This window comes from Paenibacillus barcinonensis (assembly GCF_003217495.1).
Taxonomy (GTDB): domain Bacteria; phylum Bacillota; class Bacilli; order Paenibacillales; family Paenibacillaceae; genus Paenibacillus; species Paenibacillus barcinonensis.
The window spans coordinates 288,358-346,028 of the sequence record NZ_QJSW01000003.1; the positions used below are offsets into that span (position 1 = coordinate 288,358).

At 49.3% G+C, this 57,671-nt stretch carries 51 protein-coding genes (2 of these 51 only partly in view); 25 read left to right on the top strand and 26 right to left on the bottom strand.

The window, feature by feature from the left end; translation table 11 throughout:
* On the top strand, positions 1-33 hold the 3' portion of the coding sequence (locus DFQ00_RS07025) for an anaerobic ribonucleoside triphosphate reductase (protein WP_110895757.1). It extends 1,929 nt beyond the left edge of the window; only the last 33 of its 1,962 coding nucleotides appear in the window; its start codon lies beyond the left edge, outside the window; its stop codon occupies positions 31-33.
* Positions 30-539 (top strand): anaerobic ribonucleoside-triphosphate reductase activating protein, encoded by a 510-nt coding sequence (gene nrdG, locus DFQ00_RS07030; RefSeq protein ID WP_110895758.1) that lies wholly within the window; start codon positions 30-32, stop codon positions 537-539. Before DFQ00_RS07025 ends, nrdG begins: the two co-directional genes overlap by 4 nt.
* Before the next feature lie 110 nt (positions 540-649).
* On the opposite strand, the gene DFQ00_RS07035 is transcribed toward nrdG, so the two are convergent.
* The gene (locus DFQ00_RS07035; protein WP_110895759.1) at positions 650-2,398 is read right to left on the bottom strand and encodes a methyl-accepting chemotaxis protein; all 1,749 of its coding nucleotides are present in this window, start codon (positions 2,396-2,398) and stop codon (positions 650-652) included.
* Between the two features lie 248 nt (positions 2,399-2,646).
* A complete protein-coding gene (locus DFQ00_RS07040; protein WP_110895760.1) occupies positions 2,647-5,478 on the bottom strand; it encodes a glycoside hydrolase family 3 protein in 2,832 nt (943 codons plus the stop codon).
* Positions 5,479-5,856: 378 nt separating this feature from the next.
* Between DFQ00_RS07040 and DFQ00_RS07045 the strand changes: the two genes are divergently transcribed.
* The 5 genes from DFQ00_RS07045 (at position 5,857) to DFQ00_RS07065 (ending at position 10,410) form a co-directional block, all read left to right on the top strand.
* Positions 5,857-7,401, top strand: coding sequence for an FAD-dependent oxidoreductase (locus DFQ00_RS07045; RefSeq protein ID WP_110895761.1), 1,545 nt, complete (start codon positions 5,857-5,859; stop codon positions 7,399-7,401).
* A gap of 344 nt (positions 7,402-7,745) precedes the next feature.
* Positions 7,746-8,075, top strand: a complete 330-nt coding sequence (locus DFQ00_RS07050; protein ID WP_110895762.1) for a PadR family transcriptional regulator — start codon at positions 7,746-7,748, stop codon at positions 8,073-8,075.
* Positions 8,068-8,673, top strand: coding sequence for an HAAS signaling domain-containing protein (locus tag DFQ00_RS07055; RefSeq protein ID WP_110895763.1), 606 nt, complete (start codon positions 8,068-8,070; stop codon positions 8,671-8,673). Before DFQ00_RS07050 ends, DFQ00_RS07055 begins: the two co-directional genes overlap by 8 nt.
* Positions 8,670-9,575 carry a DUF4097 family beta strand repeat-containing protein gene (locus DFQ00_RS07060; protein ID WP_110895764.1) on the top strand — a complete coding sequence of 302 codons (906 nt, stop codon included), beginning with the start codon at positions 8,670-8,672 and terminating at the stop codon, positions 9,573-9,575. The genes DFQ00_RS07055 and DFQ00_RS07060 overlap by 4 nt, the downstream gene beginning before the upstream one ends.
* Positions 9,576-9,690: 115 nt before the next feature.
* Entirely contained in the window at positions 9,691-10,410 is a 720-nt protein-coding gene (locus tag DFQ00_RS07065) for a 3-ketoacyl-ACP reductase (protein WP_110895765.1), read from the top strand.
* Positions 10,411-10,513: 103 nt separating this feature from the next.
* On the opposite strand, the gene DFQ00_RS07070 is transcribed toward DFQ00_RS07065, so the two are convergent.
* Positions 10,514-11,062, bottom strand: coding sequence for a helix-turn-helix domain-containing protein (locus DFQ00_RS07070; RefSeq protein ID WP_110895766.1), 549 nt, complete (start codon positions 11,060-11,062; stop codon positions 10,514-10,516).
* Between the two features lie 245 nt (positions 11,063-11,307).
* On the opposite strand from DFQ00_RS07070, the gene DFQ00_RS07075 reads away from it, so the two are divergent.
* The 4 genes from DFQ00_RS07075 (at position 11,308) to DFQ00_RS07085 (ending at position 14,280) form a co-directional block, all read left to right on the top strand.
* Positions 11,308-11,985 carry an alpha/beta hydrolase gene (locus DFQ00_RS07075; protein ID WP_110895767.1) on the top strand — a complete coding sequence of 226 codons (678 nt, stop codon included), beginning with the start codon at positions 11,308-11,310 and terminating at the stop codon, positions 11,983-11,985.
* Entirely contained in the window at positions 11,982-12,755 is a 774-nt protein-coding gene (locus DFQ00_RS07080) for a DODA-type extradiol aromatic ring-opening family dioxygenase (RefSeq protein WP_110895768.1), read from the top strand. Before DFQ00_RS07075 ends, DFQ00_RS07080 begins: the two co-directional genes overlap by 4 nt.
* 104 nt (positions 12,756-12,859) lie before the next feature.
* Entirely contained in the window at positions 12,860-13,090 is a 231-nt protein-coding gene (locus DFQ00_RS29455) for a hypothetical protein (RefSeq protein ID WP_146236126.1), read from the top strand.
* Positions 13,091-13,305: 215 nt separating this feature from the next.
* A complete protein-coding gene (locus DFQ00_RS07085) occupies positions 13,306-14,280 on the top strand; it encodes a cation diffusion facilitator family transporter (RefSeq protein WP_425271009.1) in 975 nt (324 codons plus the stop codon).
* A 197-nt stretch (positions 14,281-14,477) separates the two neighbouring features.
* Here DFQ00_RS07085 and DFQ00_RS07090 read toward each other — a convergent pair whose 3' ends face one another.
* Positions 14,478-15,065 (bottom strand): NAD(P)H-dependent oxidoreductase, encoded by a 588-nt coding sequence (locus tag DFQ00_RS07090; protein ID WP_110895770.1) that lies wholly within the window; start codon positions 15,063-15,065, stop codon positions 14,478-14,480.
* A gap of 161 nt (positions 15,066-15,226) precedes the next feature.
* Between DFQ00_RS07090 and DFQ00_RS07095 the strand changes: the two genes are divergently transcribed.
* Positions 15,227-16,234: an AraC family transcriptional regulator gene (locus tag DFQ00_RS07095; RefSeq protein ID WP_244213718.1), complete on the top strand. Its 1,008-nt coding sequence runs from the start codon at positions 15,227-15,229 to the stop codon at positions 16,232-16,234.
* A 241-nt stretch (positions 16,235-16,475) separates the two neighbouring features.
* Positions 16,476-16,976 (top strand): hypothetical protein, encoded by a 501-nt coding sequence (locus DFQ00_RS07100; protein ID WP_110895771.1) that lies wholly within the window; start codon positions 16,476-16,478, stop codon positions 16,974-16,976.
* Between the two features lie 461 nt (positions 16,977-17,437).
* Here DFQ00_RS07100 and DFQ00_RS07105 read toward each other — a convergent pair whose 3' ends face one another.
* The 4 genes from DFQ00_RS07105 to DFQ00_RS07120 are packed head-to-tail and all read right to left on the bottom strand — an operon-like array spanning position 17,438 to position 21,224.
* A complete protein-coding gene (locus DFQ00_RS07105; protein ID WP_110895772.1) occupies positions 17,438-18,511 on the bottom strand; it encodes an ABC transporter substrate-binding protein in 1,074 nt (357 codons plus the stop codon).
* The gene (locus tag DFQ00_RS07110) at positions 18,508-19,317 is read right to left on the bottom strand and encodes an ABC transporter permease (RefSeq protein ID WP_110895773.1); all 810 of its coding nucleotides are present in this window, start codon (positions 19,315-19,317) and stop codon (positions 18,508-18,510) included. The genes DFQ00_RS07105 and DFQ00_RS07110 overlap by 4 nt, the downstream gene beginning before the upstream one ends.
* Entirely contained in the window at positions 19,292-20,125 is an 834-nt protein-coding gene (locus DFQ00_RS07115; RefSeq protein ID WP_110895774.1) for an ABC transporter permease, read from the bottom strand. Before DFQ00_RS07115 ends, DFQ00_RS07110 begins: the two co-directional genes overlap by 26 nt.
* Positions 20,115-21,224: an ABC transporter ATP-binding protein gene (locus DFQ00_RS07120; protein ID WP_110895775.1), complete on the bottom strand. Its 1,110-nt coding sequence runs from the start codon at positions 21,222-21,224 to the stop codon at positions 20,115-20,117. The genes DFQ00_RS07115 and DFQ00_RS07120 overlap by 11 nt, the downstream gene beginning before the upstream one ends.
* Positions 21,225-21,471: 247 nt before the next feature.
* Here DFQ00_RS07120 and DFQ00_RS07125 point away from each other — a divergent pair, with 247 nt between their 5' ends.
* Both DFQ00_RS07125 and DFQ00_RS07130 read left to right on the top strand, forming a co-directional pair.
* Positions 21,472-22,857, top strand: coding sequence for a transcriptional regulator (locus DFQ00_RS07125; protein ID WP_146236127.1), 1,386 nt, complete (start codon positions 21,472-21,474; stop codon positions 22,855-22,857).
* Positions 22,858-23,143: 286 nt separating this feature from the next.
* A complete protein-coding gene (locus DFQ00_RS07130) occupies positions 23,144-24,433 on the top strand; it encodes an MFS transporter (RefSeq protein ID WP_208643760.1) in 1,290 nt (429 codons plus the stop codon).
* A gap of 15 nt (positions 24,434-24,448) precedes the next feature.
* Here DFQ00_RS07130 and DFQ00_RS07135 read toward each other — a convergent pair whose 3' ends face one another.
* The 6 genes from DFQ00_RS07135 to efeO all read right to left on the bottom strand — a co-directional run bounded on the left by DFQ00_RS07135 (position 24,449) and on the right by efeO (position 32,006).
* Complete coding sequence (locus DFQ00_RS07135; protein WP_425271010.1) at positions 24,449-25,705, bottom strand: nitric oxide synthase oxygenase; 1,257 nt, start codon at positions 25,703-25,705, stop codon at positions 24,449-24,451.
* Between the two features lie 126 nt (positions 25,706-25,831).
* Positions 25,832-26,311: a Dps family protein gene (locus tag DFQ00_RS07140; RefSeq protein ID WP_110895779.1), complete on the bottom strand. Its 480-nt coding sequence runs from the start codon at positions 26,309-26,311 to the stop codon at positions 25,832-25,834.
* Positions 26,312-26,724: 413 nt separating this feature from the next.
* Positions 26,725-27,468 carry an HAD family hydrolase gene (locus DFQ00_RS07145; protein ID WP_110895892.1) on the bottom strand — a complete coding sequence of 248 codons (744 nt, stop codon included), beginning with the start codon at positions 27,466-27,468 and terminating at the stop codon, positions 26,725-26,727.
* A 173-nt stretch (positions 27,469-27,641) separates the two neighbouring features.
* Positions 27,642-29,459: an FTR1 family iron permease gene (locus DFQ00_RS07150; RefSeq protein WP_110895780.1), complete on the bottom strand. Its 1,818-nt coding sequence runs from the start codon at positions 29,457-29,459 to the stop codon at positions 27,642-27,644.
* 365 nt (positions 29,460-29,824) lie between these two features.
* Complete coding sequence (gene efeB / locus DFQ00_RS07155; RefSeq protein ID WP_110895781.1) at positions 29,825-31,105, bottom strand: iron uptake transporter deferrochelatase/peroxidase subunit; 1,281 nt, start codon at positions 31,103-31,105, stop codon at positions 29,825-29,827.
* Positions 31,106-31,109: 4 nt separating this feature from the next.
* The gene (gene efeO, locus DFQ00_RS07160; RefSeq protein WP_110895893.1) at positions 31,110-32,006 is read right to left on the bottom strand and encodes an iron uptake system protein EfeO; all 897 of its coding nucleotides are present in this window, start codon (positions 32,004-32,006) and stop codon (positions 31,110-31,112) included.
* 266 nt (positions 32,007-32,272) lie between these two features.
* Here efeO and DFQ00_RS07165 point away from each other — a divergent pair, with 266 nt between their 5' ends.
* Positions 32,273-33,205 (top strand): zinc ribbon domain-containing protein, encoded by a 933-nt coding sequence (locus DFQ00_RS07165; RefSeq protein ID WP_110895782.1) that lies wholly within the window; start codon positions 32,273-32,275, stop codon positions 33,203-33,205.
* Between the two features lie 335 nt (positions 33,206-33,540).
* Positions 33,541-34,260, top strand: coding sequence for a DUF3105 domain-containing protein (locus DFQ00_RS07170; protein WP_167433625.1), 720 nt, complete (start codon positions 33,541-33,543; stop codon positions 34,258-34,260).
* Between the two features lie 358 nt (positions 34,261-34,618).
* On the opposite strand, the gene DFQ00_RS07175 is transcribed toward DFQ00_RS07170, so the two are convergent.
* Together DFQ00_RS07175 and DFQ00_RS07180 are read right to left on the bottom strand one after the other, a co-directional pair.
* Positions 34,619-35,224 carry a hypothetical protein gene (locus DFQ00_RS07175; protein ID WP_110895784.1) on the bottom strand — a complete coding sequence of 202 codons (606 nt, stop codon included), beginning with the start codon at positions 35,222-35,224 and terminating at the stop codon, positions 34,619-34,621.
* On the bottom strand, positions 35,202-35,402 hold the full coding sequence (locus tag DFQ00_RS07180; RefSeq protein WP_110895785.1) for a hypothetical protein: 201 nt from the start codon (positions 35,400-35,402) through the stop codon (positions 35,202-35,204). Before DFQ00_RS07180 ends, DFQ00_RS07175 begins: the two co-directional genes overlap by 23 nt.
* A gap of 77 nt (positions 35,403-35,479) precedes the next feature.
* Here DFQ00_RS07180 and DFQ00_RS07185 point away from each other — a divergent pair, with 77 nt between their 5' ends.
* Positions 35,480-35,854, top strand: coding sequence for a hypothetical protein (locus DFQ00_RS07185; RefSeq protein WP_110895786.1), 375 nt, complete (start codon positions 35,480-35,482; stop codon positions 35,852-35,854).
* A gap of 581 nt (positions 35,855-36,435) precedes the next feature.
* Positions 36,436-38,112 carry a methyl-accepting chemotaxis protein gene (locus tag DFQ00_RS07190; RefSeq protein WP_244213719.1) on the top strand — a complete coding sequence of 559 codons (1,677 nt, stop codon included), beginning with the start codon at positions 36,436-36,438 and terminating at the stop codon, positions 38,110-38,112.
* Between the two features lie 205 nt (positions 38,113-38,317).
* On the opposite strand, the gene DFQ00_RS07195 is transcribed toward DFQ00_RS07190, so the two are convergent.
* The gene (locus tag DFQ00_RS07195) at positions 38,318-39,271 is read right to left on the bottom strand and encodes a nucleoside hydrolase (protein WP_110895788.1); all 954 of its coding nucleotides are present in this window, start codon (positions 39,269-39,271) and stop codon (positions 38,318-38,320) included.
* Positions 39,272-39,536: 265 nt separating this feature from the next.
* Positions 39,537-41,768 (bottom strand): MMPL family transporter, encoded by a 2,232-nt coding sequence (locus tag DFQ00_RS07200; RefSeq protein WP_110895789.1) that lies wholly within the window; start codon positions 41,766-41,768, stop codon positions 39,537-39,539.
* Positions 41,769-41,969: 201 nt separating this feature from the next.
* Here DFQ00_RS07200 and DFQ00_RS07205 point away from each other — a divergent pair, with 201 nt between their 5' ends.
* Together DFQ00_RS07205 and DFQ00_RS07210 are read left to right on the top strand one after the other, a co-directional pair.
* Positions 41,970-42,599, top strand: a complete 630-nt coding sequence (locus DFQ00_RS07205; RefSeq protein WP_110895790.1) for a TetR/AcrR family transcriptional regulator — start codon at positions 41,970-41,972, stop codon at positions 42,597-42,599.
* Positions 42,600-42,632: 33 nt separating this feature from the next.
* Positions 42,633-43,214: a GNAT family N-acetyltransferase gene (locus DFQ00_RS07210; RefSeq protein WP_110895791.1), complete on the top strand. Its 582-nt coding sequence runs from the start codon at positions 42,633-42,635 to the stop codon at positions 43,212-43,214.
* A 34-nt stretch (positions 43,215-43,248) separates the two neighbouring features.
* Here DFQ00_RS07210 and DFQ00_RS07215 read toward each other — a convergent pair whose 3' ends face one another.
* Positions 43,249-44,145, bottom strand: a complete 897-nt coding sequence (locus DFQ00_RS07215; protein ID WP_110895792.1) for a diacylglycerol/lipid kinase family protein — start codon at positions 44,143-44,145, stop codon at positions 43,249-43,251.
* A gap of 244 nt (positions 44,146-44,389) precedes the next feature.
* Here DFQ00_RS07215 and DFQ00_RS07220 point away from each other — a divergent pair, with 244 nt between their 5' ends.
* Positions 44,390-44,932, top strand: a complete 543-nt coding sequence (locus DFQ00_RS07220; protein WP_208643761.1) for a hypothetical protein — start codon at positions 44,390-44,392, stop codon at positions 44,930-44,932.
* A gap of 197 nt (positions 44,933-45,129) precedes the next feature.
* Here the strand turns inward: DFQ00_RS07220 and DFQ00_RS07225 are convergent, their stop codons facing one another.
* The 4 genes from DFQ00_RS07225 to uxaC form a co-directional block, all read right to left on the bottom strand.
* A complete protein-coding gene (locus tag DFQ00_RS07225) occupies positions 45,130-47,013 on the bottom strand; it encodes an ABC transporter ATP-binding protein (protein WP_110895794.1) in 1,884 nt (627 codons plus the stop codon).
* Positions 47,010-48,737 carry an ABC transporter ATP-binding protein gene (locus tag DFQ00_RS07230; protein WP_110895795.1) on the bottom strand — a complete coding sequence of 576 codons (1,728 nt, stop codon included), beginning with the start codon at positions 48,735-48,737 and terminating at the stop codon, positions 47,010-47,012. Before DFQ00_RS07230 ends, DFQ00_RS07225 begins: the two co-directional genes overlap by 4 nt.
* Positions 48,734-49,318, bottom strand: coding sequence for a MarR family winged helix-turn-helix transcriptional regulator (locus DFQ00_RS07235; protein WP_110895796.1), 585 nt, complete (start codon positions 49,316-49,318; stop codon positions 48,734-48,736). The genes DFQ00_RS07230 and DFQ00_RS07235 overlap by 4 nt, the downstream gene beginning before the upstream one ends.
* A gap of 337 nt (positions 49,319-49,655) precedes the next feature.
* Positions 49,656-51,095 (bottom strand): glucuronate isomerase, encoded by a 1,440-nt coding sequence (gene uxaC / locus DFQ00_RS07240; RefSeq protein WP_110895797.1) that lies wholly within the window; start codon positions 51,093-51,095, stop codon positions 49,656-49,658.
* A gap of 246 nt (positions 51,096-51,341) precedes the next feature.
* Between uxaC and DFQ00_RS07245 the strand changes: the two genes are divergently transcribed.
* On the top strand, positions 51,342-52,094 hold the full coding sequence (locus DFQ00_RS07245) for an MBL fold metallo-hydrolase (protein WP_167433626.1): 753 nt from the start codon (positions 51,342-51,344) through the stop codon (positions 52,092-52,094).
* A gap of 109 nt (positions 52,095-52,203) precedes the next feature.
* On the opposite strand, the gene DFQ00_RS28750 is transcribed toward DFQ00_RS07245, so the two are convergent.
* The 3 genes from DFQ00_RS28750 to DFQ00_RS07255 form a co-directional block, all read right to left on the bottom strand.
* Positions 52,204-52,575, bottom strand: coding sequence for a hypothetical protein (locus DFQ00_RS28750; protein WP_146236129.1), 372 nt, complete (start codon positions 52,573-52,575; stop codon positions 52,204-52,206).
* Between the two features lie 177 nt (positions 52,576-52,752).
* Positions 52,753-54,264, bottom strand: a complete 1,512-nt coding sequence (locus DFQ00_RS07250; protein WP_110895799.1) for an alpha-amylase — start codon at positions 54,262-54,264, stop codon at positions 52,753-52,755.
* Positions 54,265-54,483: 219 nt separating this feature from the next.
* Positions 54,484-56,802 carry an ATP-dependent DNA helicase gene (locus tag DFQ00_RS07255; protein WP_110895800.1) on the bottom strand — a complete coding sequence of 773 codons (2,319 nt, stop codon included), beginning with the start codon at positions 56,800-56,802 and terminating at the stop codon, positions 54,484-54,486.
* Positions 56,803-56,994: 192 nt separating this feature from the next.
* Here DFQ00_RS07255 and DFQ00_RS30100 point away from each other — a divergent pair, with 192 nt between their 5' ends.
* A complete protein-coding gene (locus DFQ00_RS30100; protein ID WP_110895801.1) occupies positions 56,995-57,492 on the top strand; it encodes an antibiotic biosynthesis monooxygenase family protein in 498 nt (165 codons plus the stop codon).
* A gap of 64 nt (positions 57,493-57,556) precedes the next feature.
* Positions 57,557-57,671: the 5' end (the start) of a hypothetical protein gene (locus tag DFQ00_RS07265; protein ID WP_110895802.1), read on the top strand. 134 nt of this gene lie beyond the right edge of the window; the window shows 115 of its 249 coding nt (coding positions 1-115); its start codon is at positions 57,557-57,559; its stop codon lies off the right edge, out of view.

The window sequence follows — 57,671 nt, forward strand, 5'->3', positions numbered from 1 at the left end:
GCTGAGGTGCGGGATCGGGTGAAGCATCGGTGAATCTGTACGGTTACATTCCCGAATCGGTCAATGAAGGAACGGGCCTGCGTGCTGTATTGTTCATCAGTGGGTGCAGGCATGCTTGCCCAGGCTGCTTCAGCCCGGATTCTTGGAGCTTTCGAGCCGGCGAACCCTTTACGGAAGCACGACAGCAGCAGATTTTACAGGAGGTGACAACCCATCCCCTGCTGGACGGGGTAACGTTATGTGGCGGTGATCCCTTTTTCTCTGCACCCGACTGCAGTCGCTGGGTACGACAACTCCGGGAAGCGCGCCCCGATCTGACGGTATGGGCTTATACGGGATTCGAGTACGAGGAACTGATCACTGACCCGGCAAGATCGGAGCTTGCACAGTTATGTGACGTCATTATTGACGGACGTTACCTTGCAGCTGAGCGTGATGTGTCTCTGCCCTTCCGCGGAAGTCGGAATCAACGTTTGATTGATGTGCGTGCCACCCAGACCGCCGGAAACATCGTTACCTTGCAGCTGGATGCAGTGTAATGATGTTTTGGGGTGTCTCCTAATAAGCAAAAAGCAGGCTCTGTCACGATTCCCGTGTCAGAGCCTGCTTTTATATAGCGATGTTGTATGTTACCTGTATATCCTGCCTGTTACACCTGGAACCGCTGTATCACTTGGTTCAACTGGTATGCCAGGCTTCTCAGCTCCTCGGACAGACTGGATACCTCCTGCATCAAAGCAAGCTGCTCCTCTGAAGCAGCACGCGCTTTATTGGCGTTGCCAGAAGAGTCGGCTGCGGCGATACCCAGTTGAGCCAACGAAGCAGCAATCTGATCACTGCTGGCCGACATTTGCTCTGAGGCCGCAGATACCTCGTAAACCTGACCCGAAACCTTTTGAATCGCTTCAACGATCTGACGGAAGGTGTCGGCCGTTACTTCAGATGTGGTAGCACCTTTCTTGGCTACCTCAACGGACTCTTCTATAGAGCTTACAGCTCTTTCGGTATGATGAAAAATACCTTGCAAAATCTGGTCGATCTGATTAGAGGAATCTTTGGATCGAGCAGAGAGCTTTTGAATCTCCTGAGCAACCACCGCAAATCCTCTGCCCGCATCTCCTGCTCTTGCAGCCTCAATGGAAGCATTAAGTGCAAGCAGGTTTGTTTGATCGGCAATTTCACGAATCATCGACATGATTCCAGCGATATTACTATTCAGCTGCCGGAGATCATGAAGAACCGTAACTGTGCCCGACATGTTATGTTCAATCTGCTGCATCTGCTCAACCATCGAGGTAATATCTGCTTCACCCTGACTGGCACGATCCGTCGTGTCCGCTGCCAGTTCAGCAACCACCTGACTGGACTCCGCAACACGCCGGATACCGGTGGCCATCTCGGTGATCGAGATCTGGCATTCATTCGTAGACTCACGTTGCATCTCTGCTCCGGTTGAAACCTCCAGCATGGATTCAGTAATCTTCTGTGAAGCTTCAGTCGTTCGCTCTGCACTTGATTGCAGGTCCGACGCGGAGCGTGTCACATTAGAGGAGGTCGACTGAATACCCGTAATCAATTGCTGCAGTGCACCAATCATATGATTAAAGGCTGTGGCAGTCTGACCAATCTCGTTCTGATTGTGTACACTCAAGCTCACAGTCAGATTACCTTCCGCAGCCTGATTGGATATATCCGCCAGATGTTGTAATGGTCGAAGAACTATGCGCAGCAGAAGGATCACCAGCACAACCAGAACTAGCGCTGCAAGAAGTCCTCCGCCCAAGTTGTACAAGAACATCCACAACTGATCCTGTTTTACTTTGGCCGCATCCAGATCCAGACCAAATATCGCTATATTTTCCCCGCGATCATCCTTGATCGTGCTGAGATAGGTGACCCATGTCCCTGCACTATCCGTATACGGTTCAGTCAATGCGGTTCCATGTTGCAGTACAAGCTTGTATGTATTCTGAATCAATGCCGGAATTTCATATTGCACACCGGGCAACATATCCAAATCGTAAAGCGCCTGATTGACTTGTATCCCGGTCAGAATCTGCTTGCCGTCCTGCTCCTTAATCGTTGATTGAAAAATATATGCATTCGCAATGGAAGCAACGCCGGTCATCGCATCCAGCTGTTCCTTGAGTATCGTAAGCTCGGGAGATGCCGGCTCGCCAGAGGCTGAGATCTGCTGGTTTGCCTGCTCTACCTGCCCATGGTTGACTTGAAGCTGATTCGTCAGCGCTTGGCCAACCTGATTAATCTGTTCATAATAAGCCTGCTGACTTTGCTTGAAACTCATATAACTCATGGCAACAATCAGAATGAGCAATATAACCACAATCAGGACAGAGCTTGTAACAACCAGACTTCTATTGCGAAAATAGTGTAACATTGGAGATTCCCCTTTTCCTTAACTTATATAACTACATATCTGTCCTAATGAAAATGAGACGGATACCCGCTTGTTCCACCTTCGTATTCCAACACATGATATTAGACTATATAGTATATATCGTTATTGAAATGCAGTTTTTGAATGGGTATTTTGTAAAAACAAAAAAGGCCAGCCCGATATGCCGGCTGACCCTTGCAATATATAAATGGAATGAAGCAAAATCTCTTACTCATTTATTACAATTTTTAACGAATCTCAAAATGACGAACACGTACACCTGCTGACATCAGCAGGTAGACATCCTGTACTCCCGCTGCAGCTGTCAGATCAGCCTTCACCGTAGACCAATGCTGCGCCCCGCTCGGTTTCAGCTCTGCACGTCCTGCGAGTGTACCGTCCGGTGCACCCAGCCTCACTTCCAGCACAGCCCCCGGCTGTTCAGCGGAAATACGCGCTTTAATGACAGATGCACCACCACCAAGGTTTGCATCCTTGAAGGCAATCCATGCCTGATCTCCGATCACCCGGACAGCGGTTCCGCCTTCTTTACACTCATCCAGTTCTACATTCCGATATGCATCGTAGTTCTCGGCCCGTGTAGGTATACCCAGATTACGCTCAGGAATCGTCTCTCCCTGCACCTTCAGATCCGCGACTAACTGCACATCCGAAGAGGATTTCGCTACCATGATGGAATAGATGCCCTCCTCCACAACATACCGGTCACGAGTGACATCCCAGATCGCCAGCTCCTGAACCGGCAGGTCAAAACGCACGGTTGCCGTTGCTCCGGCTGCGACATGCAGGCGTCTGAAGGCCTTCAGCGTTTTTAGCGGACGTTTCACACGGGACTTGCCTGCACGTACATACAGCTGCACTACCTCATCACTGCCGATCGAACCTGTACTCGTCACGTCAACGCTAATCGTAACCTGCTCGTCTGGACCCGCCTCCGCAGAGCTAACCTGCAGATTACTGTATTTAAACGGGGCATAGGTGAGCCCATGTCCGAACGGATACAATACATTGCCTTCAAAATATTGATACGTACGGCCCGACTGGATAATGTCATAGTCCTTGATGTCCGGCAGCTGATCCTCCGATTGAACCCATGTCATGTTCAAGCGGCCTGCTGGTGCGTAATCCCCGTACAGCACATCCGCCACTGCGTTACCCAGCTCTTGTCCTGCATGTGATGTATACAAGATCGCCGGAATGTTCTCCTGAACCCAATTGCATGCAAACGGATAACTGCCAACGATGACAACCACCGTGTTCGGATTGGCTTCATATACGGCCTGAATGAGACGCTGCTGGGATTCGGCCAGGTCCAGGCCAGGGCGATCAATCTCCTCCTTGCCGTTGACAAGCGGATTGTTGCCGACAAATACAATCGCCGTCTCAGCGGCCTTGGCTGCGGCTACAGCTTCTTCAATGCCGTCGACCACGACCTTGCACTGGAATGTCTCGGCTGCACCAACGGCTTGCTGCTCTTGGGATGCCTTGAGGGCACCATGTCCATCACTTGCGGCTGTCACGATCTTTCCATTCCATGTTGTCAGTCCTACACTGCCGTCCGGCTGTGTAAGAAGGTGGAATACTTCCTTGACAAACCATCCATATACTTCACTCGCTGACGCCGTGACAGACTCATCATCTGTCGTTACATACTTACCATTGCTCTCAGCCTGTAGCGTATAGCTGCCAAATCCCCAATCCGTCACCCGAAAAGTCTCCGCTGCCTCCGTGGCTTGAAGCACCATCTCTGGTGAGCCCTCGGCTCTGACAAGCCCTATCTTCTTGCCGCTTGCAGCTGATGTCAGCGTAATACGATCGTCACCGTCTCTAAACGTCACATTGTCACTGCCCACCTTGCTGCGGATCGCATCCACAGGAGTTACACGATACGGTAACGTTCCCGCATACCAGTCCCGGTAAACGGTTCCGCCGAGCTGTCCGATCACAGCCACCTTTCCTGCCTTGGTTTTGTTCAGCGGAAGGGCCGCATTGTCATTTTTAAGCAGTACTACTTGTTCTCTTGCTGCTCGAAGGGACAGCGCTTTAGCTCTATCCGTCATCATGGATTCCTCGCCGATGGCTGCATACGGATTGCCTTCCTCCGGGTCAAATTCGCCCAGACGGAACCGCACGCGGAACGTGTTAAACAAGGCTTTGTCGATATCCTCCATCGTAAGTAGTCCCTGCTCCAGCCCTTCACGCAGCGCCTGCTTGGATAGTTCAGCATCATCGGTGATGCTGTCAATGCCTGCTTTGACGGACTCTACCGTGCCTGGTGTATGAGAATCATAGTAATGGTGGTCATTTCGGATGCCCATCACATCACCAGCATCACTGACGATGAAACCGTCCATGCCCCACTCCCCCTTAACAATCTCGTTCACATAAGGATGAAGGAGAGCAGGTGTACCGTTAATCGAGTTGTAGGCCGTCATCATCGACTGTGCACCGCCCTCCTTAAAAGGCTTCTCGAACGCTTTCAAGTAGTACTCACGCATATTCCGCGGATCAATGCTGGATGAGCCGCTGCCCCGGTCTACCTCGTTGTTGTTGCCAAGGAAATGCTTGAGTGTAGCGACTGCTTTGTAATACTTGGGATGGTCGCCCTGAATGCCCTTGACCAGCGCCGTTGTCAGCTCCGCTGTCAGTTCCGGGTCCTCTCCGTAAGCCTCTTCATTCCGTCCCCAGCGTGGATCACGCTCCATGTCCACCGTTGGCGCCCACAACGTAAGACCGTTAACAGCCGGATTACGCTTGTAAAACACCCGTGCCTCATCTCCAATAACAGAGCCAATCTGCTGCATCAGTTCCGTATCCCATGTACATGCCAGCCCCACAGGCTGAGGAAAGGATGTCGCTTCACCAAGCCAGGCCAGACCATGTGCGGCTTCGGTGCCATGCTTGTAGGCTGCAACGCCCAGACGTTCAACGGCTGGCTGGTATTGCAGCATGGATTCTATTTTTTCATCATGGGTCAGACGGGATACAAGGTCCTTCACCCGGGCATCAAGCTCAAGAGCCATGTCCTGAAACGGATATTTCGTTTGATGAGTTGTCATGTGTAATCTCCTTCGATAAGTGAATTGAACATCGCTATGATAGCGAATACATTTTAATAATTTAAAATGATGATTTCTCTTGAATCACACCTCTGAAATATACGATAAAACCTTGAATATAAGCACTACATTTGAGATTAACATATACCTTTACATAAAACCTAAAACGATTTCGATAACCTTACTATAAAACATCTCGAGCCAAAAAAACAGAGGTTTGCCTCAGTAAAATATAAAGCTTGCTTCCGTTAAATATATGTTTACTCGTTTTTTTCAGGTTGACTCTGGCAATCCTGATGAGAAGTACAGGGAGACAGCATCTACATGTCTTAGTGTCCCATATCAGGATCTGATCAAAATCTAGGAGGAAGAGAAGCAATGAGTGACAACGAGCAGTTGAAAACCAACCTGCCGCCTGCCCCGGAATCTCTATGGCGTGCAGCGAATAGATTCGAGCCCTTTCCCAAGCTGACAGAAGATACAACGGCAGACGTAGCTATTATCGGTGCGGGGATTGCAGGCATTACGACAGCCTATCTACTTGCACAGTCTGGACTAAGCGTGGTTTTACTTGAAGCGGGAAAAGTACTTGACGGTACCACAGGCCATACAACAGCCAAAGTATCTGCGCAGCATGGGGTCATCTTTGATGAAATCATGCACCACTTTGGACATGAGCAGGCTCGGATGTACTACGAGGGCAACGCCGCCGCAGGGGATTGGATGCGTAAGCTCGTCAAGGAAAAACAGATCGAATGTCAATGGGCCGATGAGGATGCCTACGTCTATATTCAGTCCGAAGATTACATTAAGAAGCTAGAGGTCGAGCTGACTGCATATGGCAAGCTGGGTATTCCCGGAGAGTGGGCAGATCCGCTGCCCATCCCTGTTCCTGCCAGAGCAGGCATCCGTATGCCAGGACAAGCCCGTTTTGACCCGCTCGCCTATCTGAGTTATCTGCTGGCGGAGGCTGTCGGACAAGGTGTACGCGTCTATGAACATACAACGGTAACCGATGTGGAGGAAGAAGCTTCGCTGCGTGTCAGGACGTTTGGCGGCTCATTGGTCACAGCAGAGCATATCGTGGTCGCTTCTCATTTTCCTGTATACGATCCCGGGTTTTACTTTACCCGGCTTCATGCCGAGCGCTCCTATGCGCTAATGGTTGAACCAGAGAAACCATATGCAGGGGGCATGTACATCTCTGATGATGATCCCGCCCGCTCGCTCCGTGCTGTTATGCATAACGGCAAAGAGCATATTCTCTTCGGCGGGGAAAATCATAAAACCGGACAAGGCATCTGCACCTTCGGTCATTACGAGCGGCTGGAGCAATACGCAGCAGAAACCTTCGGGATTCGCAGCATCCCGTTCCGCTGGTCCGCACAGGATCTCATCTCGATAGACAAGGTGCCTTATATCGGCCCTATTACCGGGAGGCATGAACGGATCTATGTCGCTACCGGTTTTGCCAAATGGGGCATGACCACAGGTACGATGGCAGGGCATCTGCTGGCTGATCGCATTACCGGTCGAGATAATCCACATGCAGAAGTCTTCGATCCGGCAAGATTCAAAGCTGACCCTGGCATAAAGCACTTTATCGTGGAGAATGCAAACGTAGCGAAGGAGTACATTGCAGGCAAGGTTGGCATCGTACACAAAAATATAAAGGAATTGGGCAACGATGAAGGTGCTGTCGTGCGTCATAACGGCAAACGAGCTGGCGCCTATAAAGATACCAGCGGCAAGCTGTTCCTGGTGGACACAACCTGCACCCATCTCGGATGCGAAGTCGAATGGAATACAGGCGAGCGTTCCTGGGACTGTCCATGTCACGGGTCGCGCTTTAATTATGAAGGTCATGTCATTGAAGGACCTGCGGTAGAAGACCTGCCCCTTCTGGATGTGCAGGAGCAGTAGGCCCTGAAGTACCCGTAATAACCGACCCTAACAGCACTGTCAGCACCGTCAGCACTCCAGTTATAAAGGTACATGCACACCTATATCCCTGTGATGAAACGTATGCTTTTCATGCGTACATTTCATCTCTTAGACCGGATCGGTTCTCCGTCTCCAGACGGAAGCAAACGATCCGGTTTTCTCGTATGCTGAATGGTATAGATAAGCAGAAGCAGAGAATAAGCTGAAACGGAACTAATCTATGAACACTACCTTGTATTAAACACTACCGAGTGCTATGATGATTTTAACACTACTGAACAATACATACTAGTGACCGTTGAAACAACCAAGGAGGAACCTGTGTGAATGTAAACATCCAGTTCAAAAAAGGAGTGCTGGAGCTATGCGTCCTGGTCTTGATTCATCGTCAGGATCGGTATGGCTATGAACTGGCCCAGGCGGTCTCCAAACATATTGAAGTCGCTGAAGGTGCACTATACCCTCTGCTACGCCGGCTAGTAAATGAGGGGTACTGCACAACTTATCTTCAAGAATCAAGCGAAGGGCCTCCGCGCAAGTATTACCGCTTGTCTGATACAGGCCGCGAGTATATGACGGCACTATCTGCGGAGTGGAACGCTTTTGTGCGCAGCGTAGCCAATCTAATGGAGGAAGGAAATCAAGATGAATAAACAACAATTTATGCAGGCCATGGCGCTGTATTTACGCCCGATGGACGAAGTGGAACGCTCTGAACTGCTTGCAGACTATGATCAGCATTTTGCCCTTGGGCTACATGAAGGCAGAACCGAAGAAGAGATCGCCCGCGAGCTCGGTCACCCGGAGCAGATTGCCAAGGAAGCGCTTGGTGACCGTTACGATGCACATATCTATTCTGACATACCTGCAACAGACCCTTTCTACGCACCAACGTTCAAAGAGATGAAACCCGTGGGCAATTACACCCGTGCTACAAGGAGCTTCTTCACCGCTGTCGGATTGCTCTTCCTGAATCTGATGTTCTTCATCCCGATCGGTTTGACGCTGTGGTCGGTATGGCTCACCATTGCAGGCATGTCTTTGCTGGCCCTCGCCCCTCTCGCTGCCGCTGCAGATGCTCTATTGCTGAACCACCTCGACAAGGCAGAAATGTTCGTATCTATTGGCCTGCTCGGTGTCGGCATTCTGTTTGCAATTGCATCCAAATATGTTTTCAGAGCATTTAAAGTCCTCACTGTGGCCTACATTAGATGGAATCATAAAATAATGAGAGGGGATGCTCCTGCATGAGCACTAAAAAATGGCTGGCGTTTGCGATCATCTGCATCGGAATAGGTTTGTTTGGAACGTCTATTTACGGCTTTCAGTTCGGAGATGAACGGGAGACCTATGCCAAGCGATGGGATTTCAAGCCTGGAGAGCTTCAGAATGTCCGGATGAATGGCAACTTTAATGCCGATATCGAATTCATTGTCAGTCCGGATCAGAATACGTATATCGAAGTGGATGGAAGATGGGATCAGGACACGATCGAAAGCTTCGAGCAAGCGAAATTCGTCAACGGATCATTTGAGCTGTCCCAGAATCAGCGCACACGCTGGCAATTTTTCACCCTCCATTGGAATGAACAGGATGCGCGAATAACGGTGGCTTTGCCAAAGGATTATTCTCTGAATGACGTTGTCTTAAAATCCTCTTCAAGTGACTGGAGTCTAACCGGGCTGAATGCTCGATCACTGGAGATGAAGAACTCGTCAGGCTCCATTCGATTACAGGAATTAAATGTTCCCAGAATCGAGTTATCCCTAACCTCTGGAGACATCTCAGCTTATACAATTCGTGGCGATATGACGGTAGAACAGACATCCGGGAGCTTCAATGCCGAAGAGGTTACGGGAAAGGTGAACAGTCAGATTCGTTCAGGAGATATCGAGCTCACCCGGTTGAACGGTGCCGCTAATGTCGAATTCACATCGGGCAGTATCTCTATTGAGCAGCTACAAGCTGCTCCCGTGAATGTATCAGGAACATCAGGAGATATCTTCATTCAGGCAGCGCCTGATTTTGACGGGATCTATGATGCCCGAGCTACTTCAGGTGATGTTAACGTGCCCGAATCACCAATGGTAAGTCAGGAACTGATCAAAGCACGCACAACCTCTGGCAGTATCAAGATTGTGCAGTCACGCTAAATTGCATGGTACGCTCAAGCCCGATTGTCCCGAGTGTAATGAAGCATATTTCCGATCGTTGGGTAAAGTATAGTATAATCAAATGCCAACCCAAATGCTGAGGAGGATGATTTCCATGGAACTTAAAAATAAAACAGCCATTATTACAGGTGCAGGTAAAGGCATCGGGCGTGCCATCGCTGAGGCACTCGCCAAAGAAGGTGTACATCTCGGACTGATCGCCCGCACCGCTTCCGACCTGCAAGCCCTGCAAGAGTCTTTAAGCAAGGAGTATGGTGTGAAAGTAACCAGTGCAACAGCCGACATCTCCGATCGTTCACAAGCCGAAGCCGCTGTAGCAGCGATTGAACTGGAACTCGGAGCCGTCGATATCCTCATTAACAATGCAGGCATCGGCAGCTTTGGCACGTTGCTGGATATGGACCCTGAGGAGTGGGAACGTATCCTGCATGTTAATGTGATGGGTACATACTACGTAACACGCGCCGTTCTTCCAAGCATGATCAAGGAGAGCAGCGGTAGCATCATTAACATTGCCTCTACTGCAGGTGAGCGTGGATTCGCTACAGGCTCAGCTTACTGCGCTTCCAAATTCGCAGTGCTTGGCATGACCGAATCCCTGATGCAGGAGGTTCGCAAATCGAACATTCGTGTAACGGCACTCACACCAAGCACGGTAAATACTGAACTCGCTGTAAATGCCGGACTGAAAATCGGAGACGAGGATCGCATGATGCAAGCCGAAGACGTAGCCGAGCTGGCTCTGGCAACACTCAAGCTCTCCGACCGTGTCTTCGTCAAAGCCGCAGGCATCTGGACAACGAATCCACAGTAAGCTGAGCTTCAAATGAAGAGCTGACACCATCAACCAGCGTTCTGGTTGGTGGTGTTTCTGTTTATGATGTAACAGCGTACATCATGTTTTTTCTCCGCTCCCCTTACGTATCCAACAGATGATCCAGCTCCAATTCCTTGGACACCGCAATTAATACCACGGCTGGCTCATCACCAATATTAGTCACTTCATGCGGTACGATCGCATTCCATGTAAATGAATCTCCCGCTTCCAGCGTTTCCTCATCTTCTCCCTGCTTGGCCCGGATCACCCCTTGCATCACTAGATGGCTTTCCTCTCCCGCATGTTTGCTGATACCTGTAGATGCTCCTGGCGGCAGCTCTACAATCGACATACGCATAGCGCCTTTTGCCGTTAATTGCTGCACCTTGATCTGCCCACTGCCCGCTGTAGTCTGCTTGCGCTCATGCTTGCGCACCACGTTCATTCGCTGCTCTGGCGTTAACAGCAGGTAAGGCAGCGGTACATCGAGATAGTCCGCAATGCTTTCCAGAGTAGCGATGGACGGTGACGTTTTGTTATTTTCCACATTGCTGATGAAGCCTTTCGATAAGCCCGTCCCCTCACACATCTGCATAATCGTAATCTGTTTCTGTTTCCGAATCGTTCGAATGGCCAAGCCTATATCCATATGACCGCCCCTTCCCTCTCTCTTATTTTCCATAAACATCAAGTTCCCTTATACAAAACATATTTTCATCATACAAAAAAAGTGTTGACCCTACAATGAAAGCATGATAAATTTTGTTCATAAATAAGAATATTGTTTTCTTATTAGTGAACTTTCATCGCTAATTTATTCATTCAATCAGTACGTTGTTTGTTTTATACATGTAACTCACACATCACTTATATTCCACCTGGAGGTGTATCCGTTTGAATTCAACTTATGTTCATGAGGTGAAGCTGCCTCCTCACTACGATAAAAACAAGCAGTACCCTGTTATTTTTGCACTGCATGGCATGGGATCAGACGAACGTAACATGCTTCAATTAATGGAGCCTTTGTCTTCCGATTTTATTATTATTGCCATTCGTGGATCTCTTGTTCAGGGCGGGGGATATGCTTATTTTCAGATCAAAAGCATAGGCAATCCTGTCCGCGAATTGTACGACGCCTCGGTTCAGGGCTTGCAGCAGCTGATCATGGAGCTCTCTTCCCAATATGCGATCGACCCGGAACAGCGGTATATCACCGGCTTCAGTCAGGGCGCAATCATGGCGATGACACTGGCTCTCGTGATGGGCGATGCCATCAAAGGTATCGTGGCCATGAGTGGATACATTCCGAAATTTGTGAAAGAAGAATATACACTCCAGCCTTCGCCCAACCTGTCTGCATTCATCTCGCATGGCGATCAGGACCACCTGTTCCCGCTCCAACTCGGTGAAGATAACGCTGCGTTTTTCCGCGTCTACACCGATCATGTCACTTATATGCCTTATAGCGGCGGTCATACAGTGACCCCTGAATTATATAGCGCACTCCAACACTTCCTTCGGACGAATGCCCTGGTAACTGCCGAAGATACGAAAGGAATGAACGAAGCATGATGCCATCCCTGTTTATCGCTCATGGTGCACCTTCACTGGCGCTCGAGGAGAATGTATACACCGAGTTTTTGCAAAAGCTTGGACAAGAACTGCCAAAACCAAAAGCCATTGTGCTGTTCTCGGCACACTGGGAGTCTGCTACGCAGCTTGTATCATCCGTACCGGACGCTTATGACACCATCTATGATTTTGGCGGTTTTCAACCTGAGCTTTATCAGATCAAGTATCCGGCTAAGGGACATACCGAGACAACAGCAGAAGTTGTAAAGCTGCTCACCGATGCAGGCATTTCTGTACAAACCGATGAGGTTCGCGGTCTGGACCATGGTGCTTGGGTTGTGCTGCGTCTGCTGTATCCTGAGGCAGACATCCCTGTGGTCGCTCTGTCCGTCAACCGCTATCTGACAGGGGAGCAGCAGTATCAAGTGGGGCAAGCCCTCGCTTCTCTGCGTGAACAGGATATTCTTGTCATTGGAAGTGGAGGCACCGTACACAACCTGCGACGTCTGAACTGGGAAAGCCAAGGCGTGGACTCCTGGGCCATGGAATTTGACAGCTGGATTCAAGATAAGCTGGAGCGCTGGGATACCGAAGCCCTCTTCGCTTATGACAAACTCGCTCCATCCGCTCAGGCAGCGGTCCCTACACCAGAGCATTTCGTGCCACTTCTGCTGGCGATGGGTGCAGGTGATGAGAAGAAACAGGCTTCCCTCTTGTTCCGGGCGTATCAGCTCGGCAACCTGAGCTTGTCCTGCTGGAGATTCGAATAAAGAAGTGATATGTGAGAACGTGAACGGTAAGGCTTCCTTGCCGCTCACGTTTTTTTGGACTGTTTGGAGATACCGACCACTGCTTAATCAGACCTGAGGTTCACTTGTACACCGCTGCATTAGTTCATTCTGTAGAGACACCACTTGGGTCTATCGTTTCTTGTGCGAACCTTTGGAGTAAATCTATACTAGTTAGTGAGAAGAGCCGCGTTTTACAGGAACCGCTCGTACAACACCAATCACTCTCTCAGGAGGAGTATCTGATGCCAGAACCACGTATTGAGGAACTTATGGACGAGCTGCTGGAGCAATCCAATCGCAATCTGCGTGAGTAGAGGCGATCGAATACTAGCTTGACTCATCTGAGAAGTCTCACTTGGATCAGATGTTGATATGACCATTTTTTCATAATGCTGGGAGAACCAAAGGCGGTTATAATAACATTTAGTGGAAATGCACAAGCTACCGGAATAAGGACTGTCTTTCTACATCAACTACATCTCTGGGAGGAACTACCGAAGTGGCTGAATTACCAAAGTCTGAGGGCTTTATGTCTCTCGTCAAAAAAGGAAACACATCCTCCGCAGTAGCCATGGCCGGAAACGCCATACTTGCGTTATGTAAAGGAGGAGCCTTTATCTTCAGTGGCAGTGGCGCCATGTTTGCATCAGCGATGCACTCTCTGGCCGATGCCATTAACCAAGGGTTTGTTTTCGTCGGAAGTGTATTATCCGAGAAACAGCCTACACGCCGCTTTCCCACCGGATTCGGACGGGTCATCAACATTTTCTGCATGATTGCTGTCATCGTGGTGACGATCATGGCCTATGAAACGATTCACGAAGGTATTCACCTGCTCCGGCACCCTGCGGGTCACTCGGGGGATGGTCTGTGGATCAACATTGGCGTGCTTGTGCTTAATATTCTGATTGATGGGGCAATCCTCATCAAAGCGATGAAGGAGATTCTCAAGGAAGCCCGTGCTCCTAAAGCAACAGGCCTTGGACTCGTTCCGGCCGCAATCAAAAATGTCGGACGCGCTGCGCCTCCGACACGCCTCGTATTCTACGAGGATGTCGTGGCTGTGCTGGGCGCATCCCTTGCGTTGGTGTCTGTTGTAGTCATTGCACTAACCAACTTTGCCTTGCTCGACGGCATCGTAACCACCATCATCGGATGTTTGATGATCGCCGTAGCTTTCCGTGTTGGTTATGACAACATGATTGGTTTGATTGGTGTGGCGGCACCGCAGGATGTTGAGGACAAAGTGTCCCGAACCATTCTGGCCGACAGCCATGTGGCTGATATTCAGATGATGCGCATCGTTCAGGAGGGCCGATATTACCATGTCGAGGGTCTGATTGAGCTGACAAAGGGACTTACCTTGGCTGATGCCGACGATATCAAATTCCGCATTCAGGAGAAGCTGATGCTGGACCCTGATATTGCCGATGCGGCGATCTCCATTATTGAGGATGACGGCGTAAGCAGCTGGGACAAGAAAGCATCGGATATCCCAACATAAAGGGATATGCTACAAATACCTGTATCCATTGAACGGACATGAGATAATCCGCAATCCAGATGAAAGACGAATAGACGAAGCAGGACGCAGCCTGTTTCGTCTATTTTAATTTTATGTTCAACCCGCTTGTGTACTCGTCTCCGTATGATTCCGCTTGATGCGTAGATGCGGATTGGATCATTATTGCTGAATCGGGCTTACCGCGCTTGCTTCATCCCCATCTCCTTCACCTTATCCAGCCATTTCTGACGGAATCCATCCGTGGAATTGCGGATTGGACTAATGTCGGTCACGCGTACCGGGGATATGCCGCTGAATTTAAGGATGTTGTTTTTCATGAGTCTGTGACCCACGCTTCCGTACACCAATGCATTGTACAAGCGGGGCGTGTCGGAAGTTACGATGAGCTGTGCAGACTTGCCTTTAAGCAATTTGTCCCAAAGCACTGAGTTTTCCCGATATCTCATGGCAAATCCGGGCAGGAAAATCCGATCAATAAACCCTTTCAGCACAGCAGGCATCGTTCCCCACCACATCGGATAAACAAACACCAGATGATCCGCCCAGCGGATCAATTCCTGAGCTTTCAGCAGATCGGGCTCCAGCTCTGTCCGCTGACGATAGCCGTATCGCAAATTGGGATTAAACTCGATCTCGCTCAGATCAATCAGTTCCACAGACGCGCCTGATTTTCTTGCACCCTCTGCATAAGATTCCGATAATGCTTTGCAATAACTTTGCGGATCAGGGTGACCGTTAATGATGACAATTTTATTTGCATTCATTCTTGTATTCCTCCTGTATAATATGGTTCATGAAGTTCGATGAAACCGATATATTACAAGCATAGAGTGAGCAAAGGCATAAACCTATGATCAACGGCGCTGAATCATTGCGGATTCGCGCAAACGGAGGAATTATGAAACATCTCAATCAAAGCGTCTCGATGAGCATGGTATATCCTATTCTCAAAACGCTGGTGCACAAAGGCTTCGACCCCGAATCTTTTTTCAAAGACATGGCTATTGATCCTGTCATGACGGAAAACCCCGATGCACGGATTCCCGTCAACGAACTGGAGCGAATCATGCGGTGCGCTGCTGATTATACAAATGATCTGTATTTTGGATTAAATCAGGGCGGACGACTGGATTTTGCAGACCTGGGCCTGCCCGGGTATGTCATGATGCACTCCAAAACAATCGGGGATGCGCTAACGGCTTATCAGCGGTATAACGATATTTTGTATAGCGGATTTCAGCTGGATTGGCAGGTCGATGGAGCGGATGTGATCATTCAGTTGTCTGTGCAAAATGAAGATATGCCCATGTCCCGTCATTGTGTCGAGGATATGGCTGTTTCGGTACTGCATCTGATCAACAAGCTGGCGAATCGCCGGGCTGGCGTGAAAGAGGTGCTCTTTCGTCATGATGCACCTGATGCTGCTGGTGACCTCTCTCCTTACATCGCTTCATTTGGCGTTACACCTCAATTCGGCGCCGCACACACACTCCTGCGGATGTCCAAAGATATTTTGACACAGCCCGTATTGTATTCGGATGCCAGGATGCTGAAGGTGTTTGAGACCATGGCCGAGGAAAGCAAAGCAGATTTGTATGCTTCCCAGCCATTCTCAAGCAAGGTGAGCGGCTGGATTGTGGAGAGTCTGCCCTCCTTCTTTCCCACATTACAACATACCGCAGCGCATCTTGGCGTGAGCATTCGCACACTTCAGAGCAGATTGCGTGAAGAAGGCACCACCTTTAACGAAATTTCCGTCCAGGTACGGAAGCAGATGGCGCAGCGTTATTTACAAAGAGGTACCTATTCGGTGGGCGATATTGCATATGCCCTTCATTTTTCAGAACAAAGCGCATTTCAGAGCGCATTCAAGAAGTGGACTGGGCAGACACCCGGACAATACCGGGCTAGTCTCGTTCAAACACAACTGTAACGACGCGGATGCACGTTCAAACGTTTATAATCTCACCCTAAGCAGGGGAGCAGGAACAGTAACATGGAAAGAGCATGGCTGCTACATGACTATAGGCAACTTACCTAGACTTTAGTCTAGGTTAAGTTTAACGCCGAAGACGGAGGTTGCTGTTTTCCAGTTCATGGTATGCTGTGAGTAACGAAAGTCATGAATACATACGCACGGGATAATGATTCCACATCCAAAAAGGAGAGAAATTATGGCTAAACGTACGATTCTGGCACCTGTTCTGATTTTGCTGGGTGTTTACCTGATTCTGAATCAAGGGGGCAACATGGGGCCGGGCACGATCTTTGCTACCTTCTGGCCTACGCTGTTTGTTATTCCGCTAGGACTGTTCTTCCACTGGCTATACTTCTCCATGATCGGCCGAGGGGTCGGGCTGCTGGTTCCAGGCGGGCTGCTGCTGACTGTGGGTATCGTCTGTCAGATCGCGATGCTGTTTAATAACTGGGGAACGATGTGGCCAGGCTTCATTCTGGCACCAGCTGTGGGTCTGTTCGAGCTCTACTGGTTTGGTGGCCGCAATAAATGGCTGCTCATTCCGATTAACATTTTGACGGTGCTTTCACTGCTGTTCTTCTCCGTCATGTCTATCGGATCAGTGTTAAGCAACATGAGCTATCTTCAGCCATTTGTGGCGATTGCGCTAATTGTGGGTGGGGCTTGGATCATCATGGGACGCAAAAAACATATGTAGTGGCAATGATATAAGATGCAAAGGCTTAATTACACTAGGCCACTCCGCGCGCAGAGTAATCTTCCGATCGCTGTTATCCCCAGATTTTTCTGAATCTCATATCATATGAGAAAATCCGGGGATAAAGGCGAACGCTTCGCTTCTCCAGCTTATCTCTGCCCTCTCCGTTAACGTGTAATTTTTCGTTGGATCTAATATCGCACTTCAATACTTTTTGCTCTGAAGCAGGGTAAAAGAAATGAACCTCCCCTGAATCATTAGGTGATCAGGAGAGGTTTTTGTGGTTATATGAGCCCACTGGCGTGGGGATTATCCTTGACCAAATATAAAGAAGCAGCCCCCATTGATGCAGGAGCTGCTTCTTTTTTGACACAATATATCCAGAAAGTTGAACATCAGCAATCAAACTCTTGCTGCGGGAAAATGTTACCTGACATTTTACAGGAGCCTTATTGCCCAGCTTATTTACTATGCATTTTAAATTCGAGGAACAAGTCGTTATAATGCGATAGCATTTTTTTACCCAAATTGTTGTAGACCTCCAGCTTGCTTGTCAGCGTCTCGTCCGGGTAGAAGCGCTCATCCTGCGAGATGTCTGCAGGCAGCAGCTTGAGTGCCTCCGCATTCGGTGTGGAGTATCCAACATACTCGGCGTTGCGTGCAGCATGATCCGGGTCCAGCATGAAGTTAATGAACTGGTGCGCACCCTCCACATTTTTGGCTGTTTTCGGGATGACCATGCTGTCGAACCACAGGTTAGAGCCTTCCTCCGGCACCTTGTAATCGAGCTTGTCGTTCTGGTCCATGATCTCGGACGCATCGCCCGACCATACGAGCCCGACGGCTGCTTCTTCGTTGGCGAGAAGCATTTTGATCTCATCCCCGACGATGGCTCTTACATTCGGCGTCAAGGTCGATAATTTTTTCAACGCAGCCTGAAGATGGTCCTCGTTCGTATCATTGAGGGAATAACCCAAACTATTCAGGCCCATGCCGATAACCTCACGCGCGCCATCGAGCAGCAGGATCTGGTTTTTCAAACGGGGGTCCCACAGGTCATTCCAGCTATCAAACGTCAAATCACCCACCAGCTCCGGGTTGTATACGATGCCCACCGTTCCCCAGAAATACGGAATGGAGAATTGGTTATTCGGATCGTAGGACAGGTTCAGGAACCGGGCGTCGATGTTTTTCAGGTTGGGCAGCTTGCTGTGATCAATCGGAACGAGCAGGTTTTCCTCTTTCATTTTGCTAATCGCATATTCGGAAGGAATGGCTACATCAAACGTCGTGCCGCCCTGCTCAATTTTGGTCAGCATCGCTTCGTTGGAGTCAAACGTCTGATAGATGACCTTCATGCCGGACTCGGCCTCAAATTCCTTGAGCAGCTCCGGGTCGATATAATCCCCCCAGTTGTAGATGGTTAACGTATTGCCGCCGGAATACCCCTGACTTTTGTTGAGATAGGAAGCAAGAATCATCAGGGCAAAGGCGGCCACAAACACAAGCGCAAATGTTCGTACCAACTGTTTCATGGACGCAGCCCCTTTCCTCCAGGTGGTATGCGTGTTGCCCGGCGGTTAATGAAGTAATATCCGACCACCAGCAGCACTGTGAGCAGGAACAGCAGGGTCGACAATGCATTGATGGACAGCGACACACCCTGCCTTGCTCTGGAGTAAATCTCCACCGAGAGCGTGGAGTAACCATTGCCCGTCACAAAGAACGTTACCGCAAAATCATCGAGCGAGTACGTCAATGCCATGAAAAATCCGGCAAAAATACCCGGCTTCACGTAAGGCAGCACGACACGCGTCAGTATCTGCCATGACCCTGCGCCGAGATCACGAGCCGCATCCATCAGGGTTGGGCTCATCTCCTGTAGCTTTGGCAGCACCATGATGACCACAATCGGCACACTGAATGCGATATGTGACAGCAGCACGGACGTAAAGCCCAGCTTGATGCCTATCATCGTAAACAGAATCAGGAACGATGCACCGATGATGACATCGGGACTTACAATCAGCACGTTGTTAAGGGATAACAGCGTATTCTTTGTACGTTTGCGACGCACATGATAGATCGCCAGTGCACCCGCCACACCCAGAATCGTTGAGATCGCCGAGGACAACAGCGCAATAATAAATGTATTTAAAACAATAATCAGCAGCCGGGTATCCGCAAATACTTCCCTGTACCATTCCAGCGTAAAGCCTTCAAACCCGCGCATATGCCCGCCGCTGTTGAAGGAATAGAAGATCAGATAGGCAATCGGTGCGTACAAAATGGCAAATACAACCGCTAAATAGACGTTAGATAGCTTTCCGTTTCTTCCCATTTCGCACCTCCTTCTTGCCTGATCCGGTCAGAAACATAATGACTGCCATGGCGATAATCAAAAAGACAGCAATCGTCGAGCCCATGCCCCAGTCCTGGGTGACGAGAAAATGCTGCTCAATCGCTGTACCCAGCGTAATAACACGGTTCCCGGCGATCAGACGGGTAATCATAAACAGGGACAGGGCCGGGATAAATACGGCCTGGCAGCCTGATTTCACTCCGCTGAGTGTCAGTGGGAAGATGACACGGCGGAACGTCAGCCATGATGAAGCGCCGAGGTCCCGTGCGGCATAGATCAGGGACGGATTCATCTCCTCCAGCGCGTTGAAGATCGGCAGAATCATAAACGGAATGAAGATGTACACCGAGACAAAAATAAAGCTGAAATCGGTGAACAAAATCTGCTGCGACCCAATACCCACCACTTCGAGCAGGGAGTTGGTCAGTCCGTACGTACCGAACAGGCCAATGAAGGCGTACGCTTTTAACAGAAGGTTAATCCAGCTTGGCAGAATAATCAGAAGTAGCCATAGCTGCTTATGCTTGGTCCGGGTCAGCATGTACGCTGTCGGATAAGAGATGAGCAGTGAGAAGGCTGTAATCAGAAACGCATACCAGAACGAGCTCAGCGTCATCTGCATATATACCGGCGTAAAGAACCGCGCATAGTTGCCGAATGTGAAATTGCCCTGCACATCAAAGAACGAATAATAGATGACCAGCAGCACCGGCGCTACAACGAACAACACCATCCATAACACATATGGAATCAGATACGCATTGCGCGTGCTCGATTTAGTCTGCATGAGCGGCCTCTTGATAGGCTTCGAGTCGTCTGTCGAACTCTTCCTCGGTCTCATTGAAACGCATCACGTGAATGGCTTCCGGGTCAAAATAAAGCCCGATGCGCGATCCGACGTCTGCTTTCTTGGTCGAATGAACCAACCATTCGTTGCCTGCGTCATCGTAGGTTGATATTTCGTAATGTACCCCTCGGAATAGCTGAGAGTCCACCTTCACCTTGAGCTTGCCCTGTTCCTCCGTTGTAATCTCCAAGTCCTCCGGTCGAATGACAATCTCCACTGGCTCGTCCCGCTGCAGTCCCTGATCGACACATTCATACTGCGCACCTGCAAACTCGACCACAAAGTCATGCTTCATCTTGCCTGCCACGATATTCGACTCACCAATAAAGTCCGCCACAAAACGGTTAATTGGCTCATCATATATATCATTCGGTGTACCACTCTGCTGAATGACACCGCCGTTCAGGACAAAGATTTCATCCGACATCGCAAGTGCCTCTTCCTGATCATGTGTGACAAAAATAAACGTAATGCCCAGCCGCTGCTGCAGCTCCCGCAGCTCATACTGCATCTCGGTACGCAGCTTCAGATCGAGCGCCGATAAAGGCTCGTCCAGCAGCAGAATTTCCGGCTCATTCACAATGGCGCGGGCAATCGCTACACGCTGGCGTTGTCCGCCGGACATCTCACCAATCTCCCGGTTCTCATAACCGGACAGATTGACAAACTTGAGCGCTTCGAGCACTTTGGTGCGAATCTCGGCTGTTTTCATTTTTTTAATACGCAGGCCAAAGGCTACGTTCTCAAATACATTCAAATGTGGAAATAATGCATAGTCCTGAAACACCGTATTTACCTGACGCTGGTGCGCAGGCACACGGTTAATCAGTGCACCGTTAAAATAAATGCTGCCCTCCGTCGGCTCCGCAAAGCCCGCGATCAGCCGCAATATCGTTGTTTTACCACAGCCTGACGGCCCCAGAAGGGTATAGAATTTACCCCGTTCAATCTCAAAGCTGACCGCCTTCAATACAGCCTCATCCTGGTCATATTGCTGTGTCACGCGTTCGAACCGAATGATCGGTTGCTGTTCTGACATGTTTATCGTCGCCCCCTTATCCTTGAGGTACCTCGTTGTTTCATTCCCTTGCAGTCCTCTATCATTACAAACCCAACCTATTATACACGACTTTGTTCATGCCTTGTTTCTTATATCGTAATTTATATCCTTTTTTCTTTCATTCCAAAAGATGTTCTGTATAAACTTTGATGAATTGCCAATAAAATATTGCCCCCTGTATTAATACAGGAATATAATTCATATAAATGGTTAATTAAACAAAATTATGGATCAATTAGAGGTGGTGTGTATGTTGGATAAGACAATACGAGCGGAAGTGTTGCAATACATAAACAATCACCATTTAACACAAAGCCAATTCTCAGAAAGAGCAAACATAAATTCAGGCTCTTTCAGCCGCCTCCTCAATCAGAATAAACCGTTCTCCATGAACCAGCTTGACAGTATTACAAGAGCCATGGGCATGCAGGAGGACCATTTTTACACACGGTTTGTGGGAGAATGCTTTACTCTGACCGCACCGGACTGGAGAAGGTTGCGCCCTTTTATTATTCGTTGTGCAGAGGTAAAACGCCTGGATTGTATCCGGTTAATTCTGAGCAATCTTCTGGATAACACTGCCTATGGCACTTTAATTTTTGATGTTGCAGAAGAGCTGTTCCATAATCAATACAACGAAGCAGCTGCGTTACTGTACGAGGGCGTGGGTGTAATCGAGAAATATCAACATTCCGAGCGATTAGCCCTGTGTCGATATCGGTTGTTTCTTCTTTCGTTAAGTGATAACTTAACTCAAAATCTACGGGCCGCCATATTATTCGAGCCCTACGCGAATCGACTGGTGGAGGCTGATCAATTGGAAGCTCTTAAACATCTGGCTCATGTCTATGTTTCACTGAGTAAATGGCATAAGGTAGATGAACTCTCTGAAGAGATGTTCCGTCTCGCTTCCATTCAGTACAAGCTTTCGCTACACACCAACCGCAAAGATTCTGAAGACAAGCAGCCCGTTCGCCCGTATTACTTCTACATGTTGTATGCACGACTGCTTCAAACGGCTGTATATGAACAATATGAAGATTATCAAAAAGCACTTGAATATACGTTGATGTATACCGATGCAGACCAATGGATTCAAGATTCGTCCGATGAAGCCACGACCATTATTAAACAATTCAATGAATTTTCAAAAGCTAACCAGTATCTATACCAACTGCTCGCAGGGAACTTAGATATCTTGCCTGACTACATTGAACATATTGCATCACTCCCTGATGAAATTACTCATGCACTCTGTAACATAATCAAGATTGCTAATAAATTTGATATCAATATAGATGCCATTTTGGATCGTTTTCAAGAGCATATTCCTTATAGGACGTATAGGAGTTCATTTGGAGAATACAATAAGCCAATTAAAGCGGAAGAGTATGTATCCTTTTTAATTAACTTAGGAAAGTATCAGTTACAACGTAAACGTACACAAGGGATCGACATTTTACTTGAGGGATTAGAATTGGCAGGTAATATAGCTAGTGATTCTAACACAATCCGATGCCTGACAATATTTAACCAACATAGAAACTGGGAAGATGAGGAGAAGCAAAATAAATTTAATAGTCTGAATAACAAAATGAAGCTGTCCCTTTAAAAAACCTTTCAACATATTTAATAAGTATCATTTTTCTTACTGTTACTTCACCTATCTCTAATGTAATTGTTAAACTTATGACGCATGGTGTAGGATCAGGTTAACGGCTTAATTAGGATAATTTTGTATTAGACACCATTCAGGTGTCTTTTTTATTTTTTTAACACAGTCAATCAATGTAAACGCCTTGTGTAATTTCGTCTTATTTTCACTATTTATGCATACATTACGGGTATATGTCGATATCTACGCATGTCGTTAGGAGGACCGCTGATTTATCAGTTGGTTGAGACGCACGAAAGGAGTCCTGGGCTTGGAGGTTCGGCGCAATCTTCCTTTACTTCTTATGATATGTTTCCTGAGTCAGATGGGCGGATTCATGATCCTGCCCTTGTTTCCGCTGTTTATGGAGGAATTCGGCTTATCCGGCTGGACGCTTGGGGTCATTTTTGCCCTGTTTTATGTTGGAAAAGTGATCGGCGGCGTTCCGGCAGCAGCTCTTTACCGTAAGCTTGGGGGCAAACGAGCACTCATCCTCATGCTGGCTGCACTCGCCTTGTGTATGGGGGGATTCGCCGTATCCAAGTCCGCCATTCTCTTCGGTCTGCTTCGCCTGCTGCAAGGACTCGCCTCTTCCGGCCTGACCGTAGTGGTGCGTTCCATCATTGGGGATGGCGGCAGTGTGGAGAACCGGGGCTTGTACAACGGTTATATTAGCAGCAGCGAAGGAGGCGGCATGATTCTTGGCCCGGTGATTAGCGGTTGGCTTGCCATACACTGGCCATTGTCTGTGCCTTTTCTGCTGGTCGCACTCTGCTGCCTCATTGCAGTCGTTACAGCCATGGGAATCAAAACCTCAGCACAGAATCTCCCTGCATCATTACCTATAGCTTCGCGTACAGTCAAGAATGATCATAACAATCAGAACCAGCAGAAGCATGCTAATGCTCCCGCTGCCCCCACGACCGAGTCCATTCAGGCCAATTCTCTCCCTGTTACCATGACAATGAAACAACAGCTTATCGGTTACATCACCGTACACGTTCTTGAGATGAGTGCCTATGCTGTATTCCTGACGTACTTCGCGCTGTATGCCACACAAGTGATGCAGTGGGATGCTTTTTCCGCCAGCCTGGCGTTCACCGTAGCAGGAATATCTACTTTTGCGGCTGCACCCGTTGTCGGGCGACTCTCGGATCGTATGGGTGACAGGCTGCTGTTATGTATGCTGGGCATGTTCTTGATTGGAGTCGAGGTGCTTGTCTTTCTAAGCACATCCTCTCACATCTGGGTTTACATCGGCATGTTTATCGGCGGCATCGGCGGGGCATGTTACATGGACTCCTTCTTTGCACATATCGGCGACCATACCCCGGAAGAGCAGCGAAGCCCGGTCATTGGTCAGATCGTGTCCGCGGCTGAGATCGGCTCTATTGCTTCTCCCCTGATCGCGGCTCTTCTGATGGAAGCAGGCTCTCTCTATACCGTATTTATCTTCAATCTGCTTCTTATTGCGGCTGCCATCGCCGTTCAAGCGGTTATGCGGAGCAGGTATCGGGTGAGAACAAAAAAATAAACCCGCTCACACAATTTAATGTGCAAACGGGCATTTCATTGGAGTGCTATCGGCCTGTACCTTCTCTTCCTGCGAATAAGCAAGTTCATTAGATGAATGCTTTTGGTGTGCTTGATTTGCACGCTCATCATTCTGCTGTTTGCTGCCCGCCTCAGCGGCAACGGCGATCCCGTCCCGAAATTGATATGCAGGGTCCTGATGAAAAAAGTTCGGCTTCACAATCTCATTCCGATAGGAGCTGTGGAAAATGTGGGTGGTGGCTGGCGACACAGGGGGAATCAGCCACACCCAATCGCCGGTCAGCTCACGTCCAGCCTTCTCCTCCCGCTGTTCAAACAGCGCGAATTGTGCCGCAGCCGTATGATGGTCTACAATGCTCACACCTGCCTTCTTGAAGGAATGCAGCACAGCCACATTCAGCTCCACCAAAGCACGATCCTTCCATAGTGTCGTTTCACTCGACGTGTTCAGTCCAAGTGCAGCGGCTACCGCCGGCAGCTTGTTATACCTGAACGTGTCAGCCAGATTACGTGCACCAATCTCGGTTTCCATATACCATCCGTTAAACGGTGCTGCCGGGTAGTTAATGCCCCCGATCTCCACTCGCATATCCGCGATCATTGGCACACCATACCAGCGTAAACCCAGCTCGGCGATCTCGGCACGCTCGGGATGCTCAATCTGAACTTCAACAATCTCATCATCAGGAATGACATACCATTCAGGAGCTTGTCCCTGAGCCTGAATGATAAGCGGCAGCACATCATAATCACCGCCAGCACCCTGCCAGCCCAGTGACAGGGCTGCCTTGGTCAGCTCCACCGAAGCAGGGTCACCGACAATGCCCTGTGCCGTCTCGTATCCGGCATAACGAATCAATTGATGATTCCAGATGCGGATGGGTGCTCCGTCCGGGCCTTCCGGTGGCAAAATGGTGATGGTCGGAATAATCTTGCCGCCATTGGATGCGTTATGGATATGATCGCTTACGGCCTGCGCAGCCGCCCCTGCGGTATCCGCATCACGGCTGTCCACGATGCGCAGCTTGTCCCAGAACAGTCGCCCGATACAGCGGTTGCTGTTCCGCCAAGCCATTTTGCAGCCATGCTCCAGCTCTTCAATTGTGTGAGTGTACGTACCTTTATCTTCAATCTCTCGTCTAATGGCAATAAGCCGGGCCTCCGCATCTTCACGCGTATGGCCCAGCTCTTCGTAACTTGTATATATAAACCGTTCAGCTTCTTCCTGCAATTGATCCAGGTCTGTCCGCATTCTCATTCCACCATTCTGTACATCTTGGATGCCATTATTATACGGGAAGCGCACCGGATTTGTAAGCGAACGGGACGTTTGTTCACGGACTCTACATATCGTTGTCAGGAGACAGGTTCACTTCAATTATTTTCCCAAAAAAGCGTTTAACATCCAGATCTCTTTATCCAACGCAGCTGTAAACCCGATCAACATATCTTCCGTAGCTTTATCTTCCGATTCTCCAGCTTCATCAATGCCTTGGCGAATGACAGACAGCATCATATTCAGGTCAGCAACAACCTGCTCCACCATTTGTTCAGCGGAAAATTGTCCTTCTGCCTCTTGAATTGGAGATAAACGCAGCTGCTCAGTCATCGTTGCTGCAGGGCGACCTCCAATCGTCAGCAAACGTTCAGCCACTTCGTCCATATTGGCCGTAGCCAGATTGTAAAGCTCTTCGAATTTCGCATGAAGTGTGAAGAAATGTGGGCCTTTAACATACCAATGGAAGTTGTGCAGTTTGGTGTACAGTACAGACCAGCCTGCGATCTGACGATTCAATCCCTCTTGAAGTGCAGTTGTGTTACCTGTAATTGTGTTGTGGTTAGTTTGTATTGTGCTCATGGAATTTATCCCCTCTCAAAATATGAATTGAAATGTAAGTGTAGTTACTTTGGCATGTACCATTTGCCTGAACGTAGGTCTGTATATGATACGAGATCAATAATGCACCTTCTTTTAATTTAGACTTAATCTAAATCTTGTTTTAATTATAACACCGCGTATGTCCTTTGAAAAGGGTTTTGCTCTCTCCTGCAAATGAAGATTCAATGAAGCCAAACTTCATTAAGCACAGGAGGTCGGACCTTCCGTTTATATTTATAACGCTAACGAACGAATTGAACAGCGAACATTCTCACAGGCGAGGCCGAAAACAAAAAAAGCCCCTCATCTGCAATAGATGAGAGGGCCGATGTTGCACACGAATAGTGACACTGACAACCGTATGATGGCTGTATTCTGTTATCATTACATGGTTACTTATAAGCGCTTGCTGGCTCAAACGTGAGAATCCGGCTGATTTCCTCATAACTCTGTGCTGTAAAATGAGGCTGATGATCCGATTCGGGCAATGCCCCGCGATGATTGAACCAGATCACTTTCCAGCCCGCATCCACAGCTCCGGCTACATCGTTGCGCCAAGAATCCCCGATGTAATAGCTGTTATGCGCTGCGGTATCGGTCTGCCGATTCACATGCTCGAACAATCTCCCGTCTGGTTTGGCGTGACCAACCACCCCCGAGATGAAAATCTGCTTCTCATTCACCAGACTGAATGCATCCAATGCTTCAAGCTTGCGCCGCTGATGCTGTCCTTCACCATTCGTGATCAAACCCACCGTATGCCCCTCTTCCTGAAGCCTGCGAATCAGATCATACGCTCCTGCAAACGGAGTGATCTCAAATTGTCTGCCCAGATACTGCTCCTGCAGTTCCTGTGCTTGTCCCGCTTGCAAAGGCATTCCCAATTCCTCCATCGTCAGCTCAAATCGACGACGGCGCATTCGCTCCACCGCATCTGGTTCAGGTACTGCCGACAGGTCCTCCTGTGCGGACAACCAGTCGCTGTAATACCGAAACCGATGGTATGCCAGCGCATAATCAAACGTCTCCGACAATCCCAAAACATCCTGCAATGCCCCTCGAAGCGGCTGCAAGTGATCGTATAACGTATCATCCACATCGAAAAATATTGCTTTGACATCACTTGTAGTATTCATCATTGATGCTTGTCCACCTGCTCTCTGGAGTTGAATCGTTATCTTCTCATGTAATCATACTATAAAGTTCATGTGTAGCTGACCAGCGTACACAAAGCAAAAAATCCCCTCGCTGTTACACCACGTATATGGTGAAGCGAGGGATCGTTTGGCAAGCTATAATATTTACGCAATCAGGATACAGACCCGCTCACCCTTGCTGAACGCTTCTCGGTGCGAATCAGACTTACGATGAGGTAAAGCAAAACCACCATTTGCGGGATAAAGGTCTCCCATGTCGGGTACATGCCAAGCCAGCTGAGCGAAGGCAGATTTGGAGCTACATGGGCAGGAAGCGTCGCTGACACCTGCAGGGCATGAATGCTCTCGCCCAAAAAACGAAAGACCAGATAATAGATAAGCAGTGTAGCTGTCAGGAAAAACCAACGAACCGGCAGACGCACACTGAACTGAATGATGGCAATCGCCAGAATAATGAGAACAATCAAAGCCCCGCCGATCCCAATGAGTAGCTGAGACAAGGAAATGGACGGAGCCATACCGATGTAAAAGATGGCTGTTTCGGCGCCTTCTCTTAATATGGCAAGACCCGCTACGGCAAACAAAGACCACAAGCTTCCGCGGGCCAGCGCCCCTCCAACCTGACGCTCCACATAGCTGTTCCATGCGCGTGTGCTCGACTTGTTATGCATCCATTGCCCTACCGTTAACATCAGAACAACCGCTGCAAGTCCAGTATAGCCTTCAATCATCTCGCGTGTGCTGCCTGACGAGGCTACAGCCAGCACCAGCGTTAGCACAACAGCAAGCGCTGCGCTCAGCAGCAAACCGCTGCCTGCGCCCGCCCAAATCCATCGCCGCGCCGCTGCCTGTCCGCTCTTCTTGGCATAAGCCAGCAAAGCAGCCAGTACAAGAATGGCCTCCAGTCCTTCGCGAAGAAGGATCAAAGCCGCATCCCATGCTGTATAGGCTGTTGTCTCTGTTAGAGGCTCCAGCCGCTCCATCATTCGGGAGACAACCGCGGATGCTTTGTCTGTATTCGGCGGGCTGGAGACGAGATATCCCGATGCTTCCGTCATTTCGTTCTCAATCGCCGTATAGGATGCGGGAGAAGCAATCTGTACCTGTCCCTCCACAGAAGGCCAGGCAGCAATAAACTGCTCCAGACCCGTTGCTGCCCCGCCGCTATCTCCTGTCTGAATCTGCTGCTGAACCTGCTCCAGCAATCGCAGCAGCTCTGCCAGCGATGAAGCCCCCTCACTTGCACCTGCGGCTTCATCCAGTTCTTCATCCTTGAGTGTTCCCTCACTGTAATCGGTCAGCAGCGTAACCATCGCGCTCATCTGCTGAACAGCTTGTGTTTCCTTGCGTGGATCAGCCTGTAGCGCAATCCGAATCAGGCTCATCTGTTTCTCCAGCTGACTGTATACGCCAAAATGATCCTTGCGAATCGGAGCTTCTACGCCTTTCCAGGCGGTAACGATTCGTTTATAGGTACGCTCGGCTAACGGCCAATCTGCCTTCTGCATGGCACCGAGACTCGTGCGAGCATCTGGCAGTATCCGGCTAGCCGCCTTCTGGCCAGCATCACTGCTGCCTTCTGCACCCCGGAAGCCTTCCACGTATGCATTGACTGCTCTGGCAAGGTCGGACAGCGTACTCTTGGCAGAGTCTGCGTCCTGGCCCTGGAGTGCTGTCTGTGTCTTGGCAAGCGCATCGTTAACCGTAGCAGCGAGAGCCGTGACCTGTCCGGTATCTTGCTCCGGTTTCAGTTGGCTCACCTGCTGCCATAACGTCTGAAATTCGGATACATCCCGAATTGCTTCGTCCAGCTTGCCCTGACCCGCTTCCACCAGCGCACTTCCTACAGGGGGAAGCAGCGCATCCAGCTGCTTCGTTTCGGCCGTTTCCTTTGTCCCAGCAGACGATGACACACCAGACGCATGAGCAACGCCATCCAAAACATGGGCAAGCCCTTCTAAACCACGCATACTGCTACCTGAAGCATGTTCATCTTCTGCGTTATGAAAAAAGCCCGTGCACGATAATGAAAAGACAAGGCATCCAATTAGAGATAAAACGATGCGTAAAGAAAAGGCTCTACGTAATAACGATAATGACCGTCTTGAAAATAACGGGCTCTGCCCTCGGCGCTGGCGTCCACCTCTGCTCCCTGTCCTTCCGTTACTCTGTGAGGACATCGGCGGGAATGCAGATGTATATCTGGATGCGATGTATGTGTTTCTCGTTTGCATTGATGCTCTATTCCTCCCATGGTCACTGCCGGTTTGCTCACTGCCTGCACATTGCCTATGCTGTGGCTGAATCTTTTTTCGATTGCCGTTTCGCCATAGCATCAGAACAGAGTCTCCCCGATGTATCCACCCTGCTTGCATCCTGGGAAGCACGCAAAGACAGCACTTCCTACATGTACGGTGTATTCATTCAGCTTGTCATTCTTCGCCAGCCGCGTCTGAATCGGGATAAACTGCTTGTCCAGATCACGCTGGTAGCTGATAAACAGCAAGCCTGCGTCGAGCTGGCCTGTTTTGGCATCAAGGCCGCTCGAATAGGAATAGGAGCGGCGCAAAATCTGTTGAATCCCGTCTCCCTTGGCCAGCCGCAGATGCGATGTTGCCGGGATTAAGGGTTGTCCATCGGCGGACCTTGCCTGCAGGTCCACGGGATCGAACTCTCCACGGCTGCCAATCGGCGCGCCGCTGTCACGGTGGCGACCAAACGTCGCCTCCTGATCCTTCAGTGTGGAGCGGTCCCAGACCTCCACACGCATGCGCACCCGGCGGACGGCCATGTAGCTGCCGCCGGCCATCCACCCCGTACCGTCACCTGGCTGCGCCCAGACGGTACGGTCCATGAGCACGGCATCCGAGGTATTCGGATTGCCGGTGCCGTCCTTGAAGCCGAGCAGATTACGCGGTGTTCCACCCGCAGGGTCGGCTCGGCCTGTGCGCTGGAAGCCCTCCTGGGTCCAGCGCAGCACCGCATGCCCTCGCGCAATGCGCGCGAGGTTGCGGATAGCATGGAAGGCGACCTGCATATCGTCTGCGCAGACTTGCACGCACAGGTCGCCACCACACCACTGCGGGTCCAGCGCATCCCCGGCAAATGCCGGCAGGTCACGCAGACCCTGTGGCTTCGGGCCCTTCAAGCCGAAGCGCCCGTCAAACAAAGACGGCCCCACACCAAACGTCAACGTGGTCCGTGACGGTGTCAGGCCTGCCGCCTCCCCTGTGTCGGTGGGCGGCGTATTCAGCGTGGTGTTATGCTCGCCGATCATCTGTCCGGAGGCCATGGCAGCCGAGGCTGCCGTCCAGCTCTGGAACAGATTACGAAGCTCCCCCACGCTGCCTGCGGTAACATCAAACGCCGCAAAGCAGATAAAATCCTGCGCGGGCGTAATAATCCCAGCCTGATGCTTGCCATAGAAAGGCAAGCTATCCGCATCCGTCGCCGCAGGTGCTACAGCGGCGCCAGACGAGCCTTGACGGCCCAAGGCCATCAATCCGCTTGCGCCGCCCCCGCCGACAAGCAGACCGAGGCCTGCTACGCCTGTAAGCTTGAGCATGTCACGCCGTGACAACGGCTTTTTCAGCGAATCCTGTTTCTTCTCCGTCATCGGTCTACACTCCCAGTACCTGTCCCATATTCGACAGTGGCTCCGCAAGCGCATCCAGATTCTGACTCAGCTTGCGCACGTCCTCGTCCTTCAGCTTCTTGTAGGAAACGTACCCGTCACCGTCCTTGAACGGTGCAAGCTCCTTCTCCAGCGCAGCAAAACGGTCCGCAATCTGCTGGTTCAGCTCCTTGTCCTTGGCCGCCAGATCATCCTTCAGCAGGTTGTAAATTTCACGCGCCCCCTCCACATTTGCCGCAAAATCATACAAATCCGTATGGGAATAACGCTCCTCTTCCCCCGTCACCTTACTGGAGGATACCTCGTTCAGCAGCTCCACCGCTCCTGTGACCATCAGGCCAGCATCAATATCCATCGTTTCTACTTTTGCCCGCAGCAGCTTCGCGTCACTCAGCAATGTGTCTGCATATTCCTTCATGCCATCGGTCGTGTTATCCTCCCACAGTGCCTTCTCAATGCGGTGAAATCCACGCCAATCCGCAGCTTCCACATCCCCGTCCCGTGCGTCAATATTCGGGTCCAGATCACCGAGCGCCTCCGCTACCGGCTCAATTCGTTCGTAATACATACGTGCTGGTGCATAAAGTGCCTTCGCCTTCTCCAGCTCCCCGGCCTTCACTGCATCCGTGAATTTCTCCGTTTCCCTCACAAACGCATCAATCTGCTCTACAGCAAATGCTCGGTACCCCGCCACTGCGACGGAATAATCCTCTTTTACAGTCTCTGCACCAGCCTTGCTCTTATCCTGCGTGCTCGCCTGACTCTCACTTGCTACAGCTGTCTCACCGGATACCTTCGCCGGAGCCACCGCATCATTGCCACACGCCGCAAGCAGCACCGAAGTCACCAGCACAACAGCTGGCAACGTTACACTTGTTCTCATTTTCAATCCAGACACCCCTTTATAGATACAGTAATCATACTAAACCCTTCCTAATAATTGATAATGATTATCAATTTCGATAAAGACATCATAATCGGGCGTCCTCTTTATGTCAATATGAAAATAAGACAAAGAAATCCCTCTGTGTCACAAGCATTATTTAGGGTATTCAAAGGGCGATACATAGACAAGGTTCGGCATCGAACGGTAAAATGAGACACAATGTATCCATTGTTCCATATTTCAATACATTGGAGGTTTATGACATGAAATGCCCAGTATGCAATCACGAAAATGGAGATGCCCAATATTGCGAGAGGTGCGGGTCTAACCTGAAGGGAACCCATGCTTCCGCCGAACCTGCGGAATCCGTAACACATACCGGCCCACCTGATGCAAGCTCGGAATACACTCGCTGGTCCAGCACGCAGGAGCCTGCATCGCACAGAACGGCATCCAGAAGCTCATCCATCTCCCCTATGCCCTCACCTGCTCATGATCTTGACGATGCAAGTGACAACGCTGCCCAAGACCGGTCTGCGCATAGCAGCAGTAGCAATCAATGGAGCAATCTTGTGCAGAATGAGAAAGTACAGCAAGCCAAGGAAGGAAGTAAACAGTACCTGTCCTATTTCATCAGTGTACTGGCCCGTCCGTACCAAACGATGAAAACCGTCGGTGAACAGCATGCTCTGTACGGCTGGGTAACGATGGCCCTGTTTGCTATTTTGACCTCTACATACTTTCTGATCACGTTTGGCCGCCTTGGTGCGGATGGACTATTTATCGGTGGATTCCTGCGTCCACTTCTGTTTGCAGCTATTATTCTGATCTCTGCCACAGCACTGATCTATGGTGTTCTGAAGCTGGAGCGGATCACCTTCCGTCCAAAAATCATGATGGCACAGTTTGGAGCATTGCTGGCTCCAGCCGTCGTCACGCTTTTGCTGGCTAACCTGATGATTGTGATCTCGTATTCCTTTGCAATCTCGCTGCTGGTGCTGTCATACATTATTGTGTTTGTTGCTATGAATACTGTGCTGTTCCATCATCCGCTGAACCGTATCCCAGCCGCCCTTGACAGCATGTACAGCGTACTGATTGCCAATGCCGTGCTGTTTTATGTAACCTATCGTCTGTTGTATGCGGTTATAGCCGGTCTGTTCGGCCCGTTGTTCTCGCCGTATGGACGCTTGTAATATGTTCTTTTGGTTGTAAACGTATTAAAAAGGTTACGATGCCAGAAGGCCAGGCTTCCCATGTGCTGGGAAGTCTTTTTTCTGTTGTATTTGTAATGCAGCATTGCACAGAAATCATCTCATACACTATAATGTGTAGTGTAAATGATATGTTTCTATTTACTTATTTAAGTAAATGGGTCGTTATCGGGGTTTAACGCATTACAATTAAGTACACTGCCTCGCCGCATAACACTACAATATGTAGTGTTATGCGCGGCATGTTTACATCTTATTATTTTATGACGAAAGTCGAGGAATACAGAATGGACATGACCCACATGGATCATATGCAAATGGAACCATCAGCCGGCACCTCATACTTGTGGTTGATCGTAGGAGCGGTAGTACTGATGCTCTCCATCGCCGCCTATATCTGGGCATCGCGTACACGTGGCAGTATTCTTGGTCATATGAAAAAAAAGGAGCGTGCTGCTATTCAGAAGAAAGGTCGTTTTATAAAGAATACCGCTCATATTCTAATTGGTGCTTCAATCGTGGCATTCGGATTGTTTTTCCTGCAAAATGCTGATGGCAATACATATGATGTATCCCAACTGGATAACAACGCCGTAATTGATGTGACCGATGATAAATACTATGGAGCCACCCATACGGAAGAACCGATTCACTATGAGATGAAGATTCCAACCTCCGGACCACATAATCCACATGACATTAAGTTCGGCTTTTACACTGACTTCCCGGGTTATCATTATCTGGTACACAACATGGAACATGGAGACATCATCATCTATTATCGCGAAGATGCCAGTGACATGCTCAAGGAGCATCTCAAATATCTGACCAAATTCCGTAAAGCGGGATCAGGCATCCTTGCCGTGCCCAATAAAGACATTCCCGATGGCAGCGAGGTTGTCGTAACCGCCTGGACCCATACGATGAAGCTTAATAAGTTCGACGACGCCAAGGTAGGCACGTTTATTAACCGCTACATTAATCAGGGACCCGAGAAGATTCCAGCTTCCATTCGCCAAGGCGGCGGCACGATGTAACAGGAGCAGGGAGGTACTTGACTGGATAGAAATCGAGAAAACGAAAACAACCCGTCAATGTGTACAGCCTTATGCGAGCTAAATAGTCCCATGTCAAACTTCCATCAAATCCATTCGGTTATCCTGTTGCCATGAACGAAGAAAATAGATTCGTCGACCATCTCTTACTGAACTTATTATCGTCTATTTATGTGAAATGGGCGGATAATGAAAACGTAGAACGCCTAGAGTAGGATGTTCCCACTCTAGGCGTTCAATGAAATAATTTAAGGACAGGATTTTTAATGGAGTTTACATTTTAGAAGCATCAGCCTGTGCTCTCCGCTTAATTCATCAAAATTTATTTTAAGTATCCTTGTCACTCGCTTTCCCCAATTAACTTCACTTTATTTAATAATTCCTCCAGACTTATCCCTTCACTACCAATTAAATTACTATGCAGCTTAACTGAATTATTATCTTCAATTGTTACCGAGAATGGTTCTATAGCTCCATAATAGTTATTTAGCTCTTTATTCTGTTTAAGGAACAACACATATCTGCTCTTTGTTTTAGGTGCTATATAGAGGAGATCAGATATAGTAACTTGCTCATCATCTTCAGAATTCTTTATAATCAAGGACTCCGCAGCTCGATGATTAACCTTAATGTCTATACTATCTACACTGCCCTTAATAACATTTTCAACTTTAAAATCATAAAGGTGACCTTCTACAAATCCTTCTGCACTTTCTTTATAACTATTATTAGGGTCTCGTAACATATTCCATGTTTCATAGCCGTCCTGGTATTCACCAATTACAATTGTGTCTGATTCATGAACCATTTCTTCTAAATCGTTTGTTGTCGGAAAGTCATAACTTATATTTACATCGGTAGAGACTTCAGGATTGTACATAGAAGTTGCTAAAGTGTTCCATCCAATGGTGCCTGCATATATTTCAGTCATTGTTTTCTTTTTCATTCCATTGATCTTTATTCCAGCCTTTCTCCATAAGAGAACTTAAACCACTTTCTAATGTATAAGTCATGTGCTTGTAATAAAATCTCCATATTTCTTTTTCGTTTGCATGAGCGAGTGTGGTAGATGATAGAAAAAACGAGACAATCAACAAAAAAGCGAAAAATTTTTTAAATCTCATAGTAATCCCCCCCAAAGAAAATTGATATAATTACCAACATACCCTATAATATTCAACTGAATAAAGGGAGGAATGAAATGAAATACATATTAATCCTTATATTAGTAATAATTTCAGGTTGTGGAGAAAAACTTGACAGGGAACAGAGCATGAGCACTGCTGATTTACTAGCGAATGAGACAATCCAAGCAGATCCATCTGCAGATTTATTTTTATATAACGATCGGGTGTATATACGAAAAAACAAAATTGATAACATAGACCAGTTAGGGGATTTGTTAGGAAAGATTCAAGATAATTATGTAAAAGATGCAGGATTTAAAGATTTGATGTCTACGCAACTTCCCGTGGGAACCAAAATATATCAATTGAAACAGGAAGAATCTATTGATCAATTAATTGTTAAAAATAGTAATAAACTAATTATCTACGAGGCATTGCCAGAAGGTTAAAGGTTAAGTAGCGTAGGTCCCTTAAATTGATCTCTGGCCCGTCCAGAATCCCTCTGGATCGTTACTTTTTACCTCTGCCCAACAGGAGCAAGTAGCGCTTCTAATTTCCGTTAGCTACCAATTCAAAAAATAAAAAGAAAATCAAAATCATCCCCCCCAATCTCCCCGCTACAACCAAGAAACAAAGTCAAACCAATCTAATTCAATTCAATCAATAATCTAATCCTTTTCACATTTTATGTCGATACATTGAAATATACATGCATCACCTATCCAATTCCTCATAAATTTAACATCCCAACTAGGCGACTTCACCAACAGTCGTCGAGTAGGTTAGGGGCTTGTGATTTACTTTTTTGCTTCGTAGAATTGTATTACTTGTAGTAGGTTCACCCCTTTGATCCATTTCACATGCAAGCTTTTTTCCTCCGGGGCCCTAATGTCATATTGTAGATGCTATCATTTAGAAATCTCTGTATCATTGCTATTATACATATCATTACAGTTACATATAACAAGGGGGAACTATTCGTACGATGAACAGCTTGTTTATGCGCATTTTTTTATTTTTTTCCTGTTTGATGTTAGCCGCAGGTGCAATTCTGGGCGTTACCATGTACCGATCATCGGCCCAATTGGTTGAGCAGTCGATGGGGATGCAGGCACAGGCGGTAGCGGAACGGGCAGCAGCTTTAATTGACATTTCGCTGTACACCCCGATCAGCACCGGGCGGGACAAAACGATGTATTACGATACGCTGCGTCAGCAGCTCAGTCAGCTCCGTGAGGCCAATGGACTCAAATATTTATACACACTCGGCAAACGAGAAGAAAACGGAAAAGCCGCTTACTACTACGTGGTCGACGGAGCCGCTCCCGATGTAGCCCAAGATGATTTCTCACCATATGGCACACCTGAGGAAACACAGTATGAAGGCATGCTCCAAGCCTTTGCCCAGGATACCTCCATTCGTGGCGAGCTTACCCGTGATGAGGACTACGGAGCAACGATTACAGCTTATGTGCCGATCCATGGAGCGGATGGAAAAATGTTGGGCGTGGTCGGTGCGGATCTCGATTCAACAGCCGTCTATGAGCTGATGTCCCGCAATCGCATCACGATGATCTGGACAGCGCTCGTCATTGTGCTGCTCAGTGTATTGCTCGTGTACATCTTCGCGCGTTATCTAACCCGCCCCTTGGTGAAGCTGAAGAAGCTTATTACCGAGGTGGGCAAGGGAGATCTTACCGTCAACGTAGACCTTGCACGCAAGGATGAAATCGGACAGCTCGCTTCCGAGTTTAAACATCTGGTCACCGATACCCGGCAAGTCATGACAGGTATTCGTCAAAGCTCGGACTCCCTGCTTCAAGCCGCAGAAGAGGTGTCGCAGCATTCACAGGCAACAGCCGAGGCCAGCCAGCGCATTGCCGAGCACACCAATCATACCGCCAGCGGGGCTTCCGAGCAGGTCGTTCGCGCTGGCGAGGTTACGGTGGCGATGGAAGAGATTACACGCAGCATGCAGCATATCGCTCATTCGTCTTCACAAGTTGCCGATGTGTCACAGCACACAACGAACAACGCCATCCAGGGACAAACGAAACTACACACAGCCATCTCCAGCATGGACATCATTCATCAGGCCAATGTACAGATGGCAGCATCCACCACCGAGCTTGCCGAATACTCCAGCAAGATTGAATCGGTGGCACAGCTGATGCAAAACATTGCATCCCAGACGAATTTACTTGCCCTTAATGCCAGCATTGAAGCAGCACGTGCGGGTGAGCATGGCAATGGTTTTGCAGTCGTCGCCTCCGAGGTGCGCAAGCTCGCAGGAGAATCCGAGCAATCCTCACAGCATGTCTCTGAACTGATCGCCGAGATGACCCGTCTGACCTCTGTACTGGCTGAGCATATGTCAGCAAGCACAACAGCGGTACAATCCGGCATGGCGGTCGTTCAGGAGGCCGGTCAGTCATTCTCCTTCATCCATAGCGGGATCGAGACGATTAACGAGCGCCTGCATGAGGTATCCGCTGCTTCCGAGCAACTCTCAGCAAGTTCGGAGGAAGTGTCCGCTTCCATTGAAAATATGGAGCATATCTCGCGGGAATCCTCATCCAGCATTCAGCAGGTATCCCAAGCTACCGAAACGCAGCTGCAATCCATGGGTGAGATCAGCGCTTCCGCCGAGTCACTGCGCGTGTTATCCAGTGAGCTGAATGGCTTGATCAGCCGCTTTAAAATTTAAACCAAAAAAGCCGCACGGCAACGCTCCAACCCACCGGGGTTTACCCGATCACTGGAACAAAGCCTGCGGCTTTCTTTTCGCTCTTGCCTGTATACGATGCGTATCGTTCGTTGACTACGTATGGTAAATAGGTCTTTTTGCCATCAATATCTGCAACTCATAATGGCTCGTCATGATACAAGGCCAGCCCTGCGGCTGCCGATCATTAGTAGCGCTGCGGAGCAGCTTTTTTGCCCAAATCCGTCATATAAGTGAAAAACGCTTCCGGGTCAGTATCATAGACCAATTGCACCGGACGACCATCTGCTTGCTCCACTGTGCGGCCTTGGCTTGGCCCATCTGGAATCACGATGCAGTTCACCGTTTTTTTCTTCACGATATCCTCGCGGCCTACGGAAGCCGTAGTCAGCACATCCCACAGATAATACGTGGAGTTGGTTTCACTGTACACCAGTGGCGGACAACCCGCATAACAGTTCCCCAGGAAATCCACGCCTTCAAAGCGGCGCTCTGCTGCCCAGCGATTACGAACAGCTGGTGTAAGAGGCACTTTGTTCGTGCTCTCCAGAGCAACCAGATCAATCTGGATGCCGCTCTGCCACACGCGATATGCCGCTTCCGGGTCCCAGAATACGTTCCATTCCGCTGTACCGTCATGCTCAGGCTCTTCGACGTTACCACGCTCAAACGTACCGCCCATCCATACCAGCTTGTCGATTTTCTCTTCGATGTCTGGTGCTTCGTCTAGCGCACGTGCGAGGTCCGTCAGCGGGCCGGTGAACAACAGCAACGTTTTACCTTCGGTGTTACGCACCTTTTCGATCAGATGCTGATGTGCGGGAATAGCTGATAGCGGCGCTTCCATTTTGCCCGATTCATTCAGAACAGGCAGTGCATCTACATAGAACGAGTGCAGTCTCCACGCTGGCGGGAACGGGTTTTTGCCTCTGGAATTGGATTTGGATACTTCAACGGAATACGTTCCGAAACGGTCGATAATTTTACGGCTCGCATCTGTCGCCGGCTCCAAATACCCGTCTGCCGGAATGACCGATACACCGGTTACATGTACATTGTCCATCTGCAAAAGCATAAACAGCGATACGAGATCATCCACACCGCCGTCATGATTGAAATACACATTCAGTTTGTTCGTCATGCTTGCTTTCATCCTTCCTCTGGTTACCCCATTGATGTGAACTTGTCCGTCTGCCCATAGCCGACGCTCCCTCTATTATGTCCCATAACCCCCGGTCGAGTAAACCTTCCGCATCCAAAGAATACCGCCACTACAGCGTTTCTGCGCTTTTTTTCCAGCTCATCCATTCCATCTCAAACGCCCTTCCCCAACCTTCATCCACTGGAAAAAAGAAAGATGGACCACGGGCATGAAGCCCCGCCGTCCATCTGCCCCTCCTCCTGGTTTACAGGGATCGGGATGGTTTCTTTTCTTGCTTCTCGGTCACCGGCACATACTTGCCTGGCCAGAAAGCCCATTTGCCCAGCAGCGCTGTAATCGCTGGCACCATAAACGGACGAACCAGGAACGTGTCGAGCAGCACCCCTACGGCAGTGATGATGCCGAACTGCACCAGCACCTGAATCGGCAAGGTTGCCAGAACAGCAAACGTACCTGCCAGAATCAGACCGGCAGAGGTGATAACCGAGCTGGTCTCGCCTACACCTTCTTTGATCGCTTGACGAAGCGGCATTGTTTTGCGCTTCTGCCAGATGCTTGAGATCATGAAGATGTTATAATCCTCGCCCAGTGCCACCAGGAAAACAAAGGAGTAGAGCGGTATTGCACCCTGTATCGCCTCTGCTCCAAGTCCATAGTGGATAATGATCCAACCAAGGCCTAGTGCAGAGAAATATGACAGCACAACTGTCGCAATCAGGTATGCCGTAGCCACAACGGAGCGAAGGTAGAGCAGCAGCAGCAAAGTAATCAGGCCGATGACCACCGGGATAATAATTTTGGCATCCCGTTCGCCGACAACCTCAATATCATATTGCTCAGCGGTCTGCCCATCAATCCAGACCTGCTTGTCTGCATTAGATACCCCCGCATCCTTCAATGCTGCTTCTGCTGTAGACCGCAGATCAGGAATACGCTGCATTGCTTCCATGGAATACGGGTTCAGATTGAATTCCACATCGTATGCGGTAATGTTGGCATTCTCGGCACCTTGCTGCGCGTCACTTACCTTGCTGATATAATCCAGTGATTCGAGCCGCTGCTTCAGATCGGTCTCCTTGCCGCCAGCATCCACAATCACTTTGACCGGAGCCAGCTCCCCTTGGGAAAACTGCTCACCAATAACCTTGAAGCCCTCACGGGAAGGCACATTTTCCGGGAAGGAGGAAAGCAGGTCATACGTGAATTTCACCTGACTAGAGAAGGCAGCCATACCTCCAAGCAACACAACCGTAATCGCCAGAACCGTCCACGGCTTGGTCGTTACGATGCGTCCGATCCAGCTTTCGCGAATTTTGCGCGGAGCTGGTGCCGGTTTGCCTTTTTTCTTCGCCCGTTCCACTTCCATCTCATGAGTGCGTGGAACAAACGGATAGAACGAGCCCCGTCCAAAGATGGCAAGCAATGCCGGAACCAGCGTCAGACTTGCAATAAACATAATAAAGATGGACAGACTGAATGGTACAGCAAAACGATGATATGCTCCATATTCAGCCAATAGCAGCACCAGCAGGGCCACCACAACCGTGAATCCACTCATCGCAATCGCGCCGGATGAACCGGTGATTGCCTGGAAGATTGCTTTCTTTTTGTCCGGCTCATGATAGAGAATTTGACGGTATCTGGAGATCATGAACAGACAGTAATCTGTTCCGGCTCCGAAGAGCAATACAGTCATAATCGAGATGGACTGTGCATCCACCGTGATCCAGCCCTGATCCGCCATGAATCCGAGAATTGGACTCGTGACCATATAGGCAAAGCCAACCGCAATAATCGGGATGATCGCCAGTACCGGCGAGCGATAGATCAAGAGCAGCAGCACCAGTACCAGCACCACCGTTGCAATTAGCAGGGACACATCCGCGGAGGAAAACAATCCGCTCGCATCAATGGAGATTCCAACTGGCCCGGTTACACGGGCAATCAGCTTGCTTTCATTGTCTATAGCCGTATCAAATGGATTCATGCCGAAGATGGCTTTTGTTTTTTCCTCCAGCCCTTCAATGCCTGCCTTCAGCTGCTTCGAATCGGCATCCTTATTGAAGAACAGCGGCATAACGATGGTGCTGCCATCTTCGGAGAGCTGCCCCTTGAGTGCTTGCGGAGGCAGTTTATATAGTGGCACAACAGACTGCTGCTGCTCCACCGGGTCCTGATCCAGCCGTTCGGTTAACGCCTGAATCTGCTGTATCTGATCCTCGGTCAGACCGGCGGGGTTACGCCACACGATGAGTGCGGGTAAGCCCTCACCGCCGGGGAACTCCTTTTTCGCCAAGGCAGCAGCCTGTACAGACGGTTTCGAATCACTCAGGTCCTGTGCATTATTCGTCTCACGGTCACCTACTGCCGGCCAGATCACACCAAGCACAACCGCAATCACAATCCATACGAGCAATGTAACCCATTTACTTCGTTTGCCCGCCACAAAGCGGCCATAACCTGAACCTTCCTGCATGGTTTATTCATCTCCCTAGTTTTGTTTAATGTTAAGCAGGCATTACCTTAAAAAAGCCCTAATTCATGTCATGGCATAGAAATGAACCGTGGGTCATAATATAATTGAGTTAATTATATATACCGGAAGGTTAATTATGCAATCCCTAATTTTATGTCAATATAAAGCAAATTATTTTATCCAAAAACGAGGTCGGTGTTTATGAGTAAAAAAACAGCAAAACAAACAAGCACGGCGCGTGCTCCGGGCAGACCCAAAGCGGGAGCAGATCAGACATCTGCCTACTCCAGCATATTATTGACTGCCTCCAGAATGTTTATGGAATACGGGTACGAGGCCGTTTCTCTTCAGCAGATTGCTTCCGTATGTAAGGTAACCAAAGCATCAATCTATTATCATTTTTCCAGTAAACCCGAGCTGTTCACTGCAGCAATTACCCGCATGATGGGAATGGGCATGGAGCAAACAGCATTACGTTTAAGTGAACCGGGTACGTTGCACGAGCGACTGGTCAGTGTGGCAGCGGCCAAGATGCAGCAGTCTCATGTGGATACGGAAACGATGATGCGCGAAGCCAATGCATACCTGAGTACCGAGCAGCTCGCCCAAATCCGTGAGGCAGAGCATCGTATCTTCGAGGTGCTCGCCACACATTTTCAGCGTGAGATGGACAACGGTTATTTGCGTCAGGGCAATACCTTGCTGCTCGCTCAGGCCTTTACATCCTTGCTGATGCTTGCCAACCGCGAGGATGTACGCCATATGCATGAGACCATCGCTGAGCTGGCGCAGGAGTTGGTTGGACTGTTTTTGAATGGAGCGGTTAATTAATCCATCATTATCGTTACTAAAGGAGGAACACCCATGTCACAGCCTAAACCTACGAATCGTATCGTCAAGTTAATGGAAACCAAACGCATCTATCTTCGCCCATTCGAAACGACGGATGTGGAGGCCTATTACCCGAGCCTGTTTGATGCCGAGCTGCGCAGACTTACAGGAACTCAGCGCAGCTTCACCCTCGCTCAGGTTGAACGTTATGTAGAAAGTGCAGCACAGGATGATTCCAGACTTATGCTGCTCATTGCCTTGCAAGGAACACACGAAATTATCGGTGAAGTTGTACTGATGGATATCCATGCCCAAAACCGCAGCGCTCATATCCGCGTTGCCATTGATCAGCCTGCCCATCAAGGGAAAGGTTATGGAAGTGAAGCGATACTGCTGATGCTTGATTATGGATTCGGAATCGCCAATCTGCATCGGATCGAGCTGGAGGTGTTTGCGTTTAACGAGCGTGCCATTCGCACTTATGAGAAGCTGGGATTCCAGCGGGAGGGCGTGAAACGGGACGTATTGTATTACCATCATCAGTACCACGATGCCATTCTGATGAGCATACTTGAAGATGAGTTCCGGCGGAGACATCTGACAACGTCTGAATAACCACAGCTCATTGACAAAAAAACGGGGGGGGAGATTACTCCCCCGCCCCAGTAAGAAAATGTAAATGACCTGACAGCACCGATAGCTCGGCCGGTGTTTGCAGATACAATTCACCGTCGGTATCGGCCAGCATAGGCTCATCTGTATGTAGTTTCAGAGATGATGCTTTGAGATAGATAATGCTTTCGTTTTGCGGATTGAACTCTTCCTGTGGCTTGTGTGACAAAATATCTCGCAACAACGGCAGACCTGTCTCTCGGATAATAAGCACATCCAGCTTGCCATCCTCCATGGAATCTTTTGCAAACGGGAGTGCATTCGTTGCAAGTGAGCGACCATTCGAAACGTAGATCATAACGGCCTCTCCTTCCAGCTTTTCTCCGTCTGCCTCCAACACGTAATGAAACCCCTTGGCTGCATTTACGGTCTGCAATGTACTGATGAAATAACTAAGTTTACCCAGTGCCCCTTTCAGGTTGGGATTAATATTTTGCGAAGTATCACTAATAAGGCCGATGCCGTAAAAGTTGGTAAACACCCGGTCATTGGCACGGCCAATATCGACAAGCTTTGTTTTCCCCTCAATGAACTCCTTAGCCGCCGTCTTCACATCCGGTGAAATGCCGAGTGAACGCGCAAAATCATTGCAGGTTCCTCCAGGCAAAACGCCAACCAAAGGTGGATTCTCCAGAACTGCAAGTCCATTAACACATTCGTGGACTGTTCCGTCCCCGCCTAAAATAAATACCACATCAAATTGTTCGCCGCGCTCACGACATAACCGTTCTCCGTCCCCCGGACCATTGGTACGAGCGATAACCAACTCTTGAAAAGCTGGAGCCAGCTCTCCGACAGCTACACCTACGGTATTTGCACGATTTGACTTACCCGCGTGACTGTGATGAATTAAGAGTGCTCTGTTAAAATCCAATGTATCTTCCTCCCTCTTGATGCTTGACGATGGTTGATCCTGTTACATCTGGAACCGATGATTTCATAGCAATTAAATGATGATTCCAGTAAAATTATAATAACACTTTCTAATATTCGAATAAAATGCATCCTTCAGCTCCATGCAGCCGTACTAGTATCATACATGTTGTCCTGCAAAGAATTGAATACTATGCACATCGTGTACTGCAATTCAAACGGTTTAATTCTATAGCAGATCAGAATTGGAGGTATTCCCAATGATTCCAGCTACATTAGAGCAATTAGAGCAAGTACGCAAGGAATGCCGCACCATGGTTCGCAAGAGAGCGACCGCTTCAGCCGGCTCCACACTCGTACCTCTTCCCGGTACAGATGTCATCGCTGACGTGGGTATGCTGATGCAACTGTTACCTGCCATTAACAACAAATTCGGATTATCGCAAAAGCAGCTCGACGGTCTCGATCCTGAAACGAAATCTATGATTTATGGATTTGTGATGTCCATTGGAAGTAAAATCATCGGCCGCATGGTCACCAAGGAACTGGTCGTTCAAGTGCTCAAACGGGTAGGGGTACGTGTTGCAACCAAGTCGGTTGCCAAGTTTGTCCCGTTTGCAGGACAAGGCCTTGCCGCAGCTCTCAGCTTCACCGCCATGCGCTACGTGGGCAACAAACACATCGACGACTGTTATGAAGTAGTCAAACGTATGATAGAACAGCGTGAAGGGCTCTCAGGTGAACCCACACCGGCATTAGGTTCAGCAGAATTAGAGCAAACAAAATAAAGTATAAGAGCTCCTGTACAATACTTTACGGGAGCTCTTATCTTTATTTGGAGAACTTAATAATCTATATTTGTATCTTTCTGAGCATCCAGATCGCTTGTCCCAGATATACTCTGAATTTATATGACCAGCATTCCACAAAACAAAGAGACCTATTATTCCCTGTTCTAATTCATGTGAAATGCTGGCTGAGTATTCTAAATCGCCTGCGGCTGCTGCTCCGAGAACTGACTGTTGTACAGGTCAGCATAGAAGCCCTGCTTCGCCATAAGCTCCTCATGATTCCCCTGTTCAATCACGTTACCGTGATCCATCACCAGGATCAGATCGGCACCGCGAATGGTAGACAGACGGTGGGCGATAACAAAACTCGTACGGTTTTGCATCAGTTCATTCATCGCTTTCTGGATAAAGACCTCGGTCCGTGTATCCACGCTGCTGGTCGCTTCATCGAGAATCATAATGGATGGATTCGCCAGAATCGCTCTCGCAATGGTCAATAGCTGCTTCTGACCTTGAGAGATGTTTGACGCCTCTTCATTCAGAATCGTATCGTAGCCATCCGGCAGGGTGCGAATGAAATGATCCGCATGGGCAGCAACAGCGGCTTTGACCACTTCCTCTTCCGTTGCTCCTTCCCGCCCATAGGCAATGTTATCCCGAATCGTACCGTTGAACAGCCACGTATCCTGAAGCACCATGCCAAACATACTGCGCAGATTGCTGCGTGACATCTCCTTGATATTGATGCCGTCAATGGTGATACGGCCACTTTGCAGCTCGTAGAAGCGCATGAGCAGGTTGATCAATGTCGTTTTCCCGGCCCCGGTCGGCCCGACAATAGCTACGGTCTGTCCTGGCGCAACATCAATGTTCATGTTGTGAATGAGCAGTTCATTTGCCTTATAACCAAAATCCACTGCTTCAAAGGCAACCGCACCTGTCGGAACTTTCAAGACTGCGGGCTGCTTCGACTCAGGCACTTCCTCTTCCTCATCCAATAATTCAAACACCCGTTCCGCCGAAGCAATGGTTGACTGAATAATGTTGGAGATGTTCGCGATCTGGTTGATCGGCTGTGTGAACTGACGTGAATATTGGGTAAAGGCCAGAATATCCCCGATGGAGATGGAGCCCCGTGTAACAAAAATTCCGCCAACTACACAGATCAGCACGTAACCCAGGTTCCCGACAAAGTTCATCAAGGGCATAATAATGCCGGAGATAAACTGTGCTTTCCAGCCGGAGGCATACAACTCCTCATTCACTTTCTCAAATTGCTGTACGGATTTCTCCTCGCGTCCGAACGCTTTGACGACCTTATGGCCGGTGTACATCTCTTCCACATGACCGTTCAGCTGCCCAAGCGACTTCTGCTGTCCTGCAAAATGCTTCTGCGAGCGGGAAGCCACCAGCATAACGACCACAACACTGAGCGGTAATGTCAAAATCGTAATCAACGTCATCCACGGACTGATGGTGAGCATCATTATGATGACACCAACAATGGTTACGACAGACGTAATAAACTGAGCCAAGCTCTGTTGCAGCGTGTTGCTGATATTATCCACGTCATTGGTTGCACGACTGAGCGTCTCACCATGTGTACGGGAATCAAAATATTTGAGCGGCAATCGTCCAACCTTGGCACTGATCTGCTCACGCATATCATAGACAACACGTTGTGCCACACCAGCCATCAGGTACTGCTGTACATACATGAAGGCGGCACTGAACAGATACAATCCAAGCAGAAGATACAGCACCCTCATCAAGGCTGGAAAATCAACCCCGGCTCCCTGCACACCCTGCATAACGGCGATGGCTCCTTTGGCAAGAATGTTTGTACCCTCCGCCATCACCTTCGGGCTTATAATGCTGAACACGGTGCTTAGAATAGCCGCAACCAGTACCCAAAGCAAACGAACGCTGTGTGGTTTTAAATACTGAATCAGGCGACGCAATGTACCCTTGAAATCTTTGGCTTTTTCAGCCGGAGGGCGCATGCCCATACCACCGCCGGGATGACCCGGCCCACGCGGAGCACTTGGCGCTTTGCGTTCTGCTGTACGTTCACTCATGCGATCTCCTCCTCAGTCAGCTGGGAGGATACAATCTCGCGATACACTTCATTGTTCTCCAGCAGCTCTTTATGTGTTCCTGAGCCGACAATTCGGCCTTCATCCATCACAAGGATACGGTCTGCATCCATCACCGTGCTTACCCGCTGGGCGACGATCAGTACGGCCGCTTCCGTCGTTTCCGACTTGAGTGCAGCACGAAGTTTGGCATCCGTTTTGAAATCCAGAGCCGAAAAGCTGTCATCAAAAATATATATGTCCGGACGACGAACCAGTGCCCGTGCAATGGATAAACGCTGCTTCTGTCCACCAGACACGTTATTTCCGCCTTGTGCAATCAGGCTGTCATACCCGTCCTTCATCTCGGAGATGAAGTTCTCGGCCTGTGCTGTACGCGCTGCCTGCATGACCTCATCCATACTCGCATCATCTTTGCCGTGACGAATGTTCTCTGCAATCGTGCCTGTGAACAGCACTGCCTTTTGCGGTACGAACCCGATCTTGGATCGCAGCTCCTCCTGTCGAAGCTCACGTACATCCGTTCCATTGACACGCACTGTGCCAGCAGTGACATCATAGAAACGCGGGATGAGACTGAGTAACGTGGTCTTTCCTGAACCCGTCCCGCCGATAATGGCTGTCGTTTCACCCGAACGAGCCGTGAAGGAAATATCGGACAGCGCCGCATTCTCTGCACCCGGGTAACGGAAGGTGACATGATCGAACTCAATCGTTCCCTGCATGGATTTCATCGTTGAAGGCTGTACAGGATCGGACAGATCTGGCTGCATATCCAGCACTTCATTAATACGTTCCGCCGAAGCTGATGCTCTCGGAATCATAACAAAGATCATGGACACCATAATCAGGGAGAACATGATCTGCATCGCATACTGCACAAAGGCAATCAGAGCACCGATGTTCATATCACCACTATCAAGCCGCAGACCGCCAAAATACAGAATGGCAATCATGGAAAAGTTCATGACCAGCATCATAACCGGCATGACGGTTGCCATCAGCACATTAACCTTGATGGATGCATCTCTGAGTTCGGTATTGGCTCCATTGAAACGAACACGCTCATGCTCGCCCCGATTAAAGGAGCGAACAACCCGAATACCCGTCAACTGCTCGCGCAGCACAAGGTTAAGCCGGTCCAGCTTTTTCTGAATTTGCTTGAATAGTGGAAAGCCTTTGGAACCGATGAATGCAATCGCTCCGGCCAGTACAGGCAAGACAACTAGAAATATGGTGGACAGCTTTGCATCCTGAGAAACCGCCATGAATATCCCCCCGATACACATCATCGGAGCCATAATCATCATACGCAGCATCATCGTTAATACGTTCTGTACCTGAGTGATGTCGTTGGTTGTGCGAGTAATCAGTGAAGCCGTGCCCAGCTTGTCGAACTCCTGTAGAGAGAAATTCTCTACATGCCGAAACACTCTGCTGCGCAGCTGCTTGGCGAATCCGCCCGCTGTGCGTGAAGACAGATAACTCGCGATAATAGAACAGGCTGTTCCGCCAATCGCGATCAGCAGCATGAAACCGCCAATTTTCCAGATATAAGGCACATCACCTTTGACGATACCGAAATTCACGATATCTGCCATTAAGGTAGGCAAGTACAGCTCAGCCATCGTTTGCAGAAAGACAAGCCCCAGAATGAAAATAATCGGGATACGATATGGCTGGAGCATGCGAAACAGTTTCATCATGGCGTATCATCTCCTTGTTCGGGTGCATCATTTCTGTGCTCGGTTGTTTCATCCCCTTGTTTAGTTGAATCGCTGGAAGGGGAAACTTGTGTATCAAAGAAGGTGTACACCTTGCTGAGCAGTTCAGCCAATTGCAGACTGTCCGCTTCGCCCAGATGTTCGACCAGTCTATTAAACGTTGCCATCCGTTCTTCATGTGCCGCACGAATGATCGCACGGCCTGCATCTGTAATCGTAATTCTTACAGCCCGCCGATCCTCAGGGTCCATTGTGCGCTCCACCAGACCCTCATCCTCCAGACCGCGAATAACCGGGGTAATGGTTGGTGATTTTACGCGTAGCAATGCGCTGATCTCCGATACTTTCAGTCCCGGATGCTCCTGGTTCAGATGGCTCTCAAAATCAGGCGGATTATCGCGCCAATCCATGCGCTCACCCGGATGTGCGCCATGAAGCAGACAGGCCAGCACCATAATCTCATTATGATTGCGCCCATGTGGCTTATGCTGTCTCCATTTACCTTTGTTAAACTGCATAATGGAGTATAAAAGCTTCTGAGCCACCGGATCTATGCCAGTCATCACATCATCCTCCTTCTCAGTTCTTGCCGGAACAGAACGTCCGTCAGAACAATCATAGTCTGTCTATTAAATAGGTCACTTATTTAATAGACATCCAATTTAATAGTACATCAATTAATTAGGTGTACTAAGTATATTCTCAGCATGCGGATATGTCAATCATTTCATTCATGACAAATGCATCCATATTTTAGAACCTTTATAATCCAATCAGGCAGAATAAAAAGCCCTCAATTCCCTCCACTTGACTGTACCAAGCAGAGGCAATCGAGAGCCGTCTCATACATAATGAAATTTATAACAAAGGGCATATCCTGCAGATCAATGAAACACTATGCTATTTGGACGCAGACACCGTCTCCTGCACAGCATTAAACGGGAAATAAGCCTTCGCATTGTTATATGCAATCCCCTGTACAATCTGACCGAGCAGTTCCATATCCTGCGGTGCTTCACCTTGTTCAGCCCATTCACCAATCAGGTTGCACAGCAAACGGCGGAAGTATTCATGTCTCGTATAGGAGAGGAAGCTTCTTGAGTCGGTAAGCATGCCGACAAAACGGCTGAGCAGCCCTACGTTTGCCAGCGCTTTCATCTGAGCGAGCATGCCATCCTTCGTATCATTGAACCACCATGCCGCACCAAGTTGGATTTTGCCTGGAGTACCGCCGCCCTGGAAGCTGCCAATGATTGCTGCCAGCACCTCATTATCCCTCGGATTAAGGGAGTAGAGGATCGTTTTGGGCAAAGCATCCTGCTGCTCCAGCGTATCGAGCAAGCCAATGACCGCAGCAGATAATGGCATATCATTTACGGAATCATAACCTGTATCAGGACCGAGCTTTCTAAACATTTTGGTGTTGTTGTTACGTGCTGCATTGATGTGAAACTGCATCACCCAGCCCCGCTCCGCGTAAAGCTTGCCAAGGAATGTCAGTGTCACGGTTTTGTATCCGTCCTCTTCCGTGCGGGAAACCCTCTCTCCAGCAAGGGCTTTGGCAAAAGCTGCTGCTGCTTCCTCGCGAGTGGCCGTCGCGTACGGTACATAATCGAGCGCATGGTCAGATACACGCCCGCCGACGGAGTGGAAAAATTCGACACGGGATTCCAGCGCTTTCAGGAATGAGTCATAGTCCGTAATTTCTGTGTCCGCTACCTGCGATAGCTTCGCCACCCATTCGATAAAAGTATCCCGGTTCAATTCCAGACCTTTATCGGGACGGAAGGACGGCAGCACCGCTGTATCGAAACCTTCGATCTCCTGAATCTTCAGATGATATTCCAGAGAATCGGTTGGATCATCGGTGGTGCATACAACCGTGACATTGGATTTGGTGATCAGATCACGCGCACCAAAGCCTTCGCTGGTCAGCTTTGCATTTACTTTTTCCCAGATCGCCGGAGCGCTCGTTTCATTCAATACATCATGCACATCGAAATAACGCTGCAATTCCAGATGAGACCAGGCGTACAGCGGGTTGCCAATCATCATTGGCACTGTTCTAGCATATGCGAGGAATCGGTCGTAATCCGTCACTCCTTCGCCGCCTGTTACATATTTTTCTTCAATCCCGTTAGCTCTCATCAAGCGCCATTTGTAATGGTCGCCATATAACCAGGCCTCTGTCAGATTGCCAAATGTTTTATTTTCGTAAATTTCCTGAGGACTGAGGTGGCAGTGATAATCCATAATCGGCATGTCTTTCGCATATTCCTCATACAGCCTGACTGCCGTTTCATTGTGAAGCAGGAACTGTTCATCCAAAAAAGATTTCATTCGCCTTGCACGCTCCCTTTAGGTGAGTTTACGTTCATATCGGTTCACTTCCCAATCTTTACGCTACACCGTTTGCCCGCAAAGTTCAATATAAAATGATAGCGTTCTCAAAAAAGGTTGATTTAGGCATATGCCCAGGAACACGGTATACTGATTTTAACGCAAATGATACCGATATGAAGATCAGCATGTAATGCATTGAACTACATCGTGGTCTTACATCTGGTGGATTAGGAGATGAAAAAGATGAAACTCACTTTTCTTGGTACAGGGGACATGTTCAGTGTGGAGCAGCATCATAACAGTATGCTCGCCGAATTTGGCGGCACTCATCTGGTGATTGATTTTCCAGAGTCCAACGCCAAAGCGCTTAAACAATACGGATTCGCTATGACCGGCATTCATAATGTATTTATTAGCCACCTGCACGAAGATCATATTAACGGGGTACAAATGCTTGGCTATTATGCACAGATCGTAGGAGACCGCAAACCCCGTCTGTTCATTCATGAGCAGCTAGTTGACCCACTGTGGAGCATCCTTTCTCCAGGCATGCGATATACGACAGATGGAGAACGCACACTGGGCGATTATTATGATGTCGTACCGCTGCCGGACGGAGGCAGCTTCGAGCTGGGAGGTGTGACATTCGAGACGTTTCGCACGCAGCATGTTCCCGGCATGGTCAGCAACGGACTGATGGCGAAGCCTTATTTTTACTACAGTGCAGACAGCACGCTTGATCGTGAACGGGTGGAGCGAATTGCGCCCGAGGTGCAGCTCATATTCCATGAATGCCACATGCATGACCTGGTGATCAAATCTCATACATCGTTGAAGGATCTGGAGCAGCTGCCTGCTGACATAAAACAAAAGACCGTGCTGATGCACTATCATGATGAATACGCGGATGCGGCAGCACGCGCACAGTTTAACCGCACACGAGGAGACAGGCTGCGCATGGCTGGCACGCTGGAGTCCTTTGAGCTGGTGGAGTAACGAAGGATTGAATGCCGAGTGGATCTCATTGGTTTCATTAACTTCATAAATGCTGATCACGTTATCCTTGGGGTCGATGGCTCAGTATCGCTAACGATCACCAGCAACCTTATTCGAGGTATATTGGAAGGTTCAAAATTCTAACGATCGCCAGAAGCGTTATTTCAATGAAAATGCTGTAAATGCTGCTGTTTTGACGGGTTTGATGCGAAATAAGATTACTGAGGATCGTTAGATTTCCAAAGAAGCTATTTTGGGGCAAATAAGGTCTGCTGAGATCGTTAGAATTTTGGAGCTTGGAAGTCTGAGGGATAAGGGTGTTGGGTGTTGGGTGTTGGGTGTTGGGTGCTGGGTGTTGGGGATATAGCGTGATTCCTTTGGAATCGAGATCCATATTGGACGACATGCCGTTACAGGCGTTATTTGCAAAAAAAACAACAAAACCACCCGAACCAGTCCGCAGCAGCGCGTCTGTTGGCACTGCATCCTACACCTATTCGTTCGAAAATCTTCTCACGAATGACGATGCAGCTCCGTTTCGGGTGGTTTAAACATTTGTCCCCATGCTCATATCGAGTTCACTCGAATTTCACTTCATTACAACACCAGTAGTGTCTTCATCAACATGCAGCTGACCCTTCCTGCGAGCGAATACACATTACTTCACATCTGCTGTGTCCGTGCCAGCACCAGTGTGAGTGGTACAGTGCTCGTTCTGCTCAGGTAGCGCCCAGACGGAGACACCTCCGCCGCATACGTGGAAGGTGGCCCACCCATCGGCTTCGATGGTGATCGACTCCTCGCAGCTATGCGTCAGATCGACCCACACTTCCCCGGACCGATGCTCACCGACAAGCATTCTCTTCTCACCATCATCCCCGTTGGAGATTACAACGGCACAGCCCGAGCCCTGTAGCTCTTCTACACCCCGCCGCACCCAGCCAATCGTGTTGGCATGGTCGAAGTAATCCTCCTGCTCTCCATACGCCTTGTTACAGCGAGCTGACAACAGGATGTCCAAAATCTCTTTTTTGCCCTCCACCGGCTCCGGCCCGCCAATTCCGTAATAATCTCCGTAAAAAACAACCGGGTATCCGTCGCGACGCAGCAGCGTCAACGCATATGCGCTGGGCTTGAACCAATCGCCAACCCAGGATTCCAGCGCTTCATGCGGCTGTGAATCATGGTTGTCCACGAAGGTTACCGCATGCGTCGGGTGGGTCTGTACGAGGGTATCATCAAATATTTTGGAAAGATCAAAATTGCGTCCCGCCAGGGAAGCCTCATGAAGCTTATAGTGAAGTGATACGTCAAACAGGTCAATCTGGTAATCCACCGTGTCCAGAAACGTACGACAGGCATCCAGACTTGAATTCCAGAACTCACCTACAATGTAAAAATCCTGTCCGCGTTTGCGGATCATCTCCGCAGCAAATTCCTTGATGAACTCATGGTTGATATGTTTGATCGCATCCAGTCGGAATCCGCCGCATTGCAGCGTATCAATCAGCCATTTGCCCCACTCGATCATTTCACGCCGCACATCCGGGTGGTTGTAATCTATATTGGCAAACATCAAATAGTCATAGTTACCAAACTCAGCATCGACATTCTCATTCCAGGTTTTGTTCTCTCCGGCAATGCGGAACACACCCGTCCGTTCTTCTTTGGCATCAAAATCAGTGCCATTGAAGTGTTCGGATGTCCATTTGAAGGAGGAATACTGCTCGCCGCGTCCGGGAAAGGTGAATTTGGTCCAGCCTTCAATCTCAAACGGCTCAGAAATCTCCTTCGTTCGGTCATGGGGATCAACCTCAATCACCTTGAAACCTTCCTTCTCGTCTGCTCCTGCCTTGTGATTCATGACTAGATCCACATAAACGACAATGCCGCTCTTCTGACACTCGGCAATGGCTTCCACCAGCTCCTGCTTGGTGCCATACTTGGTGCGTACCGTACCCTTTTGATCAAATTCGCCCAGATCGTACAGATCATAAACACCATAACCTGTATCGTCTGCAGACACCGCTTTGGTCACAGGAGGCACCCATACCGAGTCTATGCCTTTTGCTTTCAGTTCCGGGGCCATCTCAGCCAGTCGCTTCCAATGATTGCCGTCTGCTGCCAAATGCCATTCAAAAAACTGCATCATGGTATGATTTCTCTTCATGACCAACCGACCTCCTTGATTTGCATGCGAAGCGGACCGCGGAACGGATAGGGTATCGCCGTTGTTCGTTCGTGCTAACCAAGTTATAACCCGTTTACCCCATGTTTCAATCATGACAATGAAAGAATATTGAGAAAATTCACAATTTTTTTCACTAATTATGAAAAAAACAGCAAAAACGAGTGAGCAAACGTCATACTTCTCATCATTCACCAAATGTCATATACGCCTATAGTCCAGCCATTCCTCAGGTAACAAGGAACGATACGGCTCCTGCGTGAAACGATCATCGACCAGCACGAGCACACCCTTGTCCTCTTCGGTTCGGATAAGTCTGCCTCCTGCCTGCAACACCTTGTTCATGCCCGGAAACACGTAGGCGTAGTTAAAGCCGTTGCGTCCCGACTTATCAAAATAATCCTTCAGCACATTGTTCTCCAGACCAATCTGCGGCAGCCCCGCTCCGACAACAACAACACCATTCAGACGGTCTCCCGGCAGATCGACACCCTCTGAGAACACGCCGCCCATGACGGCAAAAACAAGACGCGTGCGCTCAGGGTGCGGCTGGAACGCCGCCAAAAACTGCTCCCGCTCCTGCTCATTCATGCCCTGCTCCTGCATAACCGTATCCGCATCACCTGCACCCGGAAGCTGTGCGTAGGCTTCATAAACCTCACGCATGTACGGGTAGGAGGGGAAAAAGACCAGCAAATTGCTACGCGGCCATTCGGAAACAAGCTGCTGTAACATCTCGGCAATCGGGCGCTTGGTGCGCTCCCGGTCTTTGTAACGCACAGAGAGCGGCATGAGCCGTACATCCAGCTGTTCCCTGTTGAACGGTGATGGAATCTGTAGTGTGTAATCCTCTTCCTCCGCCCCCAGCATATCCCGGTAATAACGGAGCGGGGACAAGGTTGCCGAGAAATGAATGGTCGAGCGAAAACCCTTCGCCGTCTGGCGCAGCTGCTGGGACGGGTCCAGACAGAACAGCTTTACCCGTACTTCGCTGCGCACACACTCTGCATACGTAATGAAACGCTCGTCATACAGCTTGGCAATTCGCACAAAATTTTGCGCCGTAAAATACGCATCCAGCAGTAGCTGATCCATCTCGGCATTGCCCGATCCACCTTCGACCAGACATTGCTCAGCCACCATAATAAACGGCTCAAGCCGTTCAATCAGCTCCTCCGGCGCCTCCTGCTGAATGATCTTGCCCTCGTCTCCGCCATTCTTGCGAAGTGTGATCAGATACTTGTCGATCGCTCCCGTGTAGTCCACAATCGCTTTGGCGGCAGGCACATGGCTGCCCAGCGTCTGGAATTCCCTTTTGACATCGAGAAAAACGGCCTTTTCCAGCTCTGCAGAGAACATCATACGCCCGCGGTCCACCAGATTATGCGCCTCGTCCACCAGCAGAACCGTCTTGCGCTTCTGTTCCTCCAGCATACGTTTGAGCGATATACGCGGATCGAAAATGTAGTTATAATCGCAGATTACCGCATCAGCTGCATACGCCGCATCCAGTGAAAATTCAAACGGACACACCCGATGTTTACGCGCATACTGCTCAATAACGGGCCGTGTCATCAAGGTCTCATGCTCCAGCATGTCCAGCACAGCGCCGTTAATCCGGTCATAATACCCCTCACACATGCCGCACTGGCCGGTATCACAGGCTTCCTCGTCCTTGAAGCAAATTTTGTCCTTCGCCGTCAGGCTGATGACATGCATTTTCAATCCTTCCGCCTGCATCCGGGCAAAAGCCTCCTCAGCCGCCACTCTTGTCGTCGTTCTCGCGGTCAGGTAGAACAAACGGCTCGCCTCACCTTCACCGATGGCCTTCACCGTAGGGAAGAGCACGGACATCGTTTTGCCGATGCCTGTGGGTGCCTTTGCCATGAGTCCCTGGCCTTCACGAATCGTTTTGTACACTGCCCCTGCCAGCTTGCGCTGTCCCTCCCGATATTTGCGAAAAGGAAACGGCAGCTCGCGCACACTAACGTCCCGCTCCGCTTCATAGGCAGCGATCATCTCGGCATATGGCGCATATCCGGCAATCACCTCTGCCGCAAACTGCTCCAGCTCCTGCCGCTCAGCCATACGTCGAAACCGCCGCTCTTCGCCCGTCACCGAATGCACATACGTTAGCTGCACCTGCATGCGTGGCTCTTCGTGCTGAGCTGCATACATATACGCATACATCATAGCCTGCGCCCAATGTACCTCAAGCCCGCCATCCAGCTCATCCAGATTGCCCGCGGTTGACTTGATCTCATCCACCGTCAGCTGGCCTTCCAGCCGAATCAGACCGTCACACCGTCCTTCGATGACATAAGTCAGCTCTCCATGCCGAAGCTCGGTCTCCAGCACAATTTCCTTCAGATCCTCTTCGGCGTATGCCTTCTGCACCCGCTGGTGAATCCGTGTTCCCTCCTGCATTGAAGCGTTAGTGCGGAACCCCGGACGTATACTGCCGCTGCGGTACACGTACTCCACCAGTGGTCTGACTGATATCCGAATTGTTGTTGTCATACGATCACCCGTTCTGCTTGTAGTCTATATACTTTATCATGAAACAGGTTCCGCTAACCAGATTTTCGGCACATTGGACTCGTCCGTTCCCGTGTGCTATGTTGGGGATATACGTTGAACCAGATCGCGTTCGCGTGTAAACGTATAGCAAACTTATATGGAATTCACCTATAAAGAGGAGGCAAACTTCCGATGTACATTTATTTGGTTCCATCTCCATTGCCGGATGCAATTGCGGCTTATCCGCATCTGACACTGCATTCAGACGATCAGATTCGTCTTGCAATTGAATCGACAGATCGTCTGCCGAATATCGAGTCGGATGAGCAAGTGGCCGCTTATGAAGCCTTCGATGCCGCAGGATCATGGACAGGCGGCGGATTCGCTGTATTGAACAACATCCCGGTTACGGAAGATGGACGGCCTGACTTTGAGGAACGTTTCAAGAGCCGCGCCCGTAAAGTGGAAGACGAGCCCGGATTTGTTGGTATTCGTGTGCTTCGTCCGCTCAAGGATGATACTTATGTCGTGCTTACGCTCTGGCAATCGGAGGAACATTTCAAGGGCTGGCAGCAGTCGCAAGCCTACAACCACGCTCACCGCAACCGCAGCACAAGTGAAGGCCTGACCGCGCAGAAGCCAACCATGTTCCCACGGCCTTCATTTGTGACCACATATACGATTGAGTAGAGAGGATTGTAAATGTGAGCTGTAGTGTTGAAATGGAGGTCGCCGATGGGAGCGAGAGCAGGTTATGCTGCATGTTACGGAAAAAGCGCGGGTAGATACAGATGCGCAGAAGCTCATGTATGTGGTCCTTGCTTCTCCTCCCGCCTCCTTTTCCAAGGTGCACACGCCAACATCCATTC

Coding starts and splice junctions, on each gene's coding strand:
- DFQ00_RS07035 (WP_110895759.1), bottom strand. CDS start 2,398: ATGTTACACTATTTTCGCAATAGAAGTCTGGTTGTTACAAGCTCTGTC.
- DFQ00_RS07040 (WP_110895760.1), bottom strand. CDS start 5,478: ATGACAACTCATCAAACGAAATATCCGTTTCAGGACATGGCTCTTGAG.
- DFQ00_RS07045 (WP_110895761.1), top strand. CDS start 5,857: ATGAGTGACAACGAGCAGTTGAAAACCAACCTGCCGCCTGCCCCGGAA.
- DFQ00_RS07055 (WP_110895763.1), top strand. CDS start 8,068: ATGAATAAACAACAATTTATGCAGGCCATGGCGCTGTATTTACGCCCG.
- DFQ00_RS07060 (WP_110895764.1), top strand. CDS start 8,670: ATGAGCACTAAAAAATGGCTGGCGTTTGCGATCATCTGCATCGGAATA.
- DFQ00_RS07065 (WP_110895765.1), top strand. CDS start 9,691: ATGGAACTTAAAAATAAAACAGCCATTATTACAGGTGCAGGTAAAGGC.
- DFQ00_RS07070 (WP_110895766.1), bottom strand. CDS start 11,062: ATGGATATAGGCTTGGCCATTCGAACGATTCGGAAACAGAAACAGATT.
- DFQ00_RS07080 (WP_110895768.1), top strand. CDS start 11,982: ATGATGCCATCCCTGTTTATCGCTCATGGTGCACCTTCACTGGCGCTC.
- DFQ00_RS07085 (WP_425271009.1), top strand. CDS start 13,306: ATGTCTCTCGTCAAAAAAGGAAACACATCCTCCGCAGTAGCCATGGCC.
- DFQ00_RS07090 (WP_110895770.1), bottom strand. CDS start 15,065: ATGAATGCAAATAAAATTGTCATCATTAACGGTCACCCTGATCCGCAA.
- DFQ00_RS07095 (WP_244213718.1), top strand. CDS start 15,227: ATGAGCATGGTATATCCTATTCTCAAAACGCTGGTGCACAAAGGCTTC.
- DFQ00_RS07100 (WP_110895771.1), top strand. CDS start 16,476: ATGGCTAAACGTACGATTCTGGCACCTGTTCTGATTTTGCTGGGTGTT.
- DFQ00_RS07105 (WP_110895772.1), bottom strand. CDS start 18,511: ATGAAACAGTTGGTACGAACATTTGCGCTTGTGTTTGTGGCCGCCTTT.
- DFQ00_RS07110 (WP_110895773.1), bottom strand. CDS start 19,317: ATGGGAAGAAACGGAAAGCTATCTAACGTCTATTTAGCGGTTGTATTT.
- DFQ00_RS07115 (WP_110895774.1), bottom strand. CDS start 20,125: ATGCAGACTAAATCGAGCACGCGCAATGCGTATCTGATTCCATATGTG.
- DFQ00_RS07120 (WP_110895775.1), bottom strand. CDS start 21,224: ATGTCAGAACAGCAACCGATCATTCGGTTCGAACGCGTGACACAGCAA.
- DFQ00_RS07125 (WP_146236127.1), top strand. CDS start 21,472: ATGGATCAATTAGAGGTGGTGTGTATGTTGGATAAGACAATACGAGCG.
- DFQ00_RS07135 (WP_425271010.1), bottom strand. CDS start 25,705: ATGCGGACAGACCTGGATCAATTGCAGGAAGAAGCTGAACGGTTTATA.
- DFQ00_RS07140 (WP_110895779.1), bottom strand. CDS start 26,311: ATGAGCACAATACAAACTAACCACAACACAATTACAGGTAACACAACT.
- DFQ00_RS07145 (WP_110895892.1), bottom strand. CDS start 27,468: ATGAATACTACAAGTGATGTCAAAGCAATATTTTTCGATGTGGATGAT.
- DFQ00_RS07150 (WP_110895780.1), bottom strand. CDS start 29,459: ATGCGTGGTTTAGAAGGGCTTGCCCATGTTTTGGATGGCGTTGCTCAT.
- efeB (WP_110895781.1), bottom strand. CDS start 31,105: ATGACGGAGAAGAAACAGGATTCGCTGAAAAAGCCGTTGTCACGGCGT.
- efeO (WP_110895893.1), bottom strand. CDS start 32,006: ATGAGAACAAGTGTAACGTTGCCAGCTGTTGTGCTGGTGACTTCGGTG.
- DFQ00_RS07165 (WP_110895782.1), top strand. CDS start 32,273: ATGAAATGCCCAGTATGCAATCACGAAAATGGAGATGCCCAATATTGC.
- DFQ00_RS07170 (WP_167433625.1), top strand. CDS start 33,541: ATGGAACCATCAGCCGGCACCTCATACTTGTGGTTGATCGTAGGAGCG.
- DFQ00_RS07175 (WP_110895784.1), bottom strand. CDS start 35,224: ATGAAAAAGAAAACAATGACTGAAATATATGCAGGCACCATTGGATGG.
- DFQ00_RS07180 (WP_110895785.1), bottom strand. CDS start 35,402: ATGAGATTTAAAAAATTTTTCGCTTTTTTGTTGATTGTCTCGTTTTTT.
- DFQ00_RS07185 (WP_110895786.1), top strand. CDS start 35,480: ATGAAATACATATTAATCCTTATATTAGTAATAATTTCAGGTTGTGGA.
- DFQ00_RS07190 (WP_244213719.1), top strand. CDS start 36,436: ATGTTAGCCGCAGGTGCAATTCTGGGCGTTACCATGTACCGATCATCG.
- DFQ00_RS07195 (WP_110895788.1), bottom strand. CDS start 39,271: ATGACGAACAAACTGAATGTGTATTTCAATCATGACGGCGGTGTGGAT.
- DFQ00_RS07200 (WP_110895789.1), bottom strand. CDS start 41,768: ATGCAGGAAGGTTCAGGTTATGGCCGCTTTGTGGCGGGCAAACGAAGT.
- DFQ00_RS07205 (WP_110895790.1), top strand. CDS start 41,970: ATGAGTAAAAAAACAGCAAAACAAACAAGCACGGCGCGTGCTCCGGGC.
- DFQ00_RS07210 (WP_110895791.1), top strand. CDS start 42,633: ATGTCACAGCCTAAACCTACGAATCGTATCGTCAAGTTAATGGAAACC.
- DFQ00_RS07225 (WP_110895794.1), bottom strand. CDS start 47,013: ATGAGTGAACGTACAGCAGAACGCAAAGCGCCAAGTGCTCCGCGTGGG.
- DFQ00_RS07230 (WP_110895795.1), bottom strand. CDS start 48,737: ATGATGAAACTGTTTCGCATGCTCCAGCCATATCGTATCCCGATTATT.
- DFQ00_RS07235 (WP_110895796.1), bottom strand. CDS start 49,318: ATGACTGGCATAGATCCGGTGGCTCAGAAGCTTTTATACTCCATTATG.
- uxaC (WP_110895797.1), bottom strand. CDS start 51,095: ATGAAATCTTTTTTGGATGAACAGTTCCTGCTTCACAATGAAACGGCA.
- DFQ00_RS07245 (WP_167433626.1), top strand. CDS start 51,342: ATGAAACTCACTTTTCTTGGTACAGGGGACATGTTCAGTGTGGAGCAG.
- DFQ00_RS07250 (WP_110895799.1), bottom strand. CDS start 54,264: ATGAAGAGAAATCATACCATGATGCAGTTTTTTGAATGGCATTTGGCA.
- DFQ00_RS07255 (WP_110895800.1), bottom strand. CDS start 56,802: ATGACAACAACAATTCGGATATCAGTCAGACCACTGGTGGAGTACGTG.
- DFQ00_RS30100 (WP_110895801.1), top strand. CDS start 56,995: ATGTACATTTATTTGGTTCCATCTCCATTGCCGGATGCAATTGCGGCT.